Here is a 57,671-nt window from a genome sequence, read left to right as displayed (position 1 = left end):
ATTGACAATCCGTTCAGTATTCGCCCGATCGACTTGCGAGCGGGCAAGTCGGACATGCTCCTCAACGACATGATCAGCATCCTCATGACGGGCGATATCGCCAGCAGTCTCCAGAAGGTCAAGTCCCATTCGAGCGTCGCCCGTGTCTTGAGCAGTGAACGCTGCACACAACGGAACAACATCATCGCTAAGAACGTTCTCATAGAAGACTAAATCTGCGTAGTAGTCCAATATTGTTCGGAGTTCATTCGCGTCATACGGCGAGAACTGAATCTCTCGTTCGGTTAGTGTAGATTTGACTCGCGGCGAAAGACTCTCGCGAAATTTGAAATTGTTGCTAATACCGATGATACCTACCTTTGCGTGTTCAAGCTCGCCCATTGCGTTCGCTCGAGGAAATTCGTATAGGAGCTCCTCATCTTCGCCGAGTTTGTCGATCTCGTCGAGGACAACCAGAATACTTCCGCCAAGTTCATCGAGTGCGGTATAGATATGATCCCAGAGTGTGTCTGGGTGATGGCCTTGCTTGAACGTCTTTTCTGAGTAGAGTTCGTTGGCAAGGTGTGTAATGACTTTGTAGGTCGTGTCTCGCTTATTACAGTTGATACTAAAGACACTGAGGTTCACGCCTGCCTCTGTGGCGTCGGCTTCAAGATACTCAGTAACTTTGTGAGTCGTAGCAGTCTTCCCGACGCCTGTCTGGCCGTAAATGAACACGTTTGGCGGTCCAAAGCCATCAAGCACGTCTTGTAGAGCCGCAGCAAATGTCTCGATCTCCTCGTCCCGCTCAAGAATCTCGTCAGGATGGTATGCCTCTTCGAAGGGTTCCTTCGTTTGAAAAATATCGTTTGCACCCTTGAATGGGGAGTCCATACCACGTCATGTAAGCCGATATACTTGAAACCCTACCTTGTAAGTGTTGTAAGTGTTGTAGCTGTTCTTGACCCTTTTGAACACACACACCCCGGATTGTAAGTGTTCCACAAGTTGAAACTGTGAGGCCGGTTCTAGGTGAGTGTCGATTGTTGTCTTGGTTGATTTGCTGTTGTGTTGTTGAATCTACTTCTGCTTATATTATAAATTATATAGTTATGGGTAAAGGTAATTTAGTGCAGTACAATAGAAAGCTGAAATTCATAGTGAAAGAGCTTTGAGAAGCAGGTATACACTTACAATTAGGGGTGTGAAAAAGTGTCTGTTTACCCGGCTTTTATATTAAGTTTCTCTGGTCAGTAAACCACACGGGGACCCTAACAGCCGTGAGAACACTTACAATCTGGGGTGGGAGGGGAAGGACGTGTCTTCGTCGGAGCTGATTCGAAACGGTGAGGAACGGAATGTGCCGATGACAGCAGGTGAAGATCGTGAGTCCCGTACGGACACGAGTTCCTGTAATATGCATCGTTGACGCAGAGAAGCATAGCTTAAATTATATGTTCTAGTAGAACCTCGTTACTGCCAGTCGGTTGGACGTACATACTCACAAACATTTCAACAGAGTTTTATGAGAACACAATACAGTTATTCTCGATCGTTCCCCTCCCTTCCCCCCCTTTCCGAGGGGAACGATTGGCACACGATGTGACAGCGCTCTGGTAGCGCTGTCGGCTCCATCCATCGTGGATGGTACTTTCGACGCTATGGTTCCAAACTGTACTTCACCGCCAGGTGTCTCAGTCACAATTCGAAGTCCTAAGACCAGTATCTTCGATGCATGTGTTTGTGATATGCGAGTGAATCGGCTCCCCTACGGCTACCCTCTGTAGGGGATTTTTGGTTTCTTCCGTAGACAACCACATATGGCTCCCGCCATCGCTCACTTCTTGATTGGTGCCGCATGCTTGCTCACCGCAGCGGTGCCAGTTGTCCTCCGGTACGACCTTGATCGTGAGCATGCTATTTGGCTAATCCCACTTGGAGGTGTCTGGGGACTCATCCCTGACTTGCACAATATTGCTCCTGTCTTCGTCGAGACGTTGTATGCGTTCCACAATACGCCGTGGGTAGACCTGTTTGGGTTCCACTATACGCTTGATCGCCCGGCCGTCAGAGCTCAGTACGAGGCGAGCGTGTTCGGATCCATTGCGGTCTTTTTGATCGCCATTACCGGGTTCTGGACAGCAGGTCGCATTCGGCGCGTGGCACCCGTTGCTCGCCGACCGCTTGAACACGCATTTGTCATGTTACTCGCAACGGGGCTTGCCAGCGTACTCGCGACGCTTGTACTTTGGGTCGTCATTAGCGTCCAGAGTGGCTTCCCGGTTGCAGCGGGGCTTGTCGGGAGCGCCAGCGTGCTTGTCGGTGGCCTGTTAACGATTCTTGCCGGCGGGGCGCTCGGTGTAATCTGTGGGGTACTACTCGAATTCACCGTGTCTGAACCAATACGGATTGATCCAGTCTCGACGACGACCCTAGGTTTCGTTATCGGAGTCGGGGTGTGGCTGCTCGTCGTCCCCGTGCCACTTGCTGTTGTCATCGGGAGCGACGTTCCTCTCCTCCATCTTGGAACTCTGGTTGCGCTAGCCGGGTACGGTGTCGTCTTTGGCTCTGTGTACGGGCTCGTGCGTGGAGCGTTCAGCTCTCGTTCGCCGGCTCGGCTCACCCCCAACTCATTGCAACCTGCTCAAAATTCAAAATAAGGCGTTTTTGACCCGATCAACTCTGGACGTCTGTTCTAACTCTGTTGCAGGTGTGTCTGAATCCTCGCGTGGGGCAAGTAGGACTGTCACCTCTGTGAGTGTTTCTTCAACGATGCCGCGCCCACCAGTGAGACCCCACGCAAGTCGAATCGGAAACGCGTCTGCGTACTCAGCTCGGATCACCGTGTCTGACGGTACTGTCCCGACAATAGCTCGAAGTTTGGCAGTCGAAAACGCTGAACGTACCGACTCAGGGGTTGACGAACGCGCTCGCTGTTCGCGCGCACACCTATATCGAGTCTTGGTCTCCAGGATGGTTTCACTCGTCGATACTCCTTCGAGGTAGCACTCATCACCGCTCTCATCGTATCCAAACGCAACAACTGGTGAGTGGTCTGCAAAGTATTCGAGCGCGTGACTGACGTCGTCACGGGCGTGGTACGTTATTGCACTGTCCGGGGACCCGTCAATATCCGGCCGCTCAACAGTAACATCGGCAGCAACGGTTTGTGTGTGCACGACCGATGGCAGCGCTAGCCTCAGCGTTGATTCTTCCGGCGCGTAACTGAACTGTGCAAGCTCATCGTCATCACGTGCAGCAGCAAGAACATCCCGTAATGCGACCGGATCGAACTCAATGGTCCCTGGTGCTGCTTCGTACTCGTGACACAGGTTTTGATGAAGAGATGCTTCGACAGCTGTGATGATCGCGTCATCGACACTGGTGACCACGATCGCATCATCACTAACTGTGAGCTTTGCCTGCCCGTCAACGGTAGTAAGCGGTTCGAGTAATCGACGGAGGTGCGTCTGCGCAACTTCCACATCAAACTGTGGCGGGCTAGGCGGAGACGTCGGGAGCCACGAACGCATTCACATGATGGGTTCACTCAACCGATACTTACGTTTTGATATTCAATATGACGTGTAGAAGGAGCGGCTTGGACATCACGGTTTTCTAACCTTTATGCGCCTTGCCTGCGTGTCTTCGCGTAGGGTGTTCCCATGAAACTCGCATTAATCGGGGTCGGACAGGCGGGTGGGAAAGTGGTCGACGAGTTCTTGGCGTACGACGCGCGAACCGGTGCGGATGTCGTTCGTGGGGCGATCGCTGTCAACACGGCGAAGGGAGACCTCAGCGGGCTCGACCGTCTCCCTGAGGACCGTCGGATTCTGATCGGCCAGGCGCGCGTGAAGGGCCACGGAGTGGGTGCAGACAACGAATTGGGCGCGGAAATTGCCGAGGAAGACATCGACGAGATCCAAGGAGCGCTTGACTCGGTGCCGGTCCATGAGATCGACGCGTTCCTGGTCGTTGCAGGGCTCGGCGGTGGGACTGGGTCGGGTGGCGCACCCGTAATCGCCAAGAACCTCAAGCGGATCCACACCGAGCCGGTGTACGGGCTGGGGATCTTGCCCGGCAGCGACGAGGGAGGGATCTACACACTAAACGCTGCTCGGTCGCTCAAAACGTTCGTTGATGAAGTGGACAATCTCATGCTGTTCGATAACGACGCCTGGCGCAGCTCAGGCGAGTCCGTTGGGGAGGGGTTCGCCGCGATCAACAAGGAGCTGGTACGCCGATTTGGTGTGCTCTTCAGCGCGGGCGAGGTGACCAAGGGGAGCGACGTCGCCGAAAGCGTGGTTGACTCCTCGGAGATCATTAATACGCTCAAAGGCGGTGGAATTTCTTCACTCGGGTACGCCGATGTCGAAGTGGACGAGCCGGAGCGGAACGGGTTGCTCTCGCGGCTTCGCGGCAATTCTGGTACCGAGGTTGACAGCACGGAGACGACGAATCGAGTTACGAGTCTTGTCCGGAAGGCGACGCTTGGTCGACTCACGCTGCCCTGTGAGGTGAACGGGACGGAACGGGCGCTGCTCGTCGTCGCCGGCCCGCCGGAGTATCTCAACCGCAAAGGAATTGAGCACGGCCGCAAGTGGCTCGAAGAGCAGACTGGCTCGATGGAGGTTCGCGGTGGTGACTACCCGCGACGCGGAGACGGGACAGTCGCAGCGCTTGTGTTGCTCGGCGGCGTGACAAACGTTCCACGAGTGAAAGAGCTGCAGCAGATCGCTATCGAGGCACAGGAGAACATCAGTGAGATCACCGACGAAAGCGAGGATCACTTCTCGGACCTGATGGATAGCGATGGGGAGTTAGAGTCGCTGTTTTGAACCTATCTTTTTTCAAGGCGAGAATCCCGTCGTTTACGGCGGGCGTGAAGCCGACAACTCCTACACGTTCCACCGTCGGTTACAGGCCGAATACCCCACGACTGCAAATCTTTATTAAAATTGGGTATGTAGAAATCAGTACGGCCAAATGAAGTACAACCTCGAAACCGGGTCGCACACGGTCCACGCGCTCCAATATCACTTTGTGACCGTCACGAAGTACCGCGCAGACCTCCTCACCGACGAAATCGCAGAACGGGTCGGTGAGATTGCCAGCGACATCTCAGAAGACTTCGGCGTGAACATCCAGAACGTCAACGGCGGAAGCGATCACGTTCATATCCTCTTCACAGCGAAGCCAACGACCGACCTCACCAAGTTCATCAACTCGCTCAAGGGCGTCACGTCCCGCAAAATCCGTGACGAGAATCCCGAGGTTCGGCAGGCGCTCGACAAGGCGTTCTGGCAACCGGGATACTTCCTCGCCACCACCGGCCAAGTGAGCATCGACGTACTCATGAAGTACGTGGAGGAGCAGTAGCGATGTCCACGACCGTCACGAAAACGTTGCAGGCGACGTTCGCGCCACCCACCGCGCACAAGCAGTCGAAACTCAACGACCTGCTCGAAACCTACCGTGACGGTCTGCAAGAAGCGTTCGACGCCGGAGCGAGTACCATGTCGGCGGTGAGCGACATCGTGACGCCCTACGACCTCCCGTATCAGGCCAAGGCCGCTCTCTGCAACTACGTTCCGAAACTCCGCAAGACGTACAACGCCAAGGAGTTGGACGACGGCCACCCGATACGGCTCACGAATCAAGCCGCGAAGTTCGACCACTCTGAAGAACGCGACTACGCGTTCACGTGGTGGGTTCCGCGTCCCGGTCGGGGAACGAACTTCTGGATACCGCTCCGCATCAACCCTGAACAGGAAGACCTCTGGCACGACCTCGTATCGGAGGACGCGAAGGCGGGCGAAATACGGCTTCAACAGCACCGGAAGAACTGGGTACTGCACGTCACCGTCGAGTACCCGGTCGAAGAACCAGCGACAAACGGTGACGCCACGCACATCGGCTTAGACATCGGAGAAACCGCCCTCATCACGGGCTGTGCCCTCAAGGATGGTTCTCCGACTGACCCGTTCGTGTGTAGCGGAAGCAGAGCGAAGCATCTCCGCAAAGAGATGCACACGACCCTGAAACGACTCCAAGAGCGTGACGCATCCGAGTGGCGTATCGAAGACCGCTTCTCGCACTACCAGAACGCGCTCACCGACATCGTGGAGAAAGCGTCTCGGCAAGCCGTCGAGTACGCAAAGCAGTACGAGAATCCCGTGTTGGTGATGGAGGACTTGACGTACATCCGTGAGCGTCTCGACTACGGGAAGTACATGAACCGTCGGCTTCACTCGTGGGCGTTCGCCCGACTGCAAGGGCGCATCGAGGACAAGGCGACGGAAGCAGGCATCCCGGTCGAGTACGTGAATCCGGCGTACACCTCGCAGACGTGTCACTCGTGCCACCGTATCGGTCGGCGGGACTCCCAAGCCGAGTTTCGGTGTCCGAGCGGCGACTGCCACGTTTCGACGTTTCAGGCCGACATCAACGCTTCCGCGAATATCGCACGACGGGTTGACCCGTGGGGAGAGAGCGTCCCGCTTGACAAGGCGGAGCGCGATGACTCGCCTCAGAATGGGAGCGGTTGTGACACCGCCACGACTCACCGTGAGAAGAGCGTACCAGCGCAGATGACGCTCACGGCCTACGAAGAGTCGGAACCCTCTGCCAGCGTTCACGAGACGAAGTCTCGTGAGCCAACCAGAACCGACGGTTCTGGTGACGACGACTAACTGGTATTCCCCATGCGTGGGAAGCCTCGCCGTTTACGGCGAGGAGGATGTCACTTTGGGGTCGTTACCTTCCACATTACAATACGGAAGACCCCAACAAACTCCAAAAGGCGGGGGCCTAGTGCTCGTGGTAGTGGGGTCAGAGTCCCTCGTATAATATATGTAGAATGGAGATCATATCGCCGACCCGCCACGGCCGATCAACGAGACGATGTGTTCAAGCAGCGGACGATTCGTATTGGTCACAATTGAGTTTGATCGCCGGCTTATCAACGGTGCTAACCGTCGGCCCTTGCCCGCCGCCAAGACCACCGCAGTGGCCGCGTCTACACTCATACACAACTAGTCAGTTTCCTGAATATTAAATCTCTCGCGGTAACCGAGCCACCCCTGTCCGCTGCACGGATCATTGATTGGCATTCATTTTGCTGCTCGGACTTGTTCACGGTAGAATAAAGTGGTCGGACGGTGAGATTAAATCGTGACAAAGTCGGCCGTTATTGCGGATGATGATGAGACAATCCGGTCCATCCTCGAGCATAAACTGTCAAATGCGGGCTTCGAACTGACAGTGTGTCACGACGGGGAGGAGTGTCTTCAGGTCCTAAACGACTCAATCGTCTCCCCAGACGTTGTGATCCTCGACATCATGATGCCACGAATGAAAGGCACGCAACTGCTGCGGACGATTCGTCGCGGTGAGCTTGCGGTCGACGCGACTGTCCCAGTTGTGATGCTCACCTCACGGGGTCAGGAGGCGGACGTACTCGATGGGCTCGAAGCCGGTGCCGACGAGTATCTCACGAAGCCGTTCAGCCCAAAAGAACTCCTCGTGCGTGTCAATCGAGCTGTCGAGAGGTAATCGTGCCCATACCGTCGGCCGTCTTGATCGGATCGTCACTCCCGCTCTCGCGAGTGCTTACCATCGGGGTTATCGTGCTGGGATCGCTGCTGCTCGCAGTCGTGGTTGTGACGATTGGCTACTCACTGTGGGCGGCTCGGCGGCGACGGCGGCGTGACCCGATCCGAAGCGGGCTTCGTGGAGAGCTGCTCGACCGGCTCTACGGTCGCGACGATCCGGCGTGGGACGAGTGGGTTGCCGGGTTCTCGGCAGCAGAGCGCGACGAGCTCGAATCGCTGCTCGACGTGTATCTCCGCGAGCTTGACGGCGGCGACGTCGCGTCGCTGGCGGATCTTGGGGCTGCCCTTGAGATCGACATACGGTCCCGCCGTGCACTCGTTGACGGCGACTACTGGGAGCGACTGCACGCGCTCGTCTGGCTCTCGTTGCTTCAGGAGCCGCCAGACCGGGACCTGCTCGAACGACACTGCACCGACACCCCGCGTGAACGCGCTGCAGCCGCCCGAGCGCTGTACGCCGCAAAGACGGACGACCGAGCAACGGCCGGTATTGACCTCTTGTTACGAGGAAACGTGGCCGCATTCTCTGTGTTCGGTGTTGATACGTTATACCGAGTCGCTGAGGACGATCCGCTCCCGTTTTTTGAGCGCGCAGCCGCGGACTTCGAGACATGGGAGCCGGCGCTCCAACGCCAGGCGCTGCTCGTCGTCCGACATCTCACCACGGTCGCCGGCGGGGCAGATCTCTCGTGGGTGATCGCCGCGCTGTCGAATCCCGACCCACGCGTCCGGTCGGCCGCGTAGGGAGCGCTCGGCGCGTACGGTTGGAGCAGACAGGTCCGCGACCGGATCGACCTCACGGCGATCGGCGACGATTCCGATCCGACGGTTCGGACACGCGCCTACCGGGCGCTGGGGCTGTGGGGTGACCCCGACGCGATCACCGCGCTCGAACGCGGGTACGGTGTCGAACCCGACCCACGGGCGCGAGTCGCGGCCGCCGAGACGCTCATCTCACAGCGGTCGGAAAGCGGTGAGAGTCCCCTCCGGTTGCCACCCGACTACGACGGGGTCCCACCGGCAGACGCCGAGCCGGTTGCCCCCGACACGGACGCTGTCGAGACCGCGTGGCGGTGGGCGCGCGAACACGCCAGATTCGACCGGCTGGCACGTGATATCTCGGCGGAGCGCGACCGGATTCTCCGGGAGGCGCGAGGATGACGGTCGAGAGCGTGGCCACGACGCTCGTCGTCGGCTCGGGCGTGTTTATCGTCGCGTACTATCTGCTGATCAACGTCGGGTATCTGATCATCCACGTGCTCGCGTTGTTCGAACTCCGTGACAGCATCCGAGAGTCGAACTGGAAGCCGTCGTTTCGGCCGTTCGACTCTCCGTTTTATCCGGGTGTCGCCATGGTCGTCCCGGCGTACAACGAGGCGGCATCGATCGTTGAGAGCGTCCGGTCGATGCTTGCGCTCAACTACCCCGATCAGGAGATTGTCGTCGTGAACGACGGATCGACGGACACCACGTTAGAGCGCCTGACGGAGGCATTTGGCCTCCGACCGGTCGATACCACGATCCCGTACGATGTGCCGTCCGAACCCATCCGAGACATCTACCGCTCGGCGACGCACGAAAACCTGCTCGTCGTCGACAAGGAGAATGGCGGGAAAAGCGACGCGCTCAACGCCGGCGTCTGGCTCACCGATCAAGAGTTGTTCTGTGCGGTTGACGCCGACACCGTCATCGACCGTGACGCGCTGTTAGAGGTGGTTGCGCCGTTCTTAGAGGACCCGTCACGGACGGTCGCGAGCGGCGGGACTATCCGCGTGGCGAACGAGTGTGTCATTCAAGAAGGCCAGATCAAAGAGGTCAATCTCCCGAAGACGGGGGTTGCCGGCGTGCAGGTGATGGAGTATCTCCGCGCGTTTTACTCGGGCCGGCTCGGGTTCAGCCGGGTGAATGGGCTCATCCTCATCTCCGGTGCGTTCGGCGTCTTCCGGACCGACCATGTGCGTGCGATCGGCGGCTACCGACACGATACCATCACCGAAGACTTCGACGTGGTCGTCCGGCTCCACGAGTACCTCTCGGACGAAGACATCGACTACCGTATTGATTACGTGCCAGAGCCGGTCGCGTGGACGGAGGTCCCCGAGTCACTCCAGTCGTTAGGCCGACAGCGTCGCCGGTGGTACCGTGGGATGATTGAGACGGTCGTTGCTAGTCGTGGGCTCTTTTTCCGGCGTGCGTACGGCCGCGTCGGCACGGTTATCCTCCCGTTTTTCACCGCCGCCGAAGCGCTCGGCCCGCTCATCGAAGGGTTCGGCTACATCCTGCTCCCGCTTGCTTGGTACTTCGGACTCCTGGACATCGAGTTCTTTCTCACCTTTCTGCTCCTCACCGTCGGTGTCGGCATCTTCCTCTCGTGGTTCGGTGTGTTCAGCGAAGTGTGGAGCTTCAACCGGTACGAGTCGCCGTGGGACGTCGCACGGCTGCTCTGGTACGGCATCTTGGAAAACTTCGGCTACCGGCAGTGGAAGACGATCGTCGCGTGGCACGGGCTCATCGAGTATCTCCGCGGCGAGCAGTCTTGGGGTGTTATGGAACGGCAAGGGTTTGGAGCAGATACAGACACAGCCGCCGCAGCTGGAGCCACAGCAGCGGTGCCTGCGCGTTCACGTGACGACCCGGCTGCACACTCTGACGCGTCGGCGGCAACGAGCGACGAGAGCGGCTTCGTCTGGGTTGATTGGCTCGATGAGGCTCCCGAGACAGAGGGGTTCAGGTGGCTCAGCCGGCTCGCAGCCGACGAGAGCACGGGACGAGTGCTAACGGCGGCTGACCTCTCGGTCGGCGTCGGCGACGGCGGCTTCGTTTGGACGACCGACTTCAGCAAGGGCGCCGATGACGGCGGCTTCGTCTGGACGACCGAACCCGCCCGTGGCGCCGGCGACGGCGGCTTCGTCCTCACAGCCGAACCGAACGGCGAGGCCCGTATTGCGTTCACGGCAGCGTTCAGCGACGGGGTCGGCGATGGCGGCTTCGTCTGGACGACCGATCCCACCCTCGGTGTCGGTAATGGGGGGTTCGTCTGGACCCGGAACACTGCTGACGGGATCGGCGACGTCGGGTTCGTCTGGGTGGCGACACCGGACCCAGACGGTGCGAAAACCGCTCCGAACGATGATTCCGGGTTCGTCTGGCTCCGTGAGGCTCGTGACAGCACCACAGACACGGGATTCGTCTTGCTTCGGCACCTCGACGACGACACCGACGACACCGACGACACCGGATTCGCGTGGGTGGAGAGACCCGTTGATGTCGGTCAGGTAACGGTCCCGACCGGGGGTGTGACGACGGATTCCGACGCGACCTAATCTGCGTCCGGCGCTTTGTGAACCGACTCGGCGGCGTTTATTTCACGGAAATACACCGCCATCTACGGTGGCTTGACTCAGTGGAACAAAAACGCATATCCTTTGTTCCGGCAACACGTCGTATAGCTATGAGCACAGACCCTCCTCCCGACGCGTTGGGGGGCCGCGAAGAGAGAAGCAATATCTACCGATCTATCATCGGAGCCGTTCAAGACGGCGTCTTCGTTATCAATCTGGACGGGACCATCACCTACGTCAACGACTCGCTTTGCTCTCTGGTCGGGCATCAACAGAACGAACTGGTCGGCGAGACGTTCGACACACTGGTCGAGTCAGAGCTCGTTCAGTCCGAGGAGTTCGGTCGGTTCGTGACGGCCATCGACGGCTTTGCCGACAACGAACTCCAAGACAAGACGCTGACGTTCGAGATTGGCCAAGAAACCGAACGGATGGTAGACGTTCGACTCTCACAACACATCCACGACGACGGCACGAAGGACATCGTCGGTGTCGTTCGGGACGTGACAGAGCGGGAGCAGAGGGCCCGCGCGGCAGAACGAAAACAGGCGGTCCTCGCCGAACTTTACGAAGTCGGTACAGAGACCGGTCTCTCGTTCGAAGAAAAGTCTGAACGCATCCTTTCCATCGGGTGTGAGTATCTAGATCTCCCGTATGGATTCCTCACGAGAGTGGACGAAGACGTCCAGGAGATCGTCCACTCCATTGGCGATCACGAACTCCTCCAGCCGGACGAATCGGCACCACTAAACCAGTCGTACTGTCGGAAAACCATCGAAAGCGACGACTTAGTCGGTATGCAGGACGCGCGAGCGGAACTGGGTGAGGACGATCCGGCGTACGAACTGTTCGAGTTGGGCTGTTACGTCGGGACGAAAATCAGAGTCAGAGAGATCCTCTACGGGACGTTTTGCTTTGCGGCTCCGCACGACCGTGACCGGGATTTTACCGCCAGCGAGCGAGAAGTGGTCAAGCTCCTCGGACAGTGGGCTGGGTACGAGCTCGAACGGCAGCGGTTCGAAGACCGCTTGAAAGGTCTCCACGAGATATCACAGCGCTTGCTGACTGCTGAAACGATGACGGAAGTCGCAGACATCACGATCGAGACGAATGCGGACCTGTTCGATCTCTCAGTGAGTGCATTCTGGGAGCACGACGCCACCGAAGACGTGTTACGCCCGGTGGCTGAAAGCGACGAAGCAGTCCGGATTGTCGGGGACGCCCCGACGTTTGAGCGAGGCGACGCACTGCTGTGGGAGAGTTTCGACAGTGGCGAAATCCGGTACCACGAGGACCTGACGGAACAGCATGAACCGTACAACCCGGAGACGCTACTGCGATCAGAGGTCCACGTTCCCTGCGGAACGTATGGCATTATCACGAGTGCCGCGACCGAACCACGTGCGTTCGACGAGGTCGACGTCGAAAGTCTCCGACTGCTTGAGGCGTTGGTCACGGAAGCCATAACCGCAGTCAAGCGCGAAGAACGGCTCGCCGCGCGTGGTGAAACGCTTCAACAACAGAACGAACGTCTCGAGGAGTTTGTTGACATCGTTGCGCACGACCTTCGGAATCCACTGGCGGGAGCCGTCGGCTTCCTCGAAATCGGCCGTGAAACGAACGAGCCACAGTATTTCGAGCGCGTCGAGCAGTCCCTGGACCGGATCGAAGAACTCATTGACGAGTTGCTGATGATCGCACGCGGTGACCGCCAGCCAGTCAACAGACGCACCCACCAATTACAAGCAATCGTGGAAGAGGCGTGGTCGTATACCGACGTCCCGGACGCGACCTTGGTGACGGGCGACTCGCTCGGTGAGATACAGGCGGACGAGACACGGTTGCTGCAACTGTTCGGCAATCTCTTCCGCAACAGCGTCGAACACGGCGGCGACGATGTTACTGTTGAGGTCGGCACCATTGCTGCCGAGGAGGGGTTCTACGTCGCCGATGACGGGCCGGGGTTTCCCGAGGAGATCCGGACGGAGTTAGCGGAACTCGAGGAAACGGACGAGTTATCGGGAACGGGAATCGGGCTCATGAGCGTTACCGAAGTCGTGGAAGCACACGGGTGGGACCTCTCGGCCCCCGCCACAGACCAAGGTGCACGCATCGAAATCCGAACCGGTCAACGGGGGAATGACCCGTGAATCAAGCGTACCTGGAACAGAGCGCGAGTCGGAGCTGTACACGACCGCTGAATACTCGTTGCTGCGGATGACAGTAGCGACCGGGACATCGTCAATTCAGTCCGACTGACAGCGAGTGGGACGTGGTAGCGTTTAGTATCTGCAACAACAGAGTCAGTTGTGCGCAGACGCAGGTTCCTCGGGACAGTCGGTGTCGCGGGAGCGATCGGCACCGCGGGCTGTGGCTCGCGGGATGAGCCTAACAGCGACACGCAACCTCCGTCTCCACGCCGGTTTCGGATCGGCGACGCGGGGTTCGAGGCGAGCGTCGGCGACGACGCGTTCACACCGGTTCCCGTCCGCGGGGTAAACCTCGGGATGGCAAAGCCCGGGCACTTCCCCGGTGAAGCGGCACTCAGCCGGGCAGAGTACGACCGCTGGCTGGCGATGATGGGTGAGTTACACATCAACGTCATCCGCGTCTACACGGTTCACCCGCCAGCGTTCTACCGGGCGCTCGCGGCATACAACCGCGAGCATACCGATCCGATCTACGTGATCCACGGCAACTGGATCGGAGAAGGGACCCTGCGTGAGGCGGGTGATGTCACCACCCTGTCAGCGGCCTTCGACCGCTCGGTCAGACAGGTCGTGGATGTCATCCACGGTGAGACGACAATCCCGCCTGAACCCGGCTATGCGAGCGGGACGTACGACACGGACGTGAGCGATTACGTCGCCGGGTACATTCTCGGTCTCGAGTGGCCGTCGGCGGTCGTCGCCGAGACGAACCGCGAGAACGACGACGGCTACGAGGGGACGTATCTGACCGCGCCGGATGCACGCCCGTTCGAGGCGTGGCTCGCCGAACGACTCGACGCAGTCACGGAATATGAAATGGCAACGTACAACGCCCAGCGGCCGGCCGGGTTCACAAACTGGGTGACGACCGACCCGCTTGATCACCCGTACGAGCCGTTTCACGCGGAGGACGCGGTGTCAGTCGACCCTGATGCTATCAGCGCGACCGATGCATACGACGCCGGTACGTTCGCGGCGTATCACGTCTACCCGTACTATCCGCCGCTTCTCAATGAAACGCCAGAGTACGTGAACTACGTCGACCACCGTGGCGAGCCAAACAGCTACGCAGGCTACCTGAACGACCTCGTTGACGCCACGGACCACCCACTTCTTGTGGCCGAATTCGGCGTTCCCTCTTCGCGTGGGATCGCCCAGCGAGACGTTCATGGACGCGATCAAGGCCGTCACACCGAGGCCGAACAAGGCACAATCGTCGCCCGAATGTACGAGGACGTCCGCGAGGCAGACACTGCCGGCGGAATCGTGTTCAGCTGGCACGATGAGTGGTTTAAGCGGACGTGGAACCTTGCCCCCTTCTCTGATCCCAACCGTCGTCCGTACTGGTCGAACGTCCAGACACCCGAACAACGGTTTGGACTCCTCTCGTTCGACCTGGCTGGCGCAGTTCCACTGGACGGATCGAGCGAGGCGTGGGCAGACGCAGCCGTCGCGACCCCTGACGGTGACCCAATCCGGCTCGATGACGGTGCAGACCCACTGCGTGAGTTGACTGCCGTTCGAGTCACGAGCGACGTAGCGTATCTCTCTCTCCGTCTCGAGTTCGCTGACCTTGGTGGGGGAGTTGATTGGGACGCGACCAACTACATCGTCACACTCGGGCTCCCCGACCGCGGAGAGCGCGAGCTCCCATCTTCCCTTTCGGCGACGGCACCGGCGGACTTCGTCGTCCGGCTTGGCGGTCCCGACGCGTCCCGGGTCACCGTCGATCCGCGATACGACGTGTTCGCCTACGAGTACGGCACTGAGGCTGGACTCGGTCTCGAACAGTACCGTAATCCCGACCCCGGTGCCTTCACGCCGCTACGGATGGTGATCAATCGCGGATACACTGTTCCGGAGACGGGAGAGCGTGTCTCCTTCGAATCCGTTGAGACGGGGGCGCTCCGCTACGGGAACGGCAATCCAGACGCTCCGGCGTACGATTCGCTCGCAGACGTTCATGTCTTACCTTCCACCGACGCAATTGAGATCCGGCTCCCGTGGCTTCTACTTAATGTAGCTGACCCGAGCCGCCGGCGACGGCTTGGGGATTTCTGGAGCGACGGGCTGGAGGCATACGAGACCTTCGACGAAATTGCGGTCGCTGCGGCCTCATACGTGCCGAGCGACTCCAATGGAACGGCCACTATACTTGATGCTCCGACGAACCTAACGCATGCGGTCCCTCGTATTGTAGATGAGCAGCTACAATCACTATCGTTCGTCCCGCCGACATGGAACCAGCCTGCGTACACAGAGCGGCTCAAAGAGTCGGGCCACGTAGTTGGTGAGGTTTTCGGACGGTACGCAAATCAAGAGTGAACCGTTTCGAGGTCGCACCTTGTGGCACTTGGTCTACGCTGCCCGCTGGGTGACCGGTTACAGAAGGGATCGACGCCGAGCGGGTGATGACCGTCGACATGAGCAAACTCGACGACGCGTTGGAGGTAACGTTACTCTCTGAATCCGACGTTTATAATATCGAGGAGGGCGAATACGTACGTAAGACAGATGTCGACGAAGAGATGAAACAAATTCGTTTCCAAGGGCCCAAAAACCAGTTAGCCGGAGTCGAGGAAAACACAACCGAACTCTAAGCCGAAATCAAAGAGTTAGAACAGCGTATTACCGAACTCGCTGGCTTTGACTCCGGAACATCTTATCATACTCGTTCAACTGGTGGGTAGCCAGTGTCTGGGAGGATACTGCCACAGCTGTAGCTGAGGAAGAGCTGTCCTGCAGTACCCATTGGGGGACGACACACCGGCTACGGTCGGTGGCTAAATGCTACTACATCCGGACCTTCCTTGAGGCGGGTGTTTATGTACCACTAGAGTACCATCCAATGAAGTGTAAATCAAAATTGGTTAGCGATATCTTTTGAACGTGCCTGTATGCCCTCCACTCGGCGTCAGATGCTCGTTCCCATTGGAGTGTCTCTATTGGACGCTGCCGGACGTCTGGGGTTGGGAAATCAGAGCTTGATGATCAACAACGAGTTGAATCAGAGAGCGACTGTCAAAATCGATATTACCAGAGTGTCGGATATGCGGATGGTGATGCGTACAGACCGCTCACTTAGAGCTGAGGAAACGACTACGCTCTCGTATCCACTTGGCGAATCCCGCGAGTCTCGAATCAAAATTACTGCTCAGGAGGCGAACGTTGGCGGAGAATCGACCGTCGTTGTCGATAAATCCGCTGTTATCCATGCCACTCTCAATCCCGATGGGGTGTCGTTCGAAACCCGATAACAGTCACTCGACTGTCTTTCTGGGAGTCGTATGTGTACTCCCTGTACTGACCGATCGCTCTCTCCCGAAGATTGGCCTTGTTCGCACCACATTCGCGCGCTGTATCCAGCAGCCTCTGAGCGAACTACCGAGGTACTGTCAGGAACACTGTGCAAGATACAGACGATCTGCCGATCAATAGACGTCCCATGGAGGCGTCAGGGGAGCTCCGATCTGACCTGCGATCTCCACGTGAAACACACCACATTGTACTCAGTAGAAGTCTGAATTGCTATATCTGTCCCGACACTATCTAACAATTATTTAACTAAACAGTACGACAGACACAGAGAGGTGCGTCTTTTAGCCTAGCGACGCTGGTATGCAGTGTGTACGACTTCATTGTGGTAGGGGCTGGCCCACCAGGCTCTCGGTTTGCGTATCGGGCGGCCACCGCCGGCCGTGAGGTGTTACTGCTTGAGAAAGGCGAGGTTGGGCGGCCACTTGCCTGTTCGGGTCACGTGTCGACGGATGTCTGGGAATATCTCCCTGCAGGGGCCCAGTCCGAACTCCTGCAGAATCGCATCTCAGGTGCCCGCTTTCACGTAGGCGGGCCAGGGTCCGAGGCTTACCCATTCTATAAATCAGAGACGATCTCGCATGTGATCGACCGTGTCGGGCTCGACACCCACCTTGCCCAGCGGGCGGCAGCCGCCGGTGCTGATCTCCGGACCCACCACACTGTCGTCGAGATCGACGAGCAGGACGAACAGGTTGCCGTGACAGTTGCAACACCGGATGGAACCCAGACAACAGTGGAGGGGCGGATGGTCGCCGGCTGTGACGGGCCTACCTCGCGTGTCCGCCAGAGCGTTGGCCTCGAGAGCCCGAGCGAGCAGCTGCACGGCGTGTTAGCGTTCACTGACAACCCAGATGACGGCGACCGGGTCGATGTCCATCTCACCGCGCCAACCTTTTTTGCCTGGCGGATTCCACGCGGCGACGCCGGTGTCGAGTACGGGTTGGCAGCCCCACCCGGAGCGGAGGTATCCGCACTGTTTGACCAACTCACAACGGCATACGACGTCGACCCAGATCGACGGTGTTCAGGTACGATTCCGATTGGGCCACCAGATTCGGTCACCACCGATCGCGTCTTTCTCATTGGGGATGCGGCGGCTCAGACCAAGCCGTTCACTGGGGGTGGGATTCTGTACAGCATGACCGCCGCTGACACGGCCGCAGCGACGATCGACCCGGCAGATCCGGCCACACTAGCAGCGTATGAGTGCGCCTGGCGCGACGAACTCGCCACAGAGATCCGGCTTGGGGCACTGATTCGGCGGTGTTACTCGCTGCCCGAACCGCTCCAGCACGCTGGCTTGCGAGCGCTCGACGGCGAAATCGGGGTGCACATGGACCGGCCAAGCTCGTTCTTCTCTCGAGCACAGCTGCGCCGGCTGTTCTCCTGACCAGTTCGCCAGCGCGGTTTGTGGATCGTGCAGCGGGTCTGAGTGAGTTTGCTGGCTATCTTTCTTCGAGGAGAGAATCCCACCGTTTACGGCGGGAGTGAATCCGACAAGTCCTCCACAGACCACGTTCTGCTGCTAATACGGATATTTATGTAGCGCCACGTTGTAGCATAACTTACACCGAGGCGGTTTCACCGCCACCTAAATGCACAATATCGGGACTCCGAGAACCAGAACGTTCGAGACACCCTCTCGAACCGCTGTGGTGTCTCGGTCAAGATAACTCCGAGTCCCCCTGCCGGGGATAGGAGTAACGGCGGTGTGGCCCCGCCATCGGCTCGTTATGCCGACGAGTCGTCAACCAGCAAATATCCCAAACCAGCGGTACGGTGCCGTGGGAAGCCCCGTCGTTTACAACGGGGAGGAGGTCACTCCGCGCTGCTATTCAGAATTGGAGAGAAAAGGGAGGGGGAGTACCTTGATCGGATTGGTCCGTGCCCGCCAGAAAATCGGTGATGCTACTTCAACGACCGTGTTCTGATTACGGCAACGACGTCTTAACCAACACACCGAGTGATTTGGCCGGTATTGTTGGTTAATACCGATCGGTCACAATCTAGCATGCTCACACTTGCGATTGACACGGTCACTGTCTCGTCCTCGAATACGCCACGCCAATCGGGTCAGCCATCGCACTCGGACTGCTGCTCACCGCGTGACGGTACCACGGTGGGACCGTTAGTGTGGTTGGCGGTGAATCATTTTGTTCGTCGTCGACGACTGAACCGGTAGCGGTGGATATCCCTGGGGGTAGCTGAGAAACCGGACACATGGTTGGATCGAGATGAGCGACTCCAGCCGCCCTGGGTGGCGCTTCCAGTGGCAGTGGTTTGGGGTTTTGCTGCTAGTCTTCAAGTAGTGAGTGTGCTCGTTGGACATAGCTGTTCGCGTTCCAACTTCGAGCAATGCTGATGTTTTCGAGGAGGGTGCGTGCCTCATCGGGCGTCAATTGCTCCGTTCGAACGAATACCGAGAGCAGTGTCGGCGTCGTCACGAGTCGTGTGTCGACCAGTGAGGCGTGAATGAGACCAAGACGATTGAATTCATCACAGAGGAAGAGAGCAGCATCAATCTCGTTTGCAAGTGTAACGGCAGCGTTCTCGCCATCATCGAGTGGGAACTCGGCATCCAGATCCACCGATCGGACTGTTAGCTCGGCAGTTTGATCAAGGACTGTGGTTGCCGCTTGCCCATGCTGATCATCGTACGAGGCAATCTCTCGGAGTTCTTCGACGACCTCCGCCGGGATGAACACATCATAGTAGTTGAGACAGAGTGTGAGTGGATTTGGGTCGGAGTCCGAAACAATACCCAGACTCACGAGAGCGGATGTGTCTGCGACAAGCCCTCCCATCTATACGTCGGCGACCTCATCACTGAAATCTTCGTCCAACTGCTGTTTCAACACACGGAGGTTGGCAGCTTCTTCGGCCCCGACGAGTGCTTTGAGCTGCTCATAGGCGATCTCATCGTCGTAGTAGGCAGCAGCGATCTCTTGGATGAGTGTATCGTCGTGCGTCGCGTCTTGGAGATACTCTCGAAGCGCAGTCACGAGGACGTCTGTCCGGTCTTCTCCGAGAACAGCGGCGAGCGCATCAGCCCGATCGATGAGCCGATTAGGGGCCCGAAATTGCACGCGCTTTTTGTCGGTGCTCATTATGTGTACAATGTGAGCCAACACACATAGTTGTTTTCGTGTGTACGATGTGAGCCTCATTCGATTTGCGCAGCAAAGACGGCCTGTACCTCGAGACGGCCGCTCGAATCCGCGACGGTGGTTCGGGGGACCTGCCTCGTTACGGCGGATTTTCTGCTTCGTTCAGCTGTTTAACAGAATTCTCCTCGTATGCACGCCGCCAGAGAGAATGTACAGCACGTGTCACCTGCCTGGGCTCTGTGACAGTAATACAGGACCGCTGCGGGTGCTCTGACGGCGCATCGGGTGGTTTGTGAAAATGCTTGTTCGGAGCGTCCGGTTTGGGATGGAAATCAAACCGGAAGTTGACATCCTGTTCGTCAGTATGGTGAAAATTGTAGTATCCAGTTTGGTACCATCGAATATCGAATCGACAGGAGTCCGCATCTCCGATGCCGTCATCGAGTCGTACGACGAGTTTTGTCGGGTCCAGTAGGCTGTCGAACCCTGCTTCGATGACGAGACCATCCAGCGTTGTGAACTCGTCTCGAATCTGTTCTACCGCTGTCTCGTCTAGCGGCCCGACTTCCCCCTCGATATCTGTGTCAGGCTCCATCTACGCCGTTGATCGCTCGCTATCATCGCTGAGTGCTCCGTACTCATCCGATCCAATGACACGACCGGTGTCAGCAACACGAGCCGCAGCGGCGTGGCTATCATCAGGATCGAAGTCGTAGAGTGAGAGTGCGGCCTGTGCAATCTCGAGATTCTGTTCGATCTGTTGCCAGCGGGTGATGTCTTGCCAACCGTCGTCGCCGGGTTCGAGTTCGAGAGTAAGCTCGTCGACGTCAGCAACGTCGTACTGCTCTCGGAAGCTGTTCAGTTCCGTTTTGAGGTCTCGAATTGCGTCTCGTATTTCGTTCTTGGTATGTTCACGATGAATCGCTGCGATACGCTTCATTGCTAGCATTTGGGGGGCACGCATATACCGGGTTCCCGAATCCGTGTTAATTACTTTGACGCGGCCAGTTTCCGCCAGTATAGAGAGGTATTTTCGCGCGGTCGGTTCACTCACATGTGCTCGTTCGGCTATTGTACTGACGGCTTGCGGCTCGGTGGTGACGTCACTGACGTGCCGGACGCGGTCGAATGTGGTTGTATCCGCCTTCCACTCCTCAATAGCGGCCTCATTCACGTCTCCCTCCCACAGTTCGTGGGGAGCGTCAGTTGTGGTCATGTATATCAGCGACTAACATTCCTAGAGATAAAATACTTTCCTAGAAAAAACTAATATTTACCACATATGCTTTGCGGTTGCCGTCAGTGATCGACACGAGGTGCTCCTGCACACCGTTTGGCTGCCTACAATGGGGGCGAGAGCGCACAGACCGTTGCGTCGCCGACTTGCCTGTGGACGCGTTGATCACGCACACCGACCAGTGCGAGTCGTTGAGGCTGGGCTCGCGCTGTCCTGCAGGCGGAACCGGACATCGCGCACCCGAGGGCTATGACCCGAATGCGACGGCGAAAACGACGTCAGTATTCCACGGAAAGCATTTACCGTGACCCCCGGAACAAGTTGACATGAGCGCTCGGGCGTTGGTCGGAAAACCACGCACTCGGTGAGACGGTCCGTGCGACCGCCCTTCCAGGGCCGTAGTGGGCTGTACTCAGGTGTGTGCCTACCATGAACGATGACGAACTCCTCCGTCGAGAACTGCGCGGCGCTCGTGAAGAACTCGTCCGCAAACGCGCACGACAGTCGAACGGCCTGCCATCATCGGAGAGCCGCCTTCCGTTGATGCCGGAGCGAGACGAGGCGTTCCTTCGTCTCGCCCTGATGAGCGTCGAAGACCTCGAAACGCATATCGATCGACTCGAACGCGATCTCACCGACCTCGAAGACGGTATCGATCGACCGGATGCGGAGCTCGACTGATCGCGTCGAACACATGAACCTCACTGAACACACGATCTACCGACACGATGAACTCGGAGATGTACTCGTACTCGGCGTTCACCACATCTTCGAAACGTACGACCCGGACTCGGCAGACGGCCGTCTCCGATCGAGAGTTGTCCGCTATACTGCAGAGTGGGACGACTACGGTCCGATGCCCTCGAGTGTTCGTACCACGCCTGTCGATGAGTTTCAGACGGGCGTCGGCGACGCCGTTCGAACGTGGGATGGAGTTGAGTGCGCTACAAATAGCGATACCTGACCTCTCACAACACTCTGCCACTGACGGATGAAAGTCTACCCCAAAATCCCACGATACGATCACCCGGTCGTCCCCGAGTCGCTTTTCGACACCGAGGACTTGGTCGTCCTTGAGAAATTCGACGGGAGTTCGTTCCGCTTCACGCTGTATGATGAGCGTCACGCGTCATCGTATCCCGCTCCCGTCGTGAACGCTGCCGACGGAGATGGAAGTCTCGTCTTCGGGACGCGGCGTTCCATCATGGGCTGTCATCGCGACGATCTCGAAGATATTGACGGGGCACTCCACCGAGCCGTTCGGTGTCTCCGTGACGGGATCGACGTGGATGCTCTCCGTCGATCCCACGACGAACACGGCAGCCCGCTCATCGTGTACGCAGAGAACCTGGTGTACTCGACGCTGGACTACGGATACACCGAACGCGATCTCCCCGCACTGGTCGGCTTCGACGTCCTTCCTTACGCGGCCATCGACTCGATGACGCCACCAGGAAGTCCATACGCCGAGACTTTCGAGGGATTCCTCCCGATCAAGGCGGCTTGGCGCATCTTTGACCGGATCCGGATCGAGAACGCATCCCCTGATCGCGCGTTCGTTCCTGCGGCGATCCTCGCCGAGACGACCACGTTCGATCCCGAGAACTACACCGTTCCACGGTCGTCGCTTGCCGGCGATGTCCGTGCGGAGGGCGTCGTCATCCGTAGTGACAGCCACGACCGCCGCGTCAAAGTGGTCCGCAACGCGTTCGAAGAATTGAATCGTGAGCAGTTCGGTCAAGATCCAGATGACGCGGAGACAGGTGCTGAACAGCTCGTCGCGATGTACTGTACATCCGCCCGGATCCGCAAGATGGTCCGATCACTCGTCATTGAAGAGGGTCACGAGTTTGGGCTTCACCTCGTGGAAGATCTGTATCCACGGGTCGTCGAGGATATTTGGGCCGAACACTGGCAGGAGATCATGCGACTTGATTTCGAGTTCACGCCCACAGATGTCTACCCACTCGTCGCCAAGCGGTGTGTCACGGAACTCCGAAAGATGGAGACGAACGCCGAACTGAACGACGCCGACCCGACGACGATCTGGCAACACCTCTCGTAGAAATTCCTTCTTGCGTGCATGACACGGCCGATGTGTCCATCTCACTCGACGGCGTCACGCTGAACCGGAGCTGTGTGCCAGTCTTTGATTTGAGTGAGGTAATGCATCCGGTACCTTCGTGGAGCGTCACCGCTCCGACAGGTTTTGCTTGCTGCGTGTCACCCGAACACCTATTATGCACGCGATTATATTATCGTACACATAATGATTAACAGAGGCGATGAACTGGAGTGGCTCACGTCACATCTCTCACGGGAGGAACGACAGCTACTCGTCCTCTACGGTCGACGGCGGGTCGGAAAAACTACGCTGGTGACGACTGTACTCGAGGATCTGGAGACAACTTCAGTATACTATCTGTGTGATCAGCGTGGTTCGCGTCATAATGCGCGGCGGTTTGCGGCTCGGTGTGCCGAAACGTTCGATGATGTTCCCCCGGATGTCGACGATTTCGAAGAGGCGTTTCAGTATCTTATACCCCGTGTTGATGGACCGTGTACCATCGCACTGGACGAGTTCTCGTATCTCGTCGCGGATGACGAGACCATTCCGTCGGTGTTTCAGACAATCGTCGACGACGTCCTCGCCGAGACGGAGATCTCACTCGTGCTATTAGGATCGTCGATCTCGATGATGGAAGAGGGCGTACTAAGCTACGAGAGCCCACTGTACGGTCGCCGAACCGGGCAGTGGGAGCTCGCTCCGCTGTCGTTTACAGACGTCCGCGCTTTCTTCCCGAATAACGACCTACAGACACAGATCCAGATATACAGTGTTCTTGGCGGTGTTCCCGCGTATCTCGAACAGTTCGACACAGACCGAAGCCTCTTCGAGAACATCGAGGACGCTATCCTCTCGAAAGGGGCGTTCCTCTACGAGGAGCCAGAGTTCCTGCTCCGGCAGGAACTTCGTGAGCCTGCCACGTACATGGCGATGCTTGAAGCCATTGCCGGTGGAGCGACTCGTGTCACCGAAATCGCCAACGAGATCGGCAAGGATGCAAGCAGCCTCTCCCGGTACCTCCAGAACCTCACGCAGTTAGCGATCCTCGAGCAGGAGCACCCAGTCACAGACCCAGACGGTCGCGGGTTGTACCGACTGACAGATGATTTCCTCCGATTTTGGTTCCGGTACGTGGCACCGAATCAGGGAACGCTCGAACAGGGACAAACGGAACCCGTCCGAGCAGCGATTACCGAGACGCTCCCGACGCACACGAGTCGAACCTTCGAGACCGTGTGTCAACAAGCAGTTCAAACATCCGTGTTTCCCGTGCCCTGCTCGCGCGTCGGCCGCTGGTGGTACGACGGCGAGGAGATCGACGTCGTCGGACTCAACCAACACACCGACACGCTGTTGCTCGGCGAATGCAAGTGGACGTCCACACCTCTCGATCGCGCGGTATTCGACGAACTCACAGCACTCGAATCAGAAGTCCGGTGGCATGGAGACGACCGGAACGTGAACTACGTCCTCTTTTCGCGCGCCGGATTCACCGACGAGCTGCAGACAGTCGCTGACGAGCGTCCCGACTTGTACCTGTACGGGCTAGACGAACTCGCTGCCCTGTTCAAGTGAATTACCTCACCCTCCCGCTCGTTTCACGGCTTGCCGTTGAGGGTGTCGCCAGAATTCGAAGAGTTCTGGCTGCTAACTAGATATAGATCCTAGTGGCTCAGTTGAAATCCTCTTCTTCAGACAGGTTCTCGTCCGAAACAGCTGTTCGCTGAAGAGTGCAAATGTATCGCTGTAGATTCTGCCAGATCTCGTTGATGTTCACGCGGCCCTGCTGAATACAACGTGTGAGGCTTGCAACGGCTCGATCAGTTTGAGTTGCTATAATTGGTCGGCGTAGGATACTATTTGTTCGGTGATTTGGCTCTACTGCGAGGTCTATTCCGGCTCGTCGTCAACTACACGCATTTGGAGAGCCTGTCGAATATGGAAATCCTTCTCCTCGAGAGTGTCCGTCTCAAGAGCTTTCTCAAGGTGGAATTGATGTCCGTCAGTTCGCCGTGGCATATGTTCGTTTCGCATGGAGCATAGAATAAGTCTTGTCCATTATTATCAATATGAATAATAAACTTCCTGCTCAAAACGCAGTCTTAGCGAACAGCTGTTTCAGACGATAATATGTCTGAAGAAGAGGATTTCAACAGAGCCATACTAGTCTAACTGTTTCTCCCAAATGTCGCAGGTAACATCTTGCATAGGGTCGCCGGCGTACACACCGGCCACCCGAGGGACGTGGCTCATCGCTTCTAACACTCTCCCTCGCTGGCGGTCTATTGTAGACGCCGCCTAGCTGGGATGTGGAAAGACCACCCGCCAATTAATGTTCAGGGGCCTCAGCCGGCCATTACAACCAGTCGCATAGCAAGTGCTCACGACGTCGATTCAGCGGCATCATCGATGAGTGAGTAGGCTTTTTCCCGAAGATCACCAGTCATATGGAGACCATGTGAGTCAATCTGTCTTATGAGATTGTACGCTTCCTCCCGGTCAAGTCCTTCCTCCACAGCCCGGACAACGACACCAACTGTCCCAGTGACTGTCGCCCCGAGACCACGAACCGTGGTACGAACACGCCGGTCATCTGAGACGACGCCGACCGGTAGATCGTCCGCGGTATAGGCTAACACAGCAGCAATCAGATAGACGTCTCCATTCTGTTCTTCCTCACCAAGGACCTCTTTGGCTTGTTGCACTCGGTCCTGCACAGCTGGATCGGTCGTCTCAACCTCATACTGATCGATAAACCGACTCAAATTTGTCTGCGCGGGTTCTGTCGTGATTTCATTTTGGACTGTGGGAAGGACAACAAGCTCACCAGTAAAGCTTGTAAGTTGTTCGAGTTCACCGATGGTACCGAGTGCGATGAGCGTCGTTGCATCGAGAAAAATCCGCGTCACAGCTCACGCGCAGCAGCAGCGTCAGATTCGATATCTTCTGGTGAGAGTTGGGTCGTGAGATTGTGTTCACGGGCGATCTCGAGCCATTCTGATAGACTCACTCCGGCGAGTCGGGCCGCCTCGTTGACCGAAAGTTCGCCACTCTGGTATCGTTCAATGGCTACACGCCGACGGATGGATGAGAGACCCTCTGAGAGTGCTTTCCGAATGACTGTACTCTTATCTTCATCTAAGAGCTCACTGACTGCTTCAAGCTCGTCTTCGTCATCATCGGGCACTCGGGCACTGATCGAGGGCATGTATACACAGTAGTACGCTGTACTACATAAGCGTGTCTCACGTTGGAAATGATCTCTACGAGTATCCGTGTGCAAATAATTCGGACGGGTAATGGCCTCCGCTAGGAGTCGCTAGTGGCCACCAGAGACCATGCCGCCCCGTTCGGGATCAAAACGGGATACGCTCACGACAAGGTGGTACTCTGTCTCGCTACCTGGGTTACTGTCGCCGGGGTCTACTGGGTACACATCTCCGAGACGGTGCTTGCAGCCGACATCGATTAACTCTCGTCGTAATCGGGAACGAGGGTGTACAGACCGTTGCGCCGCCGACTCGCGTCCGAGCGTGTCGATCACGCACATCCACCAACGCGAGCCGTTGGGTAGGCCCGCGCTGTCCTGCAGGCGGAATCACACGTCGCGACGATTCTCTGCCAGTCCATTCTCCCTGTGTGTCGTGCGACGGAATGGTGGTTCGTAGCGTTGCTGCTCAGGTTGGCTCGTCGTCGTGCAGCAACTCGCTCACCGGTGTGCCTGGCTTATCGGCCGTTCCGCCCCATGTCTCAACACGCCCCAGGTCACCGTCCGGCACCTCCGGTTCCTCGTTAGTGTCACCAGCTGGTTCGTGTGCCGCACGCTGGTCAGTCGCGTCGTCCATGTCGTCATCGCTGTCGTGTTCTACTGGTCGGCCGCCACGATTGAACTCGTCAAGTGGGAACGCGTACGCGGCGGCACGGTACTGTTTGTGGAACGTGGTCCGGCGCGTGACACCGAACACACTTCCAACGAGGTCACGGTCACAGCCACGGGCGAGTGCGCGCCGCACGAGTTCGTCTTCTGCGCGTTGCAGTGCTAACGCGCGATCATCGGGGACGTGCCCCCGCGCCGACGTCGTAATGTCTCCCGGGAATCCCCACCGTCCCGTCGTCGCATCTTGATCAATAAGTTGTTCGTCGCGGCCTGTGACCAACTGGTCAAGTCCCATCAACACCCACAGGCGTTCCCGGACGGCGGTTTTTGAGAGGAGGACCTTCATGCGGATGAACACGTCATGAAACGACGCGGGCCCGATCTCATCGAGTACTTGGAGTAACAACACGTCATGTGACAATAATACGTCCATGTCGGCGTTGCTGAGTGGAACTGGGGCATCCGTAGCGGTTGGGCGGTGATGGAACCAGTTGTGACACACGCGGCAGGTGACGCCGAGGTTCACTGGGTCGTCGATGGCGACATCACTCGGGTCACGCTCAATGTGGTGGACGTGTAACGTGCCGGTGCCGCGCGGCGGGCCGCGTACTCCACACCACTGACACCGATGCTCACGATTGCTCAACATCAACGCGCGCGTCGCCGCATCCACCGTCCCTGACCCGTGACTCTGTCTCATACCTCAACCCCCGCGGAGCGTTGGATCGGCTGTATCCGTGGTCCGGATCGGTGCTGATCGGGGTGTGGCTGTCGCCTGTGACCGTAGGTACTCTCACGGGGGTCGGAAGGCGTGCCGTCCTGGTTGAGGCGTGGTAGTGTAGGCGGGGACCGTCGCTCGCGTCCGCGGCGTCTGACGCCGGCGTCGGTTCTGTGATCGGTGCGTGTGATGCTGGGCGGCTTCTCATCAGTCGTGGTGCATTGGTGTGTTGTCATTCGGTCACCTCGCGGGTTTCGGTGGGTAGTGTCATCTGGTGGCTGCCCGGTGGTGCAGAACGGTTCGTAGCTGGTGCTGTACTCGGGTGGCTGGTAGATCCGCCACGTGACAGACCCGGTCGTGGGTGGATCGACTGGTCGTCGAGCATTCGTGTGGTGTCGAGTGGGAGACATACTGTGTGTCGAAATTTCTGGTGTCTCAGTCGCCAGCGCCAAGTGTGGCCGACGCTAGCTGGGGTGAGTGTGGTCGGGTGCCGGTGCGTCACCAGCGACGTCGACGGCTGGTCGCGGTGAGTATGCGCATAGACGGGTGGCGTGGATGCCACGGGTGGGACTGTTGGGACTTCGGTGGTCCACCGCCGGTGACCATCAACGTGGACGGCCGTCACACGATCGAGGTCGCGGACATCGTTCAGTCGGCGGTCGTAGCTACTCGCGGAGATGTCCGCGCGTTCGATCAGCGCTGAGCGGCCGAGCGGTTCGTCTGCCCGGAGCAGTGTGGCGTATAGTTTCGTGGCGGTCGGCGTCAGATCGGGTCGGAACCGCGTTGCGGGGAGCGTGGCCGCTGCGCCCTCGACGTCGGCAGGCGTTGGCGTTCGAGACCCGTTCAGCGCTACACGTAAACTCTCCACGACGTCGTACGGACACGCACGAGTAGTGGTGTCCGGCGGGCCGAACAAGCGGAGACACAGCCGTACGAGCCGCTGTCGCTCGCGGGGTGTCCACTGTACGTCGTGGGTCATTACAACCTTGTCGACCACCCGCCGAATGGCGGGGTACGTCGTCCCATCTCGAACCGGAATTTTCAGGGTTGGTGCGTGTTCGGTACCGTTAGCGATCGCCTCGCGGATATCGGCGAGCTCTTCGGTGAGTGTGGTGGTGATGTCCTTGCGGAGGCCGGTGATTGTCGGGCCAGCAAGCACCCACGACATCGTGAGATCGAGCTGTGTGTCGGGTTCGACCTCTGTGGGGAGTCGCCAGCACAGCTTTTTAGGTCGCTCTTCGAACAACATCCGGTACCCTGAGTGAACGCCGTAGACTGACTGTTTTGGGACCGTTTTTGCGAGAAATGTACAGAGGTCGTCGCGCTGTGTCTTGTTGCGTGCGAGTGCGTCGGTGTCGGGAAGTCTGATGGTCGTCGTTAGATCAATCCCGGCCGCGTGGTACAGGTGGGTGGCCGTCGCGACGAACCCGTGCAGATCTTCGAACAGGTCGCTGCGGGCAGCTGTATCATCGCTCGTCGTAAGTTCGGCGAGTCGGGTGAGCAGCTGGTCTCGAACCGTTGTGATCCGATCCCGCCACGCTTCGTAGGTTGTTTCGTCGTCGCTGTACCAGCCGAGTTGGTGACCACGACGAAGGATGCGGGGAGCGTCGTGTCCAAAGTCGGTGTCGTGGATCGCTTCGAATGCACGGCCAAGCCGTGATGGCGTCAGAATCTTCGAGAGTGCCTTGTCGCTGAGTAAGGCACTCGCGAGACGTCCCAGGGTGGGCAAGGGCCCACCCCACTGCAGGACGACGAGCGTCTCGTCGGTAGTCTGGCTGAGGTACGCAACCCGGCCGTCGTCGAACGCGTGTGGCTGATCGTCGACGAGCGTGACCCCCGTACTGCAAGCCGCAGCAGTGAACCGGCGGTGAATCGACTGCGGACCGAGGCCTCCATCAGGGCCAGTCAGCCATTGGACGTAGCCCGCTCCATCATTTGGGTCACCAGTTGTCGCGACCCACTCATCGATCGTGGTGGGTGTGTCGGCCGTCTGGCCCTCCCGGCGGGGCGACACTGTACTTGTGAACGCGTGAGGGGTGTCAGTAAGACGCTCATCGAGCCGGCACTGGTTCGGATGGACCAGTTCGTGGTCGGCGTCGAGAAACCGCTCAACAGCCGTGTCGCCGAGTGTGGTGAGTTGAACCGTATTCTGCTGACCGCGACGGTCAACTGTCACGAGGCCACGCGTTTCAAGATCGAGAACGTACCGGCTGACGGTCCCCGCCTCGATGTCGATCGCGTGATCCTGTTCAAGATCCCGGTAGCTCCGACACTGGTCGGTGTCAAGGTTTCCGAGGAGACGCCGTTTCCCTGGCGTGGGGGCGAGCCCATCAAGTGCTGCCCACGCCGGATGGGCATCGTCCGTGGCCGCTGGGTGACTCCGAGTGCGGTGGCTCCTGTCCCGGGACCGATCCCGGTCGCCAGTAAGATCGAGGTGAATCTCGCTCCACCGTGGGTAGCGACGAGCCAGTTCCCGTTGGAGCGCTGGCGAGGCGACGACCCGCACGTCGAACCCATCGGCGAGTACGGCGATCGCCGCAAGCGCTCGGACACCAGTCCGCCGATCAGTCAGTTCGGTCCACGACTCTCCGTCAAGCAGTAGTGTGAGCACCCGTGGGCGCTCGTCGAGTTCACGATGGAGTGTGACTGGCCCCTTCATGAGGGCCCCGAGATTCCCGTTGACCGGTCCACGGCCCGTGCCGACCGACTCAACACTGTCAATCAGATCGGCGTATCGCTCTCGGTGATACGACGAGAGTGTATCGGGGTCTCCGTCGGCGTACGTGAGCGCGAGCGACGTCATCGCGCGTGTGTACGCGACCGCTTCAGCGGTGTCATCACCCCACGTGTCCGTTGTGGTGTTCCACTCCGGGAGTGTCGTCGAGAGGATCGCCGAGCTTGCTTCCCACGGATCATCGGTGGTGGTGTACCGGCGGATGGTCTGCTCGCTGTGTGGCCGGAGCGTTGCGAGGAGTTCTGGCACCCACTCAGTCAGACGCGGCGAGACCGCTGGACAGACGATTCCGTTGGTGGATGCGTTCGAGTTGCTGGTGATGAGACGGACCCCTCGCTTACGGGCCGCGGGCTGGTGTGCCGTCACCAGTGATCACCAACTGGTGTGGCGGCGACCGCATTGGTGCGCTATCACCAGCCCGTCTCGCGTATCATCGTGGCGGGACGTTGTCGATGTCCAGTTGAGCACGTCTCTCGGCAATATCGCACCGAAGAGTGAGGGATTGCTCGGATGGAGATTTACCTTCCTGACCCACATTAGTCATGCCCTCCGTACGGATTGCCACCGTCAGATCGAGCGTGTTCCCGAACCGAAGTCAAGAGCGGTGTCGGCTCTCGCTGTTTCGGGTGTTTGGGGGTGCGTTCTGTCGGAGTGTCCGGATGGACGTGTGGGTCGGTTGTCGTCGGCGGACTCGTGACGACGACCGTTGGATCGAGCAGGATGTACGCTGTCGATTGTGTTTGGACGTCTGCACACGTTCCGATGTGTCCGGTGACAACGTGTTCGTGAACACCGCGCGTGAAGACGGTCGGATGCGTGTGGCTATCGGCCTCGCACATGATGTAGCCGATTTCGTACTTGGGCTCGCCCGCCGCCCGGTAGGCGTACGCGGTGATTTCGTCGCCCTCGTGGAAGGAGTGGCCACAGACTTGGCACGCGAGATACTCTGTGTTGAGTGCGATTCGTGCGAGTCGGCGGCTGTCTCCGATCTGCGGGTGATCGCTGCTGTCGCTCGCCATTAGCTGTGCCCTCCTGTAGCGCTGTGATCACGGTGGCCCGCTTGCCACGCTTGGCGTGCAGAGAGTGCCCGGCGAGCCGATTCAGTGAGTCGGTACTCGTTGGTGCGCTTACTGTGGGCCTGTTTGGTGACCAAGCCGAGATCAACGAGCTCGTCGAGGTTCTGGTAGAGGTGACTGTGACTGATCGACTCACCGTAGTAGTCGTCGAGTTCCGCCTTCAACGAGAGCCTCTTGCGGGCGTTCTCGTGGGAAAGTGCCCACAAGAGGTCGCGCTGGAAAGCAGTACAGTCCGCGAGACTGTTGGTAGCACACTCTGTGCTCATGCGTCGCCCTCCGCACAGTCGAGACAGACAGGGACGCCGCGGTCAGCGTCGAAGCCGTCAGCCTGTGCTGGGCAGAGCGTGCAGGTACCGTCGGTGTTTTCGTTCGGTTCGTCGGTCGTCTCGTAGGGCTTAAACCCCGCAGTTGCCATCATCAGCATGGTTCTGTGTCCACGCACAGAACCCGACCCGGTTGGGTGCTCCAACACCGCAGCCGGGGTTCCTACAGATTCTCACTAGCCGGGGGTTCGTCACTCGGGCTCCGTAGTTGTTCCAAAACACCGCAGTAACTTTAGTGTAACGGTGGTGTGCTAAGGTGATAAACGACCGTAATATGGACTTGGGTGTATGAATGTTATATATGAGATATGCGGGCAACTGGATGACTGCGGTAGATGACCGCATTCTGGAGTATCTATCTGAACACGAATCTGGCTCTCCCACCAAAATGAAACGTGAAGGTCCAATTCGGTATTCTCGGCAGCAGGTCCACCGTCGGTGTAAGAAGTTAGCCGAGGAAGAATTGGTCAAAGACCTCGGAAACGGCGTTTACGTGATCACTGACGACGGCGAGGCATACCTCGAAGGTCGACTCGACACCGAAAACTGGCGCTATATCGATGAAGACGCCGACGAAGTCGCTGGCGACGACAGCACTGACAGCGCTCCAAGCGAGAGTCCTAACTGAGATGTCTCCTAGATGCGGGTGTCCGTCCCGTGAATAGGTAACCTAAACAAGCGCGTCATTGAACGTCTCGCGGATGACGGCGACGCAACCACGTGGGAGATCACCCTCAAGCCCGGCTCGCCTATGAGTTACAGATATGTATTCGAGCGCTGTTCAGTGTTGGCCGATACCGAGGTCGTTGAGCGTGAGGATCACGATATCAGATCTGACTACGTCAAGACTCACCGTTCGAACAATTTGACGATGACCTGAACGACATCGGGTGCCTACTGGCCTGATGGCTACTCCCGACACTGATCGCACTGCGCCGCAGCCGACAGTCCTCGCGGGATCGGTCGCCCGCACTTACAGCGAGCCCGGTCCTGTGATTCTGCCATGCACCTTATTTCGTATATTACTGTAATAACACTTTCTCAGCTGTTCTGCTTCCAACATAATCGAGTCACTTTTGCCAATCCTCAGACACCGTCTCCACATGGAGAATCAGCGTGTCTTGGTGACTGGTGGTGCCGGATTCATCGGTTCGAATGTAGCGAACTATCTGGCACAGGACAATGACGTGATCGCGCTCGACGATGAGTATCTTGGCACCCCAGAGAACCTCGATCCGGAGGTCACCTACTACAACCAGAGCGTTATCGACGACGACCTTCCCACGGATGTCGACGTCGTCTATCATCTTGCCGCGCTGTCGTCGTACGCCATGCACGAAGAGGACCCCCAACTCGGTGCCCGTGTGAACGTCGAGGGGTTCGTCAACGTTGTCGAGCAGGCTCGGCAGGACGGGTGTGACACCGTAGTCTATGCGTCGACCTCATCAATCTACGGTGACCGCACCGAACCCTCTCCCGAATCGATGGATGTTGCGGTCAACACCGGATACGAAGCCTCCAAGCTCGCGCGCGAGCAGTACGCGGAGTACTTTGCGAATCACTACGATATGGCGATGGCTGGGATGCGGTTCTTCTCTGTGTATCAGGGGTACGATGGCGCTGAGGGGCACAAAGGTGAGTATGCTAACGTGATCGCGCAGTTTGCTGATGATATCGCGCACGGTCGACAGCCCAAGCTGTACGGCGATGGGGCCCAGACGCGGGACTTCACGCACGTCGACGACGTGGTGCGGGCGCTTGAGGTGGCCGGCGAAGAGCAGTTGACCGGTATTTACAACGTTGGCACTGAAGAGTCGTACAGTTTCAACACGCTTGTCGATATGATCAACGAGGAGCTTAGTACAGACGTTGCACCGACGTATGTTGAGAATCCAATTCCTGAATCCGTGTATGTCCACGACACGTACGCTGATATTACGAAGCTCCGCGCTGCGACTGGCTGGGAACCACAGACTTCCTTTGCCGAGGGCTTGACGCAGGTATGTTCACCATATCAGTAGGAGTCACCCACCCGGATAGTTTGGAACCGGGGTATGAGTAGCGTGTCTTTCACCTTTCCATTGACTATATACATGGTATTATATCTGAAATAATCGACTGCCAGTTTAGTAGTCGGCTATGTCTGTATCCCCTGAAGACAAGAGATGACTCTTCTAACATCTGATTTTGATGTTTTCTCTCTTGGTGTAGTAAGTACAGCAAAACGGGTGTACTCCCGCTGCCGTTTCTGAAGGGTGTCAACCCTAGTGTGGAGGAACGGCCGAGAAAGAGTAAGCCGGGTGTTGAGTAATGCTCGACCGCTGATTGAGCAGGCTCGCCAGCAGGGAGTCTTTTTCTCCTGAGGACACACCGAGGGAGCGGCGTATCTTCGCTGCGTTTCTGTACCATGTTAGCCTCTCGTATCGGCGGATTGAACCGTTCGTGTGAGGCGATCAGACTGTGGTTTCATCGTCTAAAGCACTTTCTCGAGCCGGACAGCCGGGCTCGTCAGGAAGTCCCGTCGACGAGACGAAAATCGAGAACGACGGCACCGAGCACTACGTCTGGGCGGCAGTCGATTGTGACACGCTCGGAGTGCTTGCCGTTGAGGTCTCGCCTGGCTGATCGATCCTCGATGCGTTTCTGTTTTGAGAGAAGTTCTCGAACGGTGCCGCATTCGCCCGCTAGTGCGCGCCGACCGCGGCCCGTGGTACGACTAGCCACTTGAACTCTTAAACTGTGAATACGAGCGTGAAACGTAGGGAAACCGGTCGCTCATCGAAGCGCGGTTCGGTATTCTCAAATACCGAACCAGACGCTTCTACCACCGACTTCTCTATCAGAGCCCGTCAGCACAGCCAGATCATAGTTCACGGCCCTCGCTACTCTTAATAATACCATGATTTAACCTTGACAAATTATAGTTCTAATGAATTTATGTTTCTGATGAACAAGCTTCATATACGCGGCTGTTTACCATTCTATAATAACAGATTCTACTTACATGGCATCCACTACACGCCAATCATCGGCTGAACAGGATAGAGCTGTTTCTGACCGCGATCTCAGTGCTGATGAACTGCTCGTTGGCCATGACTCTGAGACCACCCCCCAACTGTCTGTCGTGATGCCAACACTGAACGAAGAAGCCGGCATCCGCACCTGTATTGACTGGATCAAAACGGCGGTCGAAGAGCTTCAGGTTCCCACCGAGATCATTATTAGTGATAGCTCAACAGATCGCACACCCGATATCGCCCGTGAGATGGGTGCGATTGTCGTTGAACCCGACGGGAAAGGGTACGGCTATGCATACCGGTACGCCTTCGAGCGTTCACGAGGTGCATATGTCGCGATGGGGGATGCTGACACCACCTACGATTTCAAGCAGATCCCACGGTTGTTGGACCATCTAGAGGAGACTGATGCTGATATGGTGATGGGGAGTCGGCTTGACGGCGAGATTAAAGACGGGGCGATGCCGGCGCTGCACCAGCACATTGGCAATCCGGCGCTCACACGGTTTTTAAATATGTTTTATGATGCTGGCGTGAGCGACGCCCATAGTGGCTTCCGGATTTTCACGCGTGAGGCGTACGAGGCGATGGACTGGGAGACAACCGGGATGGAGTTTGCCTCCGAGATGATCATGGACGCCGGCGCGAAAGATCTCGAGATTGTGGAGGTACCCATCGTGTATCATGAGCGAGAAGGAGAAGAGACGCTTGAGAGCTTCCGTGACGGATGGCGGCACGTCCGGTTTATGTTGGTGAACGCACCCGGCTATTTGTTTTCAGTGCCAGGACTCCTGTTGACCATCTTCGGGGTTGCGGTCATGATGCTCGCGCATATCGGGGTGTCGCTTGGTGAGGTGACCTTCGGCACAAATTCGATGATCGCCGGGAGTCTTGCAGCGATTGTGGGTATGCAGGTGGGCTCGCTTGGTGTGTTCGCGACGGTCGCCAGCGATCCGATTCAGCGGCCCGAGGATCCGCTCACGTCGTGGATAACCGGCTATGCGACGCTTGAACGTGGAGCAACAGTGGGCGTGATCGTATCTGTGGCCGGTGGAGCGTATGCCAGCTGGTTGGTCGTCGACTGGATCCTGAGTGGGTTCGGTGCGGTACCGTTCACATCTGCGGCGCTTATCGCGTTTACCGCCATCGTCGTCGGAATCCAGCTCGTGTTCTCGTCGTTCTTCTTGAGTACGGTGAACCAGGGGCAAAATTAGGTTTTGACGGTATATGCAGCGCGGCTCTACTCTCACCACTGTTGCTACAGACGGGTCCAAGAGGTGACTGTCGTCCTGCCAGTGCGTGTGTAGCAGGTCGACCTCTCTCGTAAATCGCATTACAATCGGTCATCTCGCATCCACGATAGCTATTGACTAATTACGTGTCGGCGATGCTCGTGGACAGCTAAGGTCGCACAATGCTGCAGAACCTTGCCATCGGAGCTTTGTATCATGGGAATGGTATTGTACGCACTGTTGCTTGGTGTTCGTGATCTCGGCCGGAAGAGTATCTCGGTTGCACACACTACGAAAGATTGATTCCGAGAGACAATGGTTCAAGAGTCCCGCTCCTACCGCGACGAGAAGTAGCGTGAGCCACAGCGGAAAGCAGCTGGCCTGGCTGGATGAAAATATTTTATTGCTAACACATCCCCACGATCACCTGCAGGGATCGTCACCGCGCATGCAGGTCCGCGTACGCCATACGGCGGCGGGTTGCTTATAATACAACCCCCCGTTTCTGCCGTTGATATCGTGACGCAGCACGATACGCCCGATCCCGTCTGGTGATTCGCTGGATACACAAACTAGCGTGAGAGTGATATATCTGGTGATTTTATTCACAAAATCTGATAGTACGTCTGTAGAGCTACTCTACCGTCCTCTTTGCGGCACTTGACACTAGTATATAGTAGTGTTGCAAAATTCAGTAGATCTACACCTCACTCTCCAAATCGACAGCTTGGGAAGCATTTTGCCTATTTAAAAGAAATCGCACCTCTATCATCATTTTGAAATATTTTTACCAAGTCCCGTCGATGGCGCGTCGATAGGCTGTTTCTGCTTGCTCGGCAATCGCGTCCCAGTCGTACTGCCGGGCGTGGGCGACGGGTGATGTCGGTGGGCAGGCACCATCTAGTGCGGCGTCGAGTCGCTCCGTGAGCGCGTCGACTGTGGGCTCGACGCCCCTATCGGCGGCAGGTCGAACCATGAAATGATTCGCTATCGCCGTGAGCCGGTCCCAGTCCCCGATTAGGGTGGGTTCTCGGCCATGTTGAGGGAGACAGTCTCTCCGGTTTCGTCACCGAATGCACCACGCTCTCGGCGCTCGGTTGTGGACTCAGCGGTGCGTACTGCGGCTGCGTGGCTATCGTCGGGGTCAAACCCGTAGAGCGCGAGCGCGGCCTGTGCGATCTCGAGGTTCTGCTCGATCTGGCGCCAGCGCGCGACATCACCCCAGCCGTCGTCGCCGGCGTCGAGCGCGAGGGTGAGTTCGTCGATCGTTCCGACCTCGTGGCTTTCCTTGATGTTCGCGCGCTCTTCTTGGAGCTCCTTGATCGATTTGCGGATCTCGGCTTTCGTGTGTTCACGGTGGATCGCGGCGATACGACGCATCGCGAGCATCTGGGGGGCGCGCATGTACTGACTGCCGGCGTCGGTGTTGATGCGCTTGACACGACCGTCCGCAGCCATCGTCGAGAGATACTTGCGCGCCGTCGGCGGGCTAACGTGGGCGCGATCGGCGATCTCCTCGGCAGATTGCGGCTCGGTCGTAACGTCAACGACCTGTCGCACGCGGTCGAACGCCGTCGTGTCGTCGGTCCACTGCTCGATAACGGCCTCGTTCACGTCGCCCTCCCAGAGATTCTCCGGGGGATCGCTGGTAGGCATGGTGATGGGTACGTGGTGACGCGAAAAATATCTTTGCTAGAGAAAACAATAGTTTGGGAGAATCGTCACCACACGCCGTCGATCGCTCGCCGATAGGCTGTTTCTGCTTGCTCGGCAATTGCGTCCCAGTCGTACTGCCGGGCGTGGGCGACGGGCGATGTCGGTGGGCGGGCACCACCTACTGCGGCGTCGAGTCGCCGTTATGAGTAATCGTTCTCAGTACGGAATTCCATAGTTCTAACACCGCCTCTGGAAACAGATTATATAATGACGAGTTTCCCCGACTATTGTGGCGAGTGCGGCTCAGAGCTTGAATCGAAACATATCGAGGGCCGTGAGCGAGCATACTGCAGCCAATGTTCAAAACCAGTGTATCGGAATGCGAAGCCCTGCGGAGGCGTCCTCGTTGTCGACGACGAACAAGTACTATTAGTAAAACGAACGAACCCGCCGGCCGTCGGGTCGTGGAGTCTACCAGCTGGCTTCCTTGAGGTAGATGAACCACCTGAGTTCGCCGCTGCCAGAGAATTACAAGAAGAAACCGGGATTTCGGTTTCTCCGGACGATCTCGAACTGTTCGAAACGAACCTTATCGATCACGGGGATGGAACACACGTCTTAGTCATCATCTACCGAACGACTTGGAGCGCGGTCTCCGGAGACGTACAAGCAGGTTCAGATGCGGGTGATGCACAGTTTTGGCATATTGAGGAACTCTTGGAGGCCGGAGAGTCAATCGAACTCGGCCACGAATCAATCATGCGTCGATCGATTGCGGAGACGTAGTCCCGACAAGCATCCGGTAGTATTCGTCGATCGAAGCATCCGTCGTGAAGTTTTCCTCAAAGGCCCGGCGTGCGTTGGTTCCTTGTTGATCTGCCAGCTCTGGATCCTCTTGCCACGTCTCAATCGCCTCAACGATCCCTGATACATCACCCTGTGCGACGTGGATCCCAGCGTCGAAGGTATCCACGATCTGCGACTCGTCATCATCTGGTTGAGCGATCGTGAGGACCGGTTCACCGGCTGCCATTGCGGTGTACAGTTTGCTTGAGACACAGATCCCTTCGAATCCTTCTTTCACGGTGACAACAGAGGCGTCGGCCGAGGTAAGACTGTACGGGAGATCGTCCCACGGTTGATACGGGAGGAATCGAACGGTATCGCCACGCAGTCCAAGATCGTCGGCTAACGAGACGATGGTGTCTTTGTTGTCACCTTCACCGATGATCAGGAACTGGACATCCTCGTCTTCGAACTCTGCAGCCGCTTCGACAAGCGTTTCGAGGTCGTGAAACTCCCCAATATTCCCCGAGTACAGGACGGTGAACTGGTCGACGATATCGTGTTCTTCGCTGAACCAATTCTCCGTTTTATCCATGGGTTGAATAAACTCCTCGTCCTCCCAGTTATGGATAATTTCGACCTTACTGTCGTCAAACTTCGGCCCCGCATTCCGGCTGATACGCTCTTTCATGACGGGACCGAGTGCGACGATGTGTTTTGCCGCGAGGAAGGCTCGCCGATTGAGCAGATCCCAGAGCCGGTGGGGAACGCTCCCCTCGGGAATATACTCGAGTTCGACGGGCTGATCCGGATACAGGTCGTAGACGATGTAGGTGTACTCCCAGCCACGGATTCGACAGACGAGCCACATCGCGACCGGAAGGAATGGCGGATTGGAGACAAAAACAACCTCACGCTCTTTTTGTGGCCGGCTCAAAAGTAGCGCAAAGAACATCCACACCGTGAAGATTACCCAGTTGAACAGGCGGCGTGGAATCGAGGATTGACGAACCTGTGGGGCGCGAATGCGTTTTATTTGAACGCCTTCGTGAGTGGACACCCGGGGTTGCTTCTCGTTATCGCCGCTGTGATAGTTCGGTTGACCAGTGAGAACCGTCATATCCAAGCCACGCTTTTCGAGACCGACTGCGAGATCGGTCATGAGCTGGCCTGTCGAAGCCGTATCTGGATGGAAATACTCCGTGACCAGAACGTACTCTTTGTTAGCGTTAGCCATTAAAATATCCGAGACAGGAAGTTATCGTTCGTGGAGAAGCGTTTCGAGGTTCTCCCGAACGTATTCCTTGTCGCGCGCGTCGACGTACCAGTCAAGCGTGTTCTTGATACCTTCTTCCACGGTATACTCCGGCTTCCACCCGAGCAGTTCCTCTGCACGGGTTGTGTCCGCAGCCCGGTGACGAACACCCTGCGGCTTGTCGGTCATGTAGTTGATCTCGTCGGGCTCCCAGTCAAGATAGTCGAAGATGATCTCGACCGCCTCGTTCATTGTGACGTACCGACTGATGCCGGCGTTTACTGGAGTCCCGTCTGTGATGTTCTCGGCGGCGAGCCGCAGGGCACGCGTGATGTCCCTGACGTAGGTGAAGTTCCGCGTCTGTTCGCCGTCGCCCCAGATCTGGAACGGGTCCTGTTCCGCGTACGCCTTCGCCATGAACGCGACGATCGCGTGGGTTTCGTTCTCGCGAGGACCGTAGGCGGTGAAGATCCGGACGATACTCGTGTCGATGTCGTACTGCTCCTGGTAGGCTTGGAGGGATCGTTCCCCCATCAGCTTCGCCCAGCCGTAGACTTCGTCCGCGTACGCCCCGCCACGTTCCTCGAAGCTCACCATGTCCTCGCGGAGTCGCTGGCGCTCCTGTTGGATGTCCGTCGGATACGTACAGGCGCTAGAGGCGAAGGAGATCCGATCGACGCCGTTCTTGGCGGCAGACTCGTAAACGATATTGTCGAGCGCCATGTTCGAGGCACAGTTCGCCGGATAGTTCGAGATGTATCCTCGGCCGCCGTGGTCTGCGGCGAGGTGGAAGACCGTATCGATGTCCGCGGTGGCTTCGTCGGCGAACGACCGATCTTTGAGATTCCCACTGACGACCTCGATCTGGTCCTCGACCGCCGCGAGGTTCTCCGTTTCCCCGCTGGAGAAATCGTCCGCGACGCGAACATCCGCGCCTTCCGCGACGAGATCTTCAACAAGGTGGCTCCCGATGAACGATGCACCGCCGGTAACGAGCACATGCTCGTTGTTCCATTCACTCATCTGTCACCTCCATCTGCGACGGCGGTCTGTTTAGACCCTTCGAGTTCACTCTCTGCCCACTCGTATACACGCTCAAGTCCGTCGTCGAGCGCGACCGAGGGCTCCCAGTCGAGGGCGTCGTCCATTTTCGTCGTATCCGCCGCGTACTTGTCCGTCCCAGTCGGCATCGAGAGGTCGTGTTCGATGCTGAGGTCCTTTCCACTGATCTCGATGATCTTCTCGGCGAGTTGATTCATCGACACGACTTCCTTCGCGTTCCCGATGTTGAGCGGTTCGCCGTCGACTTTCGCCTCCATCATCTCGATCAGACCGTCGACGAGGTCTGTCACGTAGATGAACCCACGTTCCTGGGTCCCATCACCGAACAGTTCTATCGATCCCCCGTCCTCGGCTTCGATGGCTTTCCGACAGAGCGACGGGATAACGTGACTACTGTCCGGGTCGAGGTTCTCTCGCGGGCCGTAGGCGTTGAAGATCCGGGCGCTTCCGGTCTGAACATTGCTATCTTCGTGATATGCATCACACGCGACCTCTCCAAGGACTTTCGCCCAGCCGTACGTGCTGTGGGGGTTCGCGGGGATCGCCTGATCCTCGCTGAACTCGTTCAGGTCGTCGTGTTGTTGACGGTAAATACAGGCGCTTGACGCGAAGAGGAATCGGTCGACATCGTTGATCCGAGCTGCCTCCAGCATGTGCTGGTTCATCAGCACACTCGGGGTGAGTCCACCGATGTTCTCACGCTGAATAAAGTGGATCCCACCGACGCTCGCAGCAAGATGGAAGACATGATCGATGCCTTCAGTCGCCTCGATACATCCTTTGTGCGTTGTGAGATCAGTCGGTCGAATTTCAACCTCGTCAGCGAGGTGTTCGATCCGTCCGTGTCCTTTTGTAAACTTGTCTGCAACGACGACATCCGCGCCACGCGAGTGTAGCTCTTCAGTCAGGAACGACCCAATAAATCCGGCTCCTCCAGTTACTAGTACAGTTTGGTCTTCCCAATCTACCATACATATGAATACCTGTTAGCCGTCAATAATCTTGCTATTACCTCAACGATCGGGACACTCAATCAGAGGTAGCCAAGATCCTCAAGACGGTCTTCGACATCAGTCTCGACATCTCCTTGGAGATACTTTGCCTCCACGTCGAGTTCGTCGAGTCGCGCAAGTACGGCTTCACGGACGGTCGCCGCATCAGGATGCTCTCGATCGACCTGTTCGAAATCACCGTCTCGAAGGTCAAACAGACGGTGTTCGTCGTGAATCTCGTCACCCTCGTAGAGCCAGTCCTCGGAGCGTGCACCGACGATGACGTCACCCTCGACCTCGTGTTCGGCCATGACGAACTCTCGTGGGTCATCTTTCCCGGGTATACGCCCTTCGTATTCAGCTGGAACGTCCAGCCCTAAGGCGTCGTGGATGAGCGGAGGAACGTCAAGCAGACTTACAAGCTCATTGGTGGCTGATTCGAGGTGCCCAGGGCTATTTTCGATAATGAGTGGGACGTGGAGTAGTTCATCATACATCCGTTCTGGCTTGCCATACTGCCCATATTCTCCGAAGAGTTCGCCGTGGTCGGAGGTGAGGATTATGAGAGTATCGTCGTATTGATCGGTATCTTTGAGGTGTGTAACAATTCGATCAATCTGGTCGAACGTGTACTCAATGGCAGCCTCATATAATGTTTTGAGGTTATTTATTTCGGCCTGCGAAAGGGTTTCTGGATCTCGAAGCAGGGCCGAGTACCATTCTGACACGTCCGTCTGGGTCACATCCGTTATGTCATAGCGTTCGCGGTACTCTTCTGGGGGAAAACACGGATGATGAACGTCCATGTAGTGGGTCCAGCAGAAGAATGGTTGATCAGTCTTATCCAGCCACTCAATGGTGTCATTGGTGATAACCTCGGCACTTACGTAGGGTCGTGGTTTACCCTTGACGAGCTGGTAAGACTTCTTGATAGCGTCTGTGATGTGGAGAGCGTCATCGATCCGGCGGAGTTTTGGATTGTTTATTTCAATTCCTCGCGGGAAGATTTTTGTTGCGATTCCCATCAGTGGGTTCTGATAGTCTTCAAAAGTATCGTAGCCAATGTCGTAATTGAAATGATTCGAAAGAAAAGGATTGCATTGGAACCCACCCGTCGTTAATCCCGCGGTCTGGAGTTCCGTACTGATTCTCGGTCGCTCATCAGTAAGTGGACCGAGGCCGCCATACGAGAGCGGGAGTGTGCCCGTAAGCATCGCTGGAAAAGAGGGCGTAGTTCCCGGACCAGTAGCGAAAGTTCGCTTGAACGAGAGGCCGTCTCTAGCAGCCATCTCCGTGTTATTAGTTGCTGATTCGGCAGATGAATCTTGGCCGAAACGATCTGTCCGTAACGAGTCGACAGTTACCAACAGGACATTCTCTACCATTGCCCGGCCGTTCTATTTCAGTTCGTATATATGTTAGTAAAGGCCTCTGACGTTATTCGAACTGACAACGTCTACCGGAAATATTGGACACCCGGTATGCCGATTAAAGACACTCACTCACAAATGCGTTCATATACGTCAACAGTCTTGCGTGCGACGCCGTCCCATGAGTATTCGGTTTCTGCTCTTGAGATGGCTGCCTCGCTCATTGCAGCCCGTCGCTTGTCGTCGTTCAGTAATTCGTCGACAGCCCCAGCAATTTTATCAGGTCTTTCAGGGGGCACTAAGATCCCGGTCTCACTGGTGATCTGTTCTGGAATACCGCCCACAGTGGTCGAAACAACAGGTGTTCCCGCTGCGAGCGCTTCGAGCGTGACAAGTGGGAAGACATCAGACCGAGTCGGGAATACAAACAGATCCGCGCGACGATAGAGGGCTTCCAACATATCCTGGTCTGCATATCCAAGATACCGAACGTTCGCCTTGTCGAACTGTTTTAACCGGTCGACGTATTCTTTGGCTGCCGGTGGTCCAGCGATAATGAGGGTGCATTCGGAATCGAGTTGTTCGTAGGCGTCAAGAAGATCTCCGATCCCCTTGCTTTCGATGAGTTTTCCAACGAAGAGTAGCAGTGGACGGTCCGACGAAATGTCAAAATCCAGAATATCGGTATCAGAGTCATTCAAATTGAGACGGACACCATTTGGGACGATCGTCGTTTGGACCCCGGGAAGCATTTCATTCAATCGCTGCTCATCGCTCTCCGAAAGTGCGAAGAGAACTTCAGCATTCTTGAGAGTCCATCGATACGGCCGCAGAAATGCCAAACTAAATATAAATTTCTGAGCAGCCGACATTCCCATGCTCTTAGGAAGGTCTGGGATCTTGCTGATACCGTGTGTTGTCATCACGTACGGAACACCCGCAAGTCGGCACCGTATCGCGGCGGAGAGTAATCCCCAGAGTGGGACCGCGTTGTGAAAGTGTGCAACATCGTACTCTCCGAGTGGACGTGGCGTCGATAACTCCGTCCAGATAACGGTGTTCTCGTAATTGCCCCCTGATCCTACTATTGCTCTTCCGATGTTTCGTAGCAGCGTCCGAGACGGTGTCGTCTTAAATTCGTCCGATAGTTTGAGTTCCTCAACGAGTAACTCGTCGTATTCGCCTGCCATTTTTACTGTATCAATATTGACATATGGTTCAAGATGATCGCCGAGTTGGAGGCCTGCGCGGATGGCACCGCCGCGCTTGTCGGGTGAGGAGACGACGACATTCAAAACCGTGAGCTCGTTGTCTACTGTAGGCGGCGCAGCCGGCATTATTGGCTCATTCGACGTATCCGAGCTGTTTGAGTTGTTCGCTCGTCTCGTTATCTATATCAAGATCGTCGACGCTAGAGAGCTTTTCGTGGCGTCTCTCACCTTTGCGGATCCACGTCGTCAGCAAAGACTCCATTTCGTCGGCTTTCTCCGGTTGCTTCTCGACAAGATTGGTCTGTTCGCCCGGGTCGTCATCAAGATCGTAGAGAAAACGGTTCTCGTCGTGGAAATAGCGTTCGAGGTAGTATCGGGGATTACGTACAATCTCCCAGATTAATCCGCGCTGGTAGACCTGTTTCACCGTATCGAGCATGGTTCCAACATCGCGGTCAGGTTCGTCGACCTCCATGTACTTCCACTCATCCGTCCGAACAGAGTAAAACGACGGGTAAACATCCCGAAACCGCGTTTCAGAGAATACTGGGGAGGAACTCCCAGATGGACCAAAGGGCGGAAGTTCTCGGCCTTCGACTGTTTCAGGGACCTCTGAGACGCCGGCAGCACCCATCACCGTCGCTGGTACGTCGACTAAAGATACAGTTTCCTCGACGACTTGGGGTTTGACATCTGATTCTGTGGCCGGCTTGACAACGAGTGGGACATGGATCAGTTCGTCGTATGGAAGGTGGCCGTGAGTAAGACGGTCGTGTTCGTTGAACGCGTCGCCGTGGTCGCCGAGAACCACGATCATCGTCTCGTCGTAAATCCCTTGAGTTTTGAGCATATCGACGATGCGGCCAAGTTCGTCGTCGTTGTATCTGATACCGCCGTCGTAAAGCCCTTTCAGCTGTTCAAGATCAGCGTCCGTTTCGACATCAGGAAGAGTGTCTCGCTGGCCATCCACGGGCCCATCGTACTCGGGATCGGTGTAGTCTCTATAGCCTTCCGGCGGGTTGTAGGGCATGTGGGGTTCGATGGACCAACAAAACGCGAAGAAGTCGTCTTCGGCGTCGGTTTCGAGCCACTCGACGACCGACTCGGTGAGGTCTTCGGCCCGGGGGAGTGCGATCTCATCTCGGCCTTCGTGTTCAAGTTCCTCCGAATCGGTATCGCGGGTCTGTCGCTTCGCGACGATATCGGGGTCCTTGTAGAGGTCACGATAGGTTTCGAACCCACGGTCGTAGCCGATGCTCGCCGAGACGTTTCCCATCGTGGAAAAGCCGACAGACGTGATACCGACCTCTGAAAGCGTTTCGGGGAGGCGTGTAATGTCTACGTCGAAGACATCTTCTCTGGACCGGGTGCCGTGTAATGGTGGATACGCCCCCGTCAGGAGCGAGGCACCGACCGGCTTGGTCCATGTCGCTGGCGAGAAGCAGTTCTCGTAGCGGACGCCTTCTTCGGCGAGTCTGTTTATTGTCGGTGTCGTATTGCGGTCGTAGCCGTAACAGGAGACGTGGTCGGCTCGGAGCGCGTCGAGGACGTAGATGAAGATATTCATGAGTTATTTTCTCTTATTGTCTGCTGTCTGTAGCTCATATGTATCCGAGATCGTCTAGTCGCTTTTTTGTCTCGTCATCGAGGTTTGTTGTCTCGACTGCTTCGGAACGCGTACCGAGATCCTCAATATATTCTTCGGCAGTTGTTCGATCAAACGAAGGTGTACCGTAGATCATATGTCCCGGTGTGAACTGTTTGAATGCCTCAATGAACGCACGGTCTTTTCGTATTTGTTTTCCTTTATAACTTTTTGCTAATATACCCAAATACACGAGAAGCGCGTCTTTATACGAACTCTCTACGAAGACGTGGCCTCCATCCCCATCCCAGCAACTCCTGACTTCGGTAGCGATATTACTTAATAAGGAACTGTTATAAAATACCATCTCAAAGTGATTGTAGCCGATATCGTCGGTCTTGTTCCATATCGGCTTACCAGACATCTGTTCGAGGTCCACTTGGTCAGCCCCGAGAATCTCGGTAAGCGTAGGGAACAGGTCGATGTGTCGAATAGTCTTTTCCTGTTCACCGCCATCGAGTGACGGGTGAACAAATGTCGTCGGAACGTACACCAGCTCGGGACAGGCCACGTGGTTGTGCCCGAGCATTCCGTACTCTCCAAGGAGTTCGCCGTGGTCGCTCGTGTAAATAAGAAGGGTTTCGTCTTCGATCCCGCGTTCACGAACGCACTGGATCGCATCTTCGAAGCGGTCAAGAGAGGTGTCGACGGCAGACTCGTAGTCCCGCTTGATTTGTTCATTGTCACCTGCAACTCTGTTCAGGTACTCGGGACCTGTTTCAGAAATCTGGTTGTACGTGTCTGGGTCGTACCCGTTGTAAGGGGCGTGTCCGCCGGGATCTCTGACGACCCAGATAAACGGCTTCTCGGTGTCGCCGAGATGTGCGGATTCGGCCATTTGGAAGATGCGGTGCATGTCTTCGTGCATCGTTCCCTCTTTAGCGGAGAAATAGGTATTCCAGTCATCTAAATGGACGAGAGAGTCAATATCGGTAGAAAGTACGTTCGAAAAACCGACAACGCCATGTTCTGGAACGTTTTGTCCCGTTAACATACTCGCGAATGACGCAGGAGTATGAAGTGAGGCAGAGACAGTCTTGAATGTCGGACCGTAGTTTAAGAGTCGGTCGTTGATCGATTGGTATCTGACAGCGTCGCCCACAAAAAGGACAACATTCCTAATATCTGCTTTCTGTAGGCGATTCGATATCCCTGTCATTTCAATAATGATTGGCTTGAACTGCACTTACAAGTATTGTTCGATGTTTTTCGACAGTATTGAGATGCGTATTGTAACACAGTAAATCATAAATGATGCGATGGCCAACCAAAGATTGATATGGAGAAAACGGGACCACAGTTGGGATCTCCTCCCAATATAGTCGTGTTTGTTCTTGATACTGCACGTGCCCGGAATTTTTCTTGTTATGGCCATAGTACTTCGACCACCAATCACATCGATGATCTTGCCCGGGAAGGTGTTCTATTCGAAAACGCTGTATCTGTATCTCCTTGGACACTCCCGAGTCACGCGAGTCTCTTTACCGGAGTGCCACCGACGGTCCATCGAACAAACGCACTCGAACGATCTCTCCCTGATTCCTTGCAGACGCTCGCCGAAACGCTTTCAGATGCCGGATATCGGACAATCGGTATGTCTGCCAACCCCTGGTTCTCGTCACAATTCGGCATTACGAGAGGGTTCGACGACTTTCACCATTTGTTTGGTCCTCTCGCTACTGATTCGTACCGCGAGTTTGTCACTCACGCTACGGACGATACCAAAGGCCTGATTGACCGTTTCAGTAATTTGGTTTCGGATCAATCTCCTATTGAGCTGTTTCGGAACGGCACCACGGCAGCGTATAGACAATTCATCAGCCGGGAAGACGACGGCGCCAGTGAAGCAGTAGACCGGAGCGTAGACATTTTGAAAGGATCAGAACCATATTTTCTGTTCATCAATTTTCTTGAGCCTCATCTTCCATACGAACCCCCCGAAGCGTATCTGGATAGCTCAGTCGCAGAGTTCGGACGATCAGCCGTCGAATCAGTAAATCAAGACGCACCAGCATACAATATTCGAAATATTGATATGTCATCAAACGATTTTGAAATACTTGAATCCCTCTACGATGCCGAGATAAATTACGTTGATGATTGTATCGGGGATATTCTCGACATGATTGATCAGAACGGACAGCGAGAGAATACATTTGTTGCCGTATTGGGTGACCACGGAGAGAATATCGGAGATCATGGACTGATGTCACATCACTACAGCACCAACCATACGCTCCTTCATATTCCAATGATTCTGCGGTATCCGAGTATCTTTGAGGGAGGAGACGATGTTCAGGAGCGGATTTCCTCGCTTGACCTTCCGGCAACCTTCGATTCAATTCTTCGGTCAACAGGAGTCGATACGGGGGTATTTCAACACCAACAAATGGGTACCGCTTTGTGCGAACCGCTTCCTACAGACCGTTCAATTGTCGCGGAGTATCTAAATCCCATGCCGCCTATTGATCAGATGCAAGAGCGATGTAGTAACCCTGACTTCGATGTCTCGGAGTATGACCGAAGTTTGCGAACAATTTATCGTGGACAGTACAAACTAATTCGCGGCTCCGACGGTACTAAAGAACTGTATAATATTGTGGACGACCCCAAGGAAGAGGTCAACTTGTTAGGACAGAAACCACGCCTCGCGGAGGAGCTAGAATCAGAACTCACCAGAGTCGTCGAACAGTATAACGATCTTTCGACTACACCTTCCGATACTGACGTCACTGGGAACATTGAAGACCGATTGGAGGACCTGGGATACTTATAGCTTTGAATAACGAGTGATCCAACTGTTATGTTATCCGTGAACCTCTTCACTTACCTAGAATACGGCTGTGAGCGTGACTTAACGAGGCCAGTCGGCCAACCAAATCTTTACTTAGAAGGGGACTCGTATGTTTTCTATGTCAATAATCAGTAGCGCTTCACAGATTTATCGAAAAGAGGGATTGCTCCCACTTGTTAGAAAGTCAAATAGGTATGCTTTTGAAAAGGTGCTGAGAGCACCGGTTGTTGATGATTTATTATACTACTCTTCGAGAAAAGATTTAAAAATTCAGATGGACAGTGAAGAAGATATTAGTGATATAATTGACACTGTAGTTAATGTACGTCCGGGATATGGCCATTACAAGGTATACTCAATACAGCTAAGTGATGAATTATACCAACTTCTAAAATTAGTTAGAAAAGAGAACACAGAAAGGGTATTAGAGATAGGAACGGCCAATGGAGGATCATTCTATACTTGGTGTAGAGGTATTCCTGATATCAAAAGAGTAGTCAGTTTAGACCTCCCCAATGGTCGGTATGGAGGCGGATATAATGAGCGCAAAATTAACATATTTAAATCATTCTCTGACGAAATTAACATGGAATTTGTACGCGGAAATTCGCACAAGAAGCCAACATATAAAAAAGTAAAAAACATCGCTAATAACGATGGTTTTGATTTTATATTTATTGATGGTGATCATAGTTTCGAGGGCGTTAAGAAAGACTTCCACATGTACAAGCAGTTACTTTCAGATGATGGAGTTATCGCTCTACATGATATAATACACCACCCGGATGATCCAGACATAGTTAGGGAGAGAAAAATGAACACAGATGCCAAGGATCGTCATTTAAATTGGGGAATAGCCCATCCAGATGTGAATGTTAAGAAATTTTGGGACGAAGTTTGCGAAGAATATAAGACAAAAGAAATTGTTTCACATCCCGACCAGACTTGGGGAGGTATCGGAGTTGTCTATCCCAAATCATAAAATATGCTTGTACTTGTTTACTACATGCTGATCCCATTAGTCTCTCGTACGTGCGGTTCGACGGGAGTCGTAAATTGATGTGCTAAATAAATAATTACGCAATTCAGGGCTAATTCTCCCGTAGAAGATCACTCCACCTTGACCAGTCATGGCTCCTTGAAGCCCTTCAAGAGAGATTTTCTTGGGCGTCTGTTGGTGGTTGAGGTGGTGATAGGAAATACCTAACTTCACTACAGATAGACGGGGCTTCAAGTGTCCATAATATAACTTTCTGCTAGGTATACTCGGAAAAAGATCGGCAGCTGTCGACATAGCATCTCTTGAATAGGTTGTTTGGATGCGTTGAGACCTTGCTAAACAGTCTCTCCGACAAACAACGCCGCCGAAATGCTCTTCGCGAGCCGGTGGTTCTCCGGAAGATCATCGGAACACTCCGGAACCACCGCGGTATGTTCGTGTATGAGACGCTGCTGTCCCTGCTGGCGACTTGCCGCCAGCAGTGACGTAATCCCTATTAACAGTTCAAGAGAGTTGCTCTAAACAACGAGATGACCTCACGAGCTCAGGCTGTGCCCGGTTTAGCGTCCTCAAATTAACACGGATATTTATTTTAAATTGTTGAAACAAAATCACACCCTACTATAACAAGCTATGAGGCTATATTCCGCCTGGCCCATCGTGGTCTACTCTATTCGTCTATTACAACTAGTAATAAGCCAATCCGTAGCCAAAATCTTCCCAACCTTCCAAACTACAACTAAATTTGACATTTTTATATATCTGTTGATATTAATTATTATCTTTGTGAACCCAAACATTTCCATTACTGTAGACCCTGTCTGTCCGTAGTACAAACGATTGTAAATCTTGCCTCTTTTTTTCTGACTGGATAGAAACTCTGTGCTGTTTGCTCAGGACAACGTACGTTTCTTCAACAGTATCAGGAAGATTTTGATCATAGGTCCAGGGATGCCGATATTGCCTTTTTATTGACTGGTACCGAAACCTTTGACCGTTTGTTAGAGTATCAACTGACTTGTCTCCGTAAATTCCTTGAGCGATATAGATCGTGTTCTCAGATCCAACCACTGGACTATTACCTTGGTAAGAGTGTAACCATTTAACACTTTGTACATCACTCATCGTCGAACCCCCTTCCGCCCCCCCGATAATTGGTGAAGAGTAAGCCACTGCAACGCCTGTCGAGAGTATGAGGAATGCAATAAGAAGACGCCGACTTGACGTACTCGATTCACGAAATACGATGGCACCAGCGGGAACAAGTAATAGTGGCGCAAGCGTATTGGCTCTCCGTACTCCGAATGCTAAACCAGGAAGTAGATCCAATCCAAGAAAAACCATTCCCAGTATGGCAGTAGCAATTATTGACATTAATAAAAATTGATCAATTCGGCGTTGTTTTAGTTGTGTTATCAGAGTAACAAAGCTAGTAAACCCGATTGCGAGGACAAACATGGTACGTCGGAGGGCCTCAAATATTTTATCAGATATGTTTCCAACTACTACTGGAGAGTTTCCTTCTGAACCTCCTGAAGTAATTATGAACGCTCTTGAGAGTGTTGCCTCAACCACCGTAGTATTATAAATTAGGTGATGTATCAAGACGACTACCAAGACGATACCAGAAATAATAGCTAATCGCTCTCTTGATGGTGTTATGGTTTGAAACACAGAATTTATGGCCTTAATTCTGATTAATTTCCATGTGAGTACTGCCGAAAGGAGTACAAATCCGTTTATTATCCCTGCAACCGGATGCCACCAAACACTTACAATAATAAAAAGAATTAATAGGAGGTGATGTTTCCAGTCAGAGCTATTATTGACAACAACCCACCAAACGAGAAGCACAATAAGCGGCGCAACTGTATATGGTCTGGAGATAAACCACATGTAACATACAGGAAAGAGTGCGAGCCCAGCTACATGCCAACTTGATGGATTAATGCGTCGAACCACAGTAATTAGCCATATAGCACCTACTCCTGGCCCAACCACCTGAACACGAGATAAAAGCTCTCGGGGTGGGACATCACTGAGTTCAGCTATTATTCTGAAAAGAGAATGTAGCATTGGATACATATTGTCCTGAGTTATTGACTCAGATTTAATTAAGTCGAGGTGGATCCACGGATCACGAATTCCATATGGAACACCCCATTTTAGAGTAGGAACAGCTACAAGTACAGTAAGTAGTGGGACAGCATAGAGCATGTATTGCTTCACCTCGGTTGGACCAAAGACAGTAATTCTCAGTAGGATGGTGAGTGCGATGATAATAAAACTCCAAAATAAAGGGAATGAACGGTACAACCCCTCCCAAGGACCACTTGGCACTTCAGCCATCTTGATTTGAACAGCTGCTACCGCGACTACTAAGAACAGAACTGAGAGATATAAACGGTAGTCAATCTCAAAATTGCTCATACAATTACTGGGCAACCAACATCAAAAACTATTGCGGAAGGAACGGTGTCGAGGCGAGTAAGAAAATCAAGCAGTTTGAAATCGACTAATTTAGGCTTAGTTTTGTTCACTATAGTGTTAATATTGGTTATATTGAATTAGATTTTATGTCGCTTGAGGAAATATATAGAGCGGCGACAATCCCGGTACCCAATTTTACTTTGCTAGACAATCATACTTGGATTTCATCTTGGTTATTGAGAGCTTGGGTGTCGGTCAGTATCTAAATAACCAGTGGATACAAAAATCCGATGGTCAGCCGACAAATGGTACCGATCTGAGTCAGATGTTGGCCGTCAAACTATCAATTCAGCTTAGTTATGAACTATGTTGTCTGTGCTTTGCCGTCGATCCTGATAAAATGTTTGCTTTTTATGGGTTCCGATTACAAGAAACTGCTGAGGACAATATTACGTCGTATTCATTTATCATTGGTGAAGTTCATGATGCTTGATACGATACTTTGGATTACCTCTCTGAAATATGGATGGATATAAATCATTCCCACATAGAATACAACTCCGATCAGTACTATTAATATGAGAGGTACAATACCTGATATGGTGTAGAATCGTTTAATTATAGATAATCCAGTTAACATTATTCCCGATGAAAAAACACACCACACAATCTTTCTTGAGGGAATACTGACAAACATATTTTTCCTCAAGTAGTAAAACCGCATCCATTCAACAACTATATATGAAATGAGTGTCGCTACAGCCGCCCCTAACAACTCAAATCTCCAGACCATCACAATGTTTAGGGATATGTTTAGAATACCACCTATGGTTACTGAATAGGCAGCTTGGTCTGGCCGATCGATGGCCTGTAATGTTCTTCCGATAGTTTGACCAAACGCCTGAATCAATCGTACAGCCATAAGAACTATTAGAGCATTAGCTGCGATCCTGTATTCTTGGCCATATATGTACATTAGCAATTCTTCTGAGATAGCTACCACTCCAAAAAGAGAGGGGACAACCAAAAATAGAGCTCCAATCACCATCTGATCCAAAGTCTCTTTGATCTTTTCATTTTTATTTTCAGCCGCCCACGCACTAAATTGGGGGAAGACAGACGTTTGTATAGCTTTTCCAAGAACAATAGACGCCGAACTAAGTGCCCATGCAGTTTCGTACGCAGCGACAGCTACAGGCGAGAGGAATGCACCTATGACCAGAATATCAAACCAATTGTATAGTTTGGAACCGGCTCCAGTTACAATATCATATTTTGCATATTGAAAAAGAGAGCGGGCAGTTTTTACGCTTGGGATCGATACGGAAGTATCCTGAATATACATTCCAGCTATACCAGATACTCCCGCTCCTGTGATATACATATAAATAAGTGGATTGCTTTGTACACCACACAGAATGATCAATACCCCTCCAAAAAACCAAATAAGGCGTTGAAATAAATCTAATAATCCTACCTCAGTAACTTTTAATTCCCCTCTTAATGTATTTGATACAATATTATTAAATATTTCAGCAATGGATCCAAGGATCAATAACTGAGTGATATCTTTCCCGAGGTAAGAGCTTATAATCGATTCAAAAAACAATATAGAACCTAGTAAAATGAGTACTGGTGGAATTACTAATATAATTGCAGTAGTAAATTTTTTAGACTTGTGTTCACCTTCACTCATTCGCTTTTCTAGGGCACCCCCGACACCTAAGTCACCAACAAAGCTAAATACATTAACTAAACTGCGGAATAAAAAGAACATGCCCAGCTGTTCCGGGTTTAGAATGTTGGCAAACACAGCAATCCCAACAAACATTATCAGTGAACCAATAGCTTCTGCGCCAAAGACACTCAAAATTGATTTATTAAGATCCAAAGTTACCAATTTGCTTTGTCAATTATCGGTCTGTTGTTAGTAATTAATTGCCAAATGATGAAAGGCGATTATTCTCATTCAATTAATGTATCTTCAGACACAACTAGTGTAGTGATCCCCTCATTTTTTGTGTTTATACTCGAATTATTTGAGATAATACTTTTTGATAGTCTATCTTGTAAATGTAACTCGGTATCATTCATTATCACACTCGATTGTATTTTGCTGTCACTGATGATACATCTATCTCCAATACATGTGTATGGTCCAATAACGGATTTTCCTGTAATTGTGGTATTTTCTCCAATAATAACTGGCTCGCGGATAGTTACATTATCGCCAATTGAACTATCTGCACCTAGGATCACTTTAGTTGTGTTCTCTTCCGAATCTCCGTTGGTAGCTATATTTTCCATAAGTATCTTGTTCGTTTCGATGACATCATCTGGTGTACCCACATCTTTCCACAGTCCGTTTTCAACCTCCCAGCGGACCTTTCCCTTTTTTACTAATCGATCTAATGCATGTGTGAGTTCAATCTCACCTCGCCATGAGGGTTCAAGATGTTCTATTTCAGCGAATACCTTTTTTGTGAGTACAACCGCACCAATATATGCAAGGTTACTCGGCGGATCATCGGGTTTTTCAAGGACTCCTGAGAGGTTGCCGTCCGCGATATTAGCCACTCCGAATCTTGAGGGATTTTCAACCTCTTGAAACACTAAACTTCCATCAAAATCTTCCTTGTCAAAACCACTCACCAATGTGTCCAAAAGATTCCGCCCCAAAATAGTATCACCAAAGTAGACCAAAAAAGGCTCATCCTTGACGAAGTCTTCACAGCAACTAACCGCATGAGCTAGTCCGAGCGGTTCTCCCTGGTGAATATACGTTAATTCTACATCTCGACTCCCACAATCTTCCAAGGTATTCCTCACCTTATCTGGATAGTGATCACCAAGGACCACTCCTATGTCGGAAATGCCGGTATCACACAAACGTTCAACAACATGTTGTATAACTGGTTTATTAGCAAGTGGAATAAGTTGTTTTTGCGTAGTATGTGTAATTGGTTGTAGCCTGCTTCCTGTACCCCCAGCCAGAATTATGCCTTTCATACATAGCCAGTTGTTCTAACTGCTAATAAATAATTGGGCTCTGTAGTTTCGGTACACGGCGGCGGATTTCACGGGTATCTGACGCTCCGACGGAGGTTGTAGACGGTGGCTTTTAGCAGCATTTCGCGGAACTCTAACCACCAGCTTCGCGCACGCACGGCGGAGCCGAGCGTGCGCTTGATCGACAAGAAGACGGTTTCTGACATGGAACGTTGGTGATACCGATCACCGTCCATGCGGGCGTTGTGGGCGTGATCGAGCGGGTTCATGATCCGGTGTTTAATCAGCGGTCTGATGCCGTTTTCGCGGAGTTCGTCGCGGAAGGCTTTGGCGTCGTAGCCGCGATCAGCAGCGAGGCTCCGCAGGTCGCCGGCGTTGCGCCGAGCGACCTGCGGGCCGATCTTCGCATCGTGTTTCTTGGAGGTCGTTGAGTGGATGTCGGTGATGTACAGTGTCTCGACCATCCGTCTTCAGTTAAGCAAGAAACCACGTGACTGCGGTGGCTTATCGAGACATCTTTCGGAAGGAATGAGGAAGCCGAGTCTGTGTACGACAACGGCTCCTCATCTCGGATTATGCGTCGGCTCACTACACTGTTTCCCTCCGAGTTCCTCAAAGAGCACGCCGAGGAACTCGGCGTGGTCGAACGTGACCGGAAGCTTCAGATCCCGGCGTTCGTCTGGACATTCGTGTTCGGCTTTCGCCTGCGGCGAAGCCGAACACTCGCCGGTTTTAGACGCTGTTACAACTCGACTGCCGATGAGACCATCTCACCGAGTGGGTTCTATCAGCGGTTGACTCCGACGCTTGCGGAGTATCTCCGCGACCTCGTCGAGCATGGTCTCGACGAGGTCGCTGTTCCTGACGCGACAACTGCTGATATCGACCGATTCAGAGATGTGATGATCGCTGATGGAACGGTGTTGCGGTTACATGAGTTTCTCTCAGATCAATTCGAAGCCCGCCATGAGGAGCAGGCTGGAGCGATAGTGGTCGTCTTCTGGATTGAAAGGATAGATCTGAGTATCAGATAACAGCATTAGGTGCTGTAATAGGTCTTCTTAAGTTGTTTGCTACTGTTTCATTGGTAGTTCTTGACAGGTTTCAGTCATGTTGGTGAGACTGCTGATCACTTATTAGACGCTCTAAAACACTGTTTTATAGGGATCACATATAAATGGAAGCTTCGGCCGAAAAACTGTGTCACAATCGCTTGGAGATAGCTATATTCCGCCGCTCACAGCCAGTTATTCAGAACTTTCGACTATCACTAAAGCTCCACCTGCTCCATAATGCCACAAAGCAGACGATCGAACGGATCGATACTGCTGACGAGAAAGCACACGACAGCACCCTGTTCAAGACAGGGCCATGGCTTGAGAACCGGCTCATGCTGTTCGATCTCGCCTACTTCAAGTACCGCCGGTTTGCGCTGATCGACGAGAACGACGGCTACTTCGTCAGCCGGTTAAAGAAGAACGCGAATCCGGTGATTACGGCAGAATTACGGGAATGGCGCGGCCGCGCCATTCCCTTGGAGGGCAAGCAGCTCCGAGCTGTTCTCGACGATCTCGACCGGAAGTACATCGATGTGGAGGTCGAAGTCGAGTTCAAACGGGGGCCGTACAATGGGACGCGGTCGCTGGATACGAAGCAGTTCCGCGTCGTCGGCGTCCGCAACGAGGACGCCGACGACTACCATCTGTATATGACGAATTTGACGAGGAAGGAGTTCTTCCCGGCTGATTTAGCACAGATCTACCGATGTCGGTGGGAAGTTGAGTTGTTGTTCCGTGAGCTGAAGACGCAGTACAACTTGGATGAGTTCGACACGAGTGACGAACACGTGGTGAAGATCTTACTATACGCAGGACTGCTGTCGCTGCTTGTAAGCCGCGATTTATTGGATCTGGTGACTGAGCAGGCGGATGATGAGCTCGTGTTTCCGACAGAACGCTGGGCGGCGACCTTCCGGTCGCACGCCCAGCTTTTCCTCCACAAACTCAGTACTTCACAAAGCCGCTTAGTTAGAACGTCTGCTTGCTGAAGGTGTGTCTACGACCCAGCAAGCAGACAGTGAGATTCACGAGGACCAGCTTCTTAACTTTCTCGTCAACAGCCTTGACGAGGAAGTTCCGCTTTCCTTAGCCAATAATGCTGAAATCACTGCTGAGGACATCTATGAGGTCCTCGTCGGCGCTTGCGCCGACGGGACCTCTGTCTCTACGCTCTGTGCGTCGAGTCAGAACGGCCCCGCTGCCAACACGATCCTCTACCATCTCCGGACGAAGTTCGAGCCGGAACGGCTCGAACGAGTCGCTAACACGCTTCTTCGACGAGACATCGTCGAACTGCTTCCTGAGCAGGTGGAGGTCTGTGCAGACCTCCACCTGCGGCCCTACTACGGTGATGAAGACGACACGGAGAACCTCTATCACTCGGAAGCCAAGCGTGGAACCACCGCGTTCCACGCTTACGCGACGCTCTACGCGCGTGTGAAGAACAAACGCTACACGCTGGCGGTGCGCCGTCTCTAATGACTAAGATAATTTTTGAAAGTTAAGGAAGTTCTGACACCACTTCTTTGCGAAGCTAACTCGTTCTGTGATTT

Annotated in this window: 47 protein-coding genes and 6 pseudogenes (1 of these 53 running past the window's edge); 26 read left to right on the top strand and 27 right to left on the bottom strand. The window is 54.7% G+C overall.

All coding sequences use genetic code 11. The features are described 5' to 3' along the window. Positions 1–873, bottom strand: partial view of a Cdc6/Cdc18 family protein gene (locus tag ACNS88_RS14425; protein WP_435099070.1) — the 5' portion only. 390 nt of this gene lie to the left of the window's left edge; 873 of the gene's 1,263 nt are visible here — the first part of the coding sequence; the start codon lies at positions 871–873; its stop codon lies beyond the left edge, outside the window. Between the two features lie 926 nt (positions 874–1,799). Here ACNS88_RS14425 and ACNS88_RS14420 point away from each other — a divergent pair. Then, positions 1,800–2,639, top strand: a complete 840-nt coding sequence (locus tag ACNS88_RS14420) for a hypothetical protein (protein ID WP_435099068.1) — start codon at positions 1,800–1,802, stop codon at positions 2,637–2,639. On the opposite strand, the gene ACNS88_RS14415 is transcribed toward ACNS88_RS14420, so the two are convergent. Then, the gene (locus tag ACNS88_RS14415; RefSeq protein WP_435099066.1) at positions 2,631–3,464 is read right to left on the bottom strand and encodes a hypothetical protein; all 834 of its coding nucleotides are present in this window, start codon (positions 3,462–3,464) and stop codon (positions 2,631–2,633) included. The genes ACNS88_RS14420 and ACNS88_RS14415 overlap by 9 nt on opposite strands. Before the next feature lie 180 nt (positions 3,465–3,644). On the opposite strand from ACNS88_RS14415, the gene ACNS88_RS14410 reads away from it, so the two are divergent. The 3 genes from ACNS88_RS14410 (at position 3,645) to ACNS88_RS14400 (ending at position 6,671) form a co-directional block, all read left to right on the top strand. Continuing rightward, entirely contained in the window at positions 3,645–4,817 is a 1,173-nt protein-coding gene (locus ACNS88_RS14410) for a tubulin/FtsZ family protein (protein ID WP_435099064.1), read from the top strand. 148 nt (positions 4,818–4,965) lie between these two features. Then, the gene (gene tnpA, locus ACNS88_RS14405; protein WP_267662825.1) at positions 4,966–5,358 is read left to right on the top strand and encodes an IS200/IS605 family transposase; all 393 of its coding nucleotides are present in this window, start codon (positions 4,966–4,968) and stop codon (positions 5,356–5,358) included. A gap of 2 nt (positions 5,359–5,360) precedes the next feature. Then, entirely contained in the window at positions 5,361–6,671 is a 1,311-nt protein-coding gene (locus ACNS88_RS14400; RefSeq protein WP_435099062.1) for an RNA-guided endonuclease TnpB family protein, read from the top strand. Positions 6,672–6,845: 174 nt separating this feature from the next. Here the strand turns inward: ACNS88_RS14400 and ACNS88_RS14395 are convergent, their stop codons facing one another. Then, the gene (locus ACNS88_RS14395) at positions 6,846–7,007 is read right to left on the bottom strand and encodes a sugar phosphate nucleotidyltransferase (RefSeq protein ID WP_435099060.1); all 162 of its coding nucleotides are present in this window, start codon (positions 7,005–7,007) and stop codon (positions 6,846–6,848) included. 145 nt (positions 7,008–7,152) lie between these two features. On the opposite strand from ACNS88_RS14395, the gene ACNS88_RS14390 reads away from it, so the two are divergent. The 8 genes and pseudogenes from ACNS88_RS14390 to ACNS88_RS14355 all read left to right on the top strand — a co-directional run bounded on the left by ACNS88_RS14390 (position 7,153) and on the right by ACNS88_RS14355 (position 17,851). Continuing rightward, positions 7,153–7,533, top strand: coding sequence for a response regulator transcription factor (locus ACNS88_RS14390; RefSeq protein ID WP_435099058.1), 381 nt, complete (start codon positions 7,153–7,155; stop codon positions 7,531–7,533). Positions 7,534–7,535: 2 nt separating this feature from the next. Further along, a complete protein-coding gene (locus ACNS88_RS14385) occupies positions 7,536–8,336 on the top strand; it encodes a hypothetical protein (protein ID WP_435099056.1) in 801 nt (266 codons plus the stop codon). A 45-nt stretch (positions 8,337–8,381) separates the two neighbouring features. After that, positions 8,382–8,753, top strand: a complete 372-nt coding sequence (locus ACNS88_RS14380; protein ID WP_435099099.1) for a HEAT repeat domain-containing protein — start codon at positions 8,382–8,384, stop codon at positions 8,751–8,753. After that, entirely contained in the window at positions 8,750–10,915 is a 2,166-nt protein-coding gene (locus tag ACNS88_RS14375) for a glycosyltransferase family 2 protein (RefSeq protein WP_435099054.1), read from the top strand. The genes ACNS88_RS14380 and ACNS88_RS14375 overlap by 4 nt, the downstream gene beginning before the upstream one ends. Before the next feature lie 17 nt (positions 10,916–10,932). After that, positions 10,933–13,083, top strand: coding sequence for a histidine kinase dimerization/phospho-acceptor domain-containing protein (locus ACNS88_RS14370; protein WP_435099052.1), 2,151 nt, complete (start codon positions 10,933–10,935; stop codon positions 13,081–13,083). Positions 13,084–13,242: 159 nt separating this feature from the next. Then, on the top strand, positions 13,243–15,468 hold the full coding sequence (locus ACNS88_RS14365; RefSeq protein ID WP_435099050.1) for a glycoside hydrolase family 113 protein: 2,226 nt from the start codon (positions 13,243–13,245) through the stop codon (positions 15,466–15,468). Between the two features lie 62 nt (positions 15,469–15,530). Further along, a pseudogene (locus ACNS88_RS14360) lies at positions 15,531–15,833 on the top strand (DUF7983 family protein); the annotation flags it as partial. Positions 15,834–16,768: 935 nt separating this feature from the next. Continuing rightward, positions 16,769–17,851, top strand: a complete 1,083-nt coding sequence (locus tag ACNS88_RS14355; RefSeq protein WP_435099048.1) for a geranylgeranyl reductase family protein — start codon at positions 16,769–16,771, stop codon at positions 17,849–17,851. Positions 17,852–18,755: 904 nt separating this feature from the next. Here the strand turns inward: ACNS88_RS14355 and ACNS88_RS14350 are convergent. The 4 genes from ACNS88_RS14350 to ACNS88_RS14335 all read right to left on the bottom strand — a co-directional run bounded on the left by ACNS88_RS14350 (position 18,756) and on the right by ACNS88_RS14335 (position 20,784). Next, entirely contained in the window at positions 18,756–19,265 is a 510-nt protein-coding gene (locus tag ACNS88_RS14350; protein WP_435099046.1) for a PIN domain-containing protein, read from the bottom strand. Beyond that, on the bottom strand, positions 19,266–19,568 hold the full coding sequence (locus tag ACNS88_RS14345) for a hypothetical protein (protein ID WP_435099044.1): 303 nt from the start codon (positions 19,566–19,568) through the stop codon (positions 19,266–19,268). Between the two features lie 139 nt (positions 19,569–19,707). Then, positions 19,708–20,163 carry a toxin-antitoxin system TumE family protein gene (locus ACNS88_RS14340; RefSeq protein ID WP_435099042.1) on the bottom strand — a complete coding sequence of 152 codons (456 nt, stop codon included), beginning with the start codon at positions 20,161–20,163 and terminating at the stop codon, positions 19,708–19,710. Then, on the bottom strand, positions 20,164–20,784 hold the full coding sequence (locus ACNS88_RS14335; RefSeq protein ID WP_435099040.1) for a DUF7342 family protein: 621 nt from the start codon (positions 20,782–20,784) through the stop codon (positions 20,164–20,166). It lies immediately after the preceding gene. Between the two features lie 450 nt (positions 20,785–21,234). On the opposite strand from ACNS88_RS14335, the gene ACNS88_RS14330 reads away from it, so the two are divergent. From ACNS88_RS14330 to ACNS88_RS14320, 3 genes are all read left to right on the top strand, one after another. Next, positions 21,235–21,486, top strand: coding sequence for a hypothetical protein (locus ACNS88_RS14330; RefSeq protein WP_435099038.1), 252 nt, complete (start codon positions 21,235–21,237; stop codon positions 21,484–21,486). A 310-nt stretch (positions 21,487–21,796) separates the two neighbouring features. Further along, positions 21,797–22,870 carry a hypothetical protein gene (locus tag ACNS88_RS14325; protein ID WP_435099036.1) on the top strand — a complete coding sequence of 358 codons (1,074 nt, stop codon included), beginning with the start codon at positions 21,797–21,799 and terminating at the stop codon, positions 22,868–22,870. A 204-nt stretch (positions 22,871–23,074) separates the two neighbouring features. Then, a complete protein-coding gene (locus tag ACNS88_RS14320) occupies positions 23,075–24,448 on the top strand; it encodes an ATP-binding protein (protein WP_435099092.1) in 1,374 nt (457 codons plus the stop codon). Between the two features lie 806 nt (positions 24,449–25,254). Here ACNS88_RS14320 and ACNS88_RS14315 read toward each other — a convergent pair. Both ACNS88_RS14315 and ACNS88_RS14310 read right to left on the bottom strand, forming a co-directional pair. After that, the gene (locus ACNS88_RS14315) at positions 25,255–25,782 is read right to left on the bottom strand and encodes a PIN domain-containing protein (protein WP_435099034.1); all 528 of its coding nucleotides are present in this window, start codon (positions 25,780–25,782) and stop codon (positions 25,255–25,257) included. Then, entirely contained in the window at positions 25,779–26,081 is a 303-nt protein-coding gene (locus ACNS88_RS14310; RefSeq protein ID WP_435099032.1) for a UPF0175 family protein, read from the bottom strand. The genes ACNS88_RS14315 and ACNS88_RS14310 overlap by 4 nt, the downstream gene beginning before the upstream one ends. Before the next feature lie 114 nt (positions 26,082–26,195). Between ACNS88_RS14310 and ACNS88_RS14305 the strand changes: the two genes are divergently transcribed. After that, positions 26,196–26,345 (top strand): hypothetical protein, encoded by a 150-nt coding sequence (locus tag ACNS88_RS14305; protein WP_161609705.1) that lies wholly within the window; start codon positions 26,196–26,198, stop codon positions 26,343–26,345. Between the two features lie 205 nt (positions 26,346–26,550). On the opposite strand, the gene ACNS88_RS14300 is transcribed toward ACNS88_RS14305, so the two are convergent. The 5 genes from ACNS88_RS14300 to ACNS88_RS14280 form a co-directional block, all read right to left on the bottom strand. Then, entirely contained in the window at positions 26,551–27,450 is a 900-nt protein-coding gene (locus tag ACNS88_RS14300; RefSeq protein WP_435099030.1) for an HNH endonuclease signature motif containing protein, read from the bottom strand. A gap of 250 nt (positions 27,451–27,700) precedes the next feature. Next, a complete protein-coding gene (locus tag ACNS88_RS14295; RefSeq protein WP_435099028.1) occupies positions 27,701–30,568 on the bottom strand; it encodes a plasmid replication protein RepH in 2,868 nt (955 codons plus the stop codon). Between the two features lie 170 nt (positions 30,569–30,738). Next, a complete protein-coding gene (locus ACNS88_RS14290) occupies positions 30,739–31,221 on the bottom strand; it encodes a DUF8112 family protein (protein WP_435099026.1) in 483 nt (160 codons plus the stop codon). After that, positions 31,221–31,544, bottom strand: a complete 324-nt coding sequence (locus ACNS88_RS14285) for a helix-turn-helix transcriptional regulator (RefSeq protein ID WP_435099024.1) — start codon at positions 31,542–31,544, stop codon at positions 31,221–31,223. The genes ACNS88_RS14290 and ACNS88_RS14285 overlap by 1 nt, the downstream gene beginning before the upstream one ends. Further along, positions 31,541–31,696, bottom strand: a complete 156-nt coding sequence (locus tag ACNS88_RS14280; RefSeq protein ID WP_435099022.1) for a hypothetical protein — start codon at positions 31,694–31,696, stop codon at positions 31,541–31,543. Before ACNS88_RS14280 ends, ACNS88_RS14285 begins: the two co-directional genes overlap by 4 nt. 206 nt (positions 31,697–31,902) lie before the next feature. Between ACNS88_RS14280 and ACNS88_RS14275 the strand changes: the two genes are divergently transcribed. The 3 genes from ACNS88_RS14275 (at position 31,903) to ACNS88_RS14265 (ending at position 35,832) form a co-directional block, all read left to right on the top strand. Further along, entirely contained in the window at positions 31,903–32,229 is a 327-nt protein-coding gene (locus ACNS88_RS14275; protein ID WP_435099020.1) for a winged helix-turn-helix domain-containing protein, read from the top strand. Between the two features lie 475 nt (positions 32,230–32,704). Then, a complete protein-coding gene (locus ACNS88_RS14270; RefSeq protein ID WP_435099018.1) occupies positions 32,705–33,622 on the top strand; it encodes an NAD-dependent epimerase/dehydratase family protein in 918 nt (305 codons plus the stop codon). Positions 33,623–34,605: 983 nt separating this feature from the next. Continuing rightward, entirely contained in the window at positions 34,606–35,832 is a 1,227-nt protein-coding gene (locus tag ACNS88_RS14265; protein WP_435099016.1) for a glycosyltransferase family 2 protein, read from the top strand. An 805-nt stretch (positions 35,833–36,637) separates the two neighbouring features. Here the strand turns inward: ACNS88_RS14265 and ACNS88_RS14260 are convergent. Together ACNS88_RS14260 and ACNS88_RS14255 are read right to left on the bottom strand one after the other, a co-directional pair. Next, a complete protein-coding gene (locus tag ACNS88_RS14260) occupies positions 36,638–36,826 on the bottom strand; it encodes a hypothetical protein (RefSeq protein ID WP_435099014.1) in 189 nt (62 codons plus the stop codon). Between the two features lie 41 nt (positions 36,827–36,867). Beyond that, the gene (locus ACNS88_RS14255; protein WP_435099012.1) at positions 36,868–37,506 is read right to left on the bottom strand and encodes a DUF7342 family protein; all 639 of its coding nucleotides are present in this window, start codon (positions 37,504–37,506) and stop codon (positions 36,868–36,870) included. Between the two features lie 267 nt (positions 37,507–37,773). Between ACNS88_RS14255 and ACNS88_RS14250 the strand changes: the two genes are divergently transcribed. Then, positions 37,774–38,292 carry an NUDIX domain-containing protein gene (locus tag ACNS88_RS14250; protein ID WP_435099010.1) on the top strand — a complete coding sequence of 173 codons (519 nt, stop codon included), beginning with the start codon at positions 37,774–37,776 and terminating at the stop codon, positions 38,290–38,292. On the opposite strand, the gene ACNS88_RS14245 is transcribed toward ACNS88_RS14250, so the two are convergent. The 7 genes from ACNS88_RS14245 to ACNS88_RS14215 all read right to left on the bottom strand — a co-directional run bounded on the left by ACNS88_RS14245 (position 38,264) and on the right by ACNS88_RS14215 (position 46,695). After that, complete coding sequence (locus tag ACNS88_RS14245) at positions 38,264–39,454, bottom strand: glycosyltransferase family 4 protein (RefSeq protein ID WP_435099008.1); 1,191 nt, start codon at positions 39,452–39,454, stop codon at positions 38,264–38,266. The genes ACNS88_RS14250 and ACNS88_RS14245 overlap by 29 nt on opposite strands. 96 nt (positions 39,455–39,550) lie before the next feature. Next, entirely contained in the window at positions 39,551–40,570 is a 1,020-nt protein-coding gene (locus ACNS88_RS14240; protein WP_435099006.1) for an NAD-dependent epimerase/dehydratase family protein, read from the bottom strand. Next, a complete protein-coding gene (locus tag ACNS88_RS14235; protein WP_435099004.1) occupies positions 40,567–41,580 on the bottom strand; it encodes an NAD-dependent epimerase/dehydratase family protein in 1,014 nt (337 codons plus the stop codon). The genes ACNS88_RS14240 and ACNS88_RS14235 overlap by 4 nt, the downstream gene beginning before the upstream one ends. A 62-nt stretch (positions 41,581–41,642) precedes the next feature. Continuing rightward, a complete protein-coding gene (locus ACNS88_RS14230; protein WP_435099002.1) occupies positions 41,643–42,986 on the bottom strand; it encodes a sulfatase in 1,344 nt (447 codons plus the stop codon). Positions 42,987–43,099: 113 nt separating this feature from the next. Beyond that, positions 43,100–44,308, bottom strand: a complete 1,209-nt coding sequence (locus ACNS88_RS14225; RefSeq protein ID WP_435099000.1) for a glycosyltransferase family 4 protein — start codon at positions 44,306–44,308, stop codon at positions 43,100–43,102. Positions 44,309–44,315: 7 nt separating this feature from the next. Next, positions 44,316–45,749: a sulfatase family protein gene (locus ACNS88_RS14220; protein WP_435098998.1), complete on the bottom strand. Its 1,434-nt coding sequence runs from the start codon at positions 45,747–45,749 to the stop codon at positions 44,316–44,318. A 34-nt stretch (positions 45,750–45,783) separates the two neighbouring features. Next, positions 45,784–46,695, bottom strand: a complete 912-nt coding sequence (locus ACNS88_RS14215) for a sulfatase-like hydrolase/transferase (RefSeq protein WP_435098996.1) — start codon at positions 46,693–46,695, stop codon at positions 45,784–45,786. 411 nt (positions 46,696–47,106) lie between these two features. On the opposite strand from ACNS88_RS14215, the gene ACNS88_RS14210 reads away from it, so the two are divergent. The 3 genes and pseudogenes from ACNS88_RS14210 to ACNS88_RS14200 form a co-directional block, all read left to right on the top strand. After that, complete coding sequence (locus ACNS88_RS14210; RefSeq protein WP_435098994.1) at positions 47,107–48,603, top strand: sulfatase family protein; 1,497 nt, start codon at positions 47,107–47,109, stop codon at positions 48,601–48,603. Between the two features lie 136 nt (positions 48,604–48,739). Beyond that, positions 48,740–49,603, top strand: coding sequence for an O-methyltransferase (locus tag ACNS88_RS14205; RefSeq protein WP_435098992.1), 864 nt, complete (start codon positions 48,740–48,742; stop codon positions 49,601–49,603). A gap of 360 nt (positions 49,604–49,963) precedes the next feature. Then, positions 49,964–50,199 (top strand): annotated as a pseudogene (locus tag ACNS88_RS14200) (IS66 family transposase); the annotation flags it as partial. 193 nt (positions 50,200–50,392) lie between these two features. On the opposite strand, the gene ACNS88_RS14195 reads toward ACNS88_RS14200, so the two are convergent. The 4 genes and pseudogenes from ACNS88_RS14195 to ACNS88_RS14180 all read right to left on the bottom strand — a co-directional run. Next, positions 50,393–52,051, bottom strand: coding sequence for a hypothetical protein (locus tag ACNS88_RS14195; RefSeq protein WP_435098990.1), 1,659 nt, complete (start codon positions 52,049–52,051; stop codon positions 50,393–50,395). A gap of 460 nt (positions 52,052–52,511) precedes the next feature. After that, positions 52,512–53,942, bottom strand: a complete 1,431-nt coding sequence (locus ACNS88_RS14190; protein WP_435098988.1) for an oligosaccharide flippase family protein — start codon at positions 53,940–53,942, stop codon at positions 52,512–52,514. A gap of 74 nt (positions 53,943–54,016) precedes the next feature. Continuing rightward, positions 54,017–55,060, bottom strand: a complete 1,044-nt coding sequence (locus ACNS88_RS14185) for a glucose-1-phosphate thymidylyltransferase (RefSeq protein WP_435098986.1) — start codon at positions 55,058–55,060, stop codon at positions 54,017–54,019. 68 nt (positions 55,061–55,128) lie between these two features. Continuing rightward, a pseudogene (locus ACNS88_RS14180) lies at positions 55,129–55,521 on the bottom strand (transposase); the annotation flags it as partial. 114 nt (positions 55,522–55,635) lie between these two features. Here ACNS88_RS14180 and ACNS88_RS14175 point away from each other — a divergent pair. The 3 pseudogenes from ACNS88_RS14175 to ACNS88_RS14165 form a co-directional block, all read left to right on the top strand. Next, positions 55,636–56,085: pseudogene (locus tag ACNS88_RS14175) on the top strand (transposase); the annotation flags it as partial. 152 nt (positions 56,086–56,237) lie between these two features. Then, positions 56,238–57,065 (top strand): annotated as a pseudogene (locus tag ACNS88_RS14170) (IS4 family transposase); the annotation flags it as partial. 46 nt (positions 57,066–57,111) lie between these two features. Further along, positions 57,112–57,594: pseudogene (locus ACNS88_RS14165) on the top strand (ISH3 family transposase); the annotation flags it as partial. Between the last annotated feature and the right edge of the window lie 77 nt (positions 57,595–57,671).

Source organism: Halorubrum shenae, from assembly GCF_051194165.1.
GTDB lineage: Archaea > Halobacteriota > Halobacteria > Halobacteriales > Haloferacaceae > Halorubrum.
This window is presented reverse-complemented; position numbering and strand designations above follow the sequence as displayed.

Coding starts and splice junctions, on each gene's coding strand:
- ACNS88_RS14325 (WP_435099036.1), top strand. CDS start 21,797: ATGAAAGTCTACCCCAAAATCCCACGATACGATCACCCGGTCGTCCCC.
- ACNS88_RS14350 (WP_435099046.1), bottom strand. CDS start 19,265: ATGGGAGGGCTTGTCGCAGACACATCCGCTCTCGTGAGTCTGGGTATT.
- ACNS88_RS14400 (WP_435099062.1), top strand. CDS start 5,361: ATGTCCACGACCGTCACGAAAACGTTGCAGGCGACGTTCGCGCCACCC.
- ACNS88_RS14285 (WP_435099024.1), bottom strand. CDS start 31,544: ATGAGCACAGAGTGTGCTACCAACAGTCTCGCGGACTGTACTGCTTTC.
- ACNS88_RS14395 (WP_435099060.1), bottom strand. CDS start 7,007: ATGAGTGTAGACGCGGCCACTGCGGTGGTCTTGGCGGCGGGCAAGGGC.
- ACNS88_RS14335 (WP_435099040.1), bottom strand. CDS start 20,784: ATGACCACAACTGACGCTCCCCACGAACTGTGGGAGGGAGACGTGAAT.
- ACNS88_RS14345 (WP_435099044.1), bottom strand. CDS start 19,568: ATGAGCACCGACAAAAAGCGCGTGCAATTTCGGGCCCCTAATCGGCTC.
- ACNS88_RS14250 (WP_435099010.1), top strand. CDS start 37,774: ATGACGAGTTTCCCCGACTATTGTGGCGAGTGCGGCTCAGAGCTTGAA.
- ACNS88_RS14185 (WP_435098986.1), bottom strand. CDS start 55,060: ATGAAAGGCATAATTCTGGCTGGGGGTACAGGAAGCAGGCTACAACCA.
- ACNS88_RS14260 (WP_435099014.1), bottom strand. CDS start 36,826: ATGGTTCGACCTGCCGCCGATAGGGGCGTCGAGCCCACAGTCGACGCG.
- ACNS88_RS14375 (WP_435099054.1), top strand. CDS start 8,750: ATGACGGTCGAGAGCGTGGCCACGACGCTCGTCGTCGGCTCGGGCGTG.
- ACNS88_RS14220 (WP_435098998.1), bottom strand. CDS start 45,749: ATGAATATCTTCATCTACGTCCTCGACGCGCTCCGAGCCGACCACGTC.
- tnpA (WP_267662825.1), top strand. CDS start 4,966: ATGAAGTACAACCTCGAAACCGGGTCGCACACGGTCCACGCGCTCCAA.
- ACNS88_RS14225 (WP_435099000.1), bottom strand. CDS start 44,308: ATGCCGGCTGCGCCGCCTACAGTAGACAACGAGCTCACGGTTTTGAAT.
- ACNS88_RS14235 (WP_435099004.1), bottom strand. CDS start 41,580: ATGGTAGATTGGGAAGACCAAACTGTACTAGTAACTGGAGGAGCCGGA.
- ACNS88_RS14330 (WP_435099038.1), top strand. CDS start 21,235: ATGAACGATGACGAACTCCTCCGTCGAGAACTGCGCGGCGCTCGTGAA.
- ACNS88_RS14300 (WP_435099030.1), bottom strand. CDS start 27,450: ATGAGACAGAGTCACGGGTCAGGGACGGTGGATGCGGCGACGCGCGCG.
- ACNS88_RS14270 (WP_435099018.1), top strand. CDS start 32,705: ATGGAGAATCAGCGTGTCTTGGTGACTGGTGGTGCCGGATTCATCGGT.
- ACNS88_RS14340 (WP_435099042.1), bottom strand. CDS start 20,163: ATGGAGCCTGACACAGATATCGAGGGGGAAGTCGGGCCGCTAGACGAG.
- ACNS88_RS14230 (WP_435099002.1), bottom strand. CDS start 42,986: ATGGTAGAGAATGTCCTGTTGGTAACTGTCGACTCGTTACGGACAGAT.
- ACNS88_RS14290 (WP_435099026.1), bottom strand. CDS start 31,221: ATGGCGAGCGACAGCAGCGATCACCCGCAGATCGGAGACAGCCGCCGA.
- ACNS88_RS14420 (WP_435099068.1), top strand. CDS start 1,800: ATGGCTCCCGCCATCGCTCACTTCTTGATTGGTGCCGCATGCTTGCTC.
- ACNS88_RS14240 (WP_435099006.1), bottom strand. CDS start 40,570: ATGAGTGAATGGAACAACGAGCATGTGCTCGTTACCGGCGGTGCATCG.
- ACNS88_RS14205 (WP_435098992.1), top strand. CDS start 48,740: ATGTCAATAATCAGTAGCGCTTCACAGATTTATCGAAAAGAGGGATTG.
- ACNS88_RS14410 (WP_435099064.1), top strand. CDS start 3,645: ATGAAACTCGCATTAATCGGGGTCGGACAGGCGGGTGGGAAAGTGGTC.
- ACNS88_RS14280 (WP_435099022.1), bottom strand. CDS start 31,696: ATGATGGCAACTGCGGGGTTTAAGCCCTACGAGACGACCGACGAACCG.
- ACNS88_RS14320 (WP_435099092.1), top strand. CDS start 23,075: ATGATTAACAGAGGCGATGAACTGGAGTGGCTCACGTCACATCTCTCA.
- ACNS88_RS14210 (WP_435098994.1), top strand. CDS start 47,107: ATGGAGAAAACGGGACCACAGTTGGGATCTCCTCCCAATATAGTCGTG.
- ACNS88_RS14215 (WP_435098996.1), bottom strand. CDS start 46,695: ATGCACGAAGACATGCACCGCATCTTCCAAATGGCCGAATCCGCACAT.
- ACNS88_RS14255 (WP_435099012.1), bottom strand. CDS start 37,506: ATGCCTACCAGCGATCCCCCGGAGAATCTCTGGGAGGGCGACGTGAAC.
- ACNS88_RS14265 (WP_435099016.1), top strand. CDS start 34,606: ATGGCATCCACTACACGCCAATCATCGGCTGAACAGGATAGAGCTGTT.
- ACNS88_RS14275 (WP_435099020.1), top strand. CDS start 31,903: ATGAGATATGCGGGCAACTGGATGACTGCGGTAGATGACCGCATTCTG.
- ACNS88_RS14245 (WP_435099008.1), bottom strand. CDS start 39,454: ATGACCGATCTCGCAGTCGGTCTCGAAAAGCGTGGCTTGGATATGACG.
- ACNS88_RS14195 (WP_435098990.1), bottom strand. CDS start 52,051: ATGAGCAATTTTGAGATTGACTACCGTTTATATCTCTCAGTTCTGTTC.
- ACNS88_RS14310 (WP_435099032.1), bottom strand. CDS start 26,081: ATGCCCTCGATCAGTGCCCGAGTGCCCGATGATGACGAAGACGAGCTT.